The sequence below is a fragment of the Levilactobacillus mulengensis genome (assembly GCF_003946045.1).
Classification (GTDB): Bacteria; Bacillota; Bacilli; order Lactobacillales; family Lactobacillaceae; genus Levilactobacillus; species Levilactobacillus mulengensis.
Window position 1 is genome coordinate 1 of the sequence record NZ_RHNW01000009.1, and the last position, 57,671, is coordinate 57,671.

Genomic DNA, 57,671 nt, shown 5'->3' on the forward strand with positions numbered 1-57,671 from the left:
CGAACACGGAAGTTAAGCTTTAGCACGCCGATAGTAGTTGGGGGATCGCCCCCTGCGAGGATAGGACGTTGCCACGCGAACGAAAGAACCCAGTGATTGGGTTCTTTTTTTATTGCCATTTTCTGCGAAATTCGCGATAATGGACTTATGCCGCTTTAGCTCAGAAGGTAGAGCGTTTCCATGGTAAGGAAGAGGTCGTTGGTTCAAATCCAATAAGCGGCTTATCAGCAAGTTTTCAAATTTTCGTTCAGAAGGAACCGTACTGGAATAGTATTCCGGTGGGGTTCCTTTTTTTGCACGACGATTTCAAAAATGTTTGCGCAGATTTTGCGCATGATTTTTGAATTCTTAAAAGAATTGCTGCCATCCAAATCATGAAAGTATGGCGTGTTGCAGCGATATCAGAATTTCAATGATCCACTGGGTGCTGTGTAGTGTTCTAATGCGGTATGAAAGGCAGAATACCAGAATAAATGCCACAGAGTAAATAACTTTAGATAAGAGCAGTTAATATCATGTGAAGCCTTGTCTTCCTTGCGTTACCGGCTGTATACTTTAGCTGTAACTATTTTTAAGGAGGATGAAATTTTGACAACTAAATGGGGAATTGCGGTCGGTTTGTTACTGGGTTTGATCAGTGCGACTACTGGATTCGCAGCTACGACGCAACCGGCAAAACAGATGACCGTACATTACCGATCAACTACGGGAAAGACCCTCAAACCCGCCAAACAGATTACGTCGACTGGCGCCACGGTTCAGGCTTATGGCAGTCAGTTTAGTGCCAGTGGGACTGGGACTTTTGGTAGTGGTGGTACCGGGTACGTTAAAAAGATCAAAGGCTACGTGCCATTTTCACTGAAGAAGGCCTATCATTACAGTCAGCTACCTACCAAGGTGACCGTGACCTATGTGAAGGAGTCCGTCCTCAATAAAAAAGTCGCTGCGAGTTACCTTAAGCAGTTTAACGCCTACCGGAAGAAGCAAGGGGTTCAACCATTGAAGCACCGGAAGAGCTTGCTAAAAAAGGTGAACGTCCGCGCGCATGAACTCTGGATTCGTGACGACCATATTCGCCCTAACGGCAAGTCTTACAACGCCAAGATGAGTGGTTATGCTGAAACCATGGCAGAGCTACCAGCCTACTACATGCCAGCTGGGATGATGGCCGGGGGCCTTGGCGCCACGCTGGTTTACAACGCCAAGGGACATATTACCTACAAAGGCACTGCCAAGACGGCCGTCAACGAGCTGATGACTGTTGACAAGTTACACCGGAATACGGAACTGAATACTTGGGCCCATTACAGCCAGGTTGGGTTTAGTTTTGCGTCCGATGGCTCGGCCATGATGGCACAATTGTTCCAAATTTAGGTTAGGAGATCGCATATGTTTAAGCAACTTAGTTTAGGGCTCGCTGTCGGCTTAGCAGTCTTGGGCCTCGGCGTGACCGCACAAGCCGCTAGCAGCCAACAACTCGTTTCACAAAAATCGGTGACCCGGTATGGTCAGGTGACCGGTAACGTTAAGGGCAAGTTATACGCCTTTAAAACCACTGGTCAGGCGTTAACCTTAACGGCGACGCACCAGTTGAAGAATTATCCACACACGGCTTGGATCGTTAGTAAGTCCGCTGTTATTCAAAAGACGAACGGTAAGCACTATCGGTACAGCTACGTGACGTCGACCAGCTCTAAGACCAAAAAGACGGTGAGTGGTTGGGTCTGGGCACACTACCTTAAGACGCCAACGACCGTTAAACTCGGCGCGCCCTATGTTAGCCAGCAGGCGGTGAAGGCCTGGATGGGGTGTGAGTCAGCCAGTTTACTTGAGGGGTTACATTACAAGGGCGTCTTGACCTCAACCGGCTTGGTGGCCTTTATGAAACACCTGCCACGTAGCAAAAATAACAACCCTAATAATGGGTTTGCCGGGAGTCCTTACAAAGTGACGCCGGGTGTATTCCAATCCATTTTTCCTAAGCCACTGGCCAAGTGGGGGAACCGGTATGAGCCGGTGAAGAATATCAGTGGGGCCAAGTTAGCTAAGTTACGGGCACAACTCCGGCTACATAATCCCGTGGTGGTCTATGTGACCTTGCATTTTGCGAAGGCGCAATATGGCCATTATTTCTGGGGGACCGGCATCAATAATAGTCACGTGATGTTGCTTGATGGTTATAAGTCTGGCGCGTATCACGTGGCCGACCCGAACCATGGCAAATATTGGGTCAGCGCTAAGAAATTTGCACGGAGTTATAATTACAAACATTTCGCCGTTGCCATTCAGTAAGAGATAGGAGAATGAATATGTCAAAGTGGCCAAAAATCTTTACCGGGTTTGTCGTTGCCCTCGGCTTACTAGGACTGAGCCAAGCAGCTAGTGCTAGCAGCTACACCGTTAAATCCGGGCGGACCTACAATTCCCGCATCGTTCGGAGCAAGGGGTGGCGGCTATGGAATCAGCCGTACACCAAGCAAGCCAAAGCGTTAGGCAAAACGGGCAAGCTGAGCGGTCAGTTGGTCCAGGTGAATCAGGTGGCCAAGCAAGGAAACGACACGTACTTCCAAATCAGTCGGCGGGGACACAACTACGGTTGGCTCAACGCCCAGGGGTTGAAGAAGACCAGTCGTTACGTGTTACCGTACACCTACACCAGTCAACTGTACCCGTTGTACGCGCCGAATGCTTGTGAGGCGGCCAGCATGAAGATGGCGTTGTCGGTAGGGCATCGCGACCAAGACCAACTTGAAGACCATCATCACGAAGATGCCTAAGGCCAAGACGCCTAGCAAGGGCTTCGTGGGTAATCCGTACACGGAGAGTCGTCCAGGGGAGACCCGGACCATTTATCCCAAACCGCTAACGGCCTATACCAAAACGTATGATGCTCAGGCTAAAAATATTACCGGCGCCAGCAAGCAACAGCTGATTACGGAAGTCAAACGCGGCAATGCCGTCATCTTTTCTGGGGCTTGGCGCATGCAAGGCTTCCGTCCCTATCACGTTTTAGCGCTGGTTGGCTATCAACGTGGACAATTTTTAGTTGCTGATCCATATATGAAAAAGAGCTGGCCAAATAAAACTTATTGGACCAAATCGTCAAACTTTATGAAGGTGTACCAATCCCGGCATTCACGGGCAATTACAGTACGTTAATTAAAAAAATGGAATCACCGCTCGAAGGCGGTGGTTCCATTTTTGATTGTGTACAACGAATTGTGTTTTCTTCTGCGTATCAACCTGATAGGATATTGTTTATCGGAGAGAGAACAACAGACAATCAAATTTAAAAACTTTGGGGGAAAAGATCATGACACAACACGTACGCACAAGTTTATGGTTAACGGCGGCAGCAACTCTGGTGGGGGCAGGAATGCTGATGACGGATGACCAAAGTAAGCACGTCTTTGCCGCAACGTTGGACGCCCAACACCGCGTGGTCGAAACTGGCGATTTAAAACCCGGCGACCGGTTGGACAAGGAAATGACGAACACCTACTTACAAGAAATTGTTTTGCAAGCGCTTAATCGCGAAAATCAAAGCCGCAAGAAATGGCAAGAGTTTTCTGAAGTGAAGGTTCGGGACGTTGCCCATATCAAGCGGCTGGCCATTTCAACGGAAAACACCATTTACGGAACCAATATTCCGACCGGTGAATTCACCTTGAACGGGTTGAAATACTTCACCGACTTGGAAGAACTTTCGTTGGATGGGTCCGTCCGGAACTTTGATGACAAGAACCATTTCTCAGCTGGTCAAAAACCCGTTTGTCAGGGACAGGGGAAAATTACCCGACTGAAACAGCTCGAACGACTCCACAAGCTCAAGTCAGTCGACCTGAGCAACAACATGATCAGGGACATTAGCTCGTTGGCCGGGCTTCCCGAGTTGTCGGTACTGCGACTTGAAGGGTGTCGCATCAAGGACTTCTCCCCACTGAAGGGGACGAACTTTGATGTCCTGAAGCTTGCTGGTCAGGTCATCACCGATAACAGCCGGTTGAAGGGCCAGACGGTCAACGCCCATTTGGCCAACGACTTTATCTGGGTCGACGGTACGAAGAAGCAGATGACCGCCGCTCAAGAATTTGGCATCACCTCCTACTATCAGGAGTACCGCGATGAGCTGGGAGAATGGCAAATGACGACGCGTTTCTACAAACCACGTTTCAGCGGGGGTAAGGCAACGCCCAACACCCAAGATTATGGCTTGGACTTTAAGGACTTAGCCATTCAGGAAAAGGTGCGGAAGACGGATACGATTGGTGAAGGTAAGGTTGCGAACGCCGGTCAAGATAACCGATACGCCATGATCGGTGAGGTATTAGGGGATGACGGCAAGCCAATTTGGACGTACATTGACACCTATTCATCCAACGTTTATCCAGCGCCAGTCACGGTTTCTTACGTTGATGAAAACGGCAAGACCTTGAGCGAGGACGTCGTGCTGAAGGACAATCTAGGCGTGGCGTACACAGCGGAAGAAAAGAAAATTGCCGGCTACAAACTGAAAAAGGTTGAGGGCCAAGCAAGTGGAACATTTACCGAAGAAAAGCAGACTGTGACCTTCGTTTATGAAGCGGATGGAAATGGCAGCGGTTCCAATGGTAGTGATAACAACAACGGTGATGGTGACACGAACACCGGGAATGGCGATGGCGGTTCAGATGCAGGGAATGGCGATGGCGGTTCAGATGCAGGGAATGGCGATGGCGGTTCCGACGCAGGAAACGGCGATGGCGGTTCCGACGCAGGTAACGGCGATGGCGGCTCTGATGCTGGGAATGGCGATGGTGGCTCCGATGCTGGGAACGGTGATGGCGGTTCCGACGCAGGTAACGGCGATGGTGGCCCCGACGCAGGAAACGGTGATGGCGGTTCCGACGCAGGAAACGGTGATGGCGGTTCCGACGCTGGAAATGGCGATGGCGGTTCCGACGCAGGAAACGGCGATGGCGGCTCGGATGCTGGAAACGGCGATAGTGGTTCCGATGCCGGGAATGGTAACGGCGGTTCCGACGCAGGAAACGGCGATGGCGGTTCCGACGCAGGAAACGGCGATGGCGGCTCAGATGCAGGGAATGGTAACGGCGGCTCTGGTTCAGGTGGTGGTAACGATGGCAACGTGACTGGTCCTGGCGGTAATGGTTCTGGCAACGGCGGTAGCAACGGTGAGGACAATGGTTCTGACGGTTCGGATGGTTCCGGCGATGGCGGTTCTGGTTCTGGGAGCGGTGACGACGGAGATGAAAATGATACTGGTGTAGATGGCGATTCCGACGGTGATGATTCTGACGATGGAGACGGATCTAACAACGGGGATGGTTCCGGCAATGGGGATGGTTCCGATAACGGGAACGGTTCTGGTGATGGAAACGGCTCTGATAACGGAGACGGCTCTGGTAACGGAAACGGTTCCGACAACGGAAATGGTTCTGGCGATGGAAACGGCTCTGGTAACGGGGATGGTTCCGGTAACGGAGACGGCTCTGGTAACGGGAACGGCTCTGGTAATGGAAACGGCTCTGGTAACGGAGATGGTTCCGGCAACGGGAACGGTTCTGGCAATGGAAACGGTTCCGACAACGGAAATGGTTCTGGCGATGGAAATGGTTCTGGCGATGGAAATGGTTCTGGCGATGGAAACGGCTCTGGTAACGGGGATGGTTCCGGTAACGGTGACGGCTCTGGTAACGGAAACGGTTCTGGTAATGGAGATGGTTCCGGCAACGGAGACGGCTCTGGTGATGGAAACGGCTCTGGTAACGGAGATGGTTCCGGCAACGGGAATGGTTCTGGTGATGGCTCTGGCAATGGAGACGGCTCTGGTAACGGGAACGGTTCTGGAGATGGCGACGGCTCTGGTAACGGAAGCGGTTCTGGCAACGGGGATGGTTCCGGCAACGGCAACGGATCTGGTAACGGCAATGGAAATGGGTCCAATACTGGAGACGGCTCTAACTCGGGTAACAACACCGATGACAATAACAACGACACCGGCGTTGGCTCCGGCAATGGCTCTGGTAGCAACACGGGTGGTGCCGGAAATGGTAACAACAATGGTAGCACCGGGGGTTCCGGGTCCAACACTGGTGGTAACAACGGCAATGCTAACGGCAATAACCAAGGCGGTGGGGGCACGGGCACTGGCGACGGTCACAACACCGGCAATAGCAACAGTAGCACCGGAAATGGAACTGGGAACACCACCGGCTCAGGTAATGGGACGACCGACGTCAGCACGGGAACGACTGGCAATGGTACCGGCAGTAGCACAACTGGCGATACTGGCAGCGTGACGGGAACGGTAAGTCCTGACGATACGGGCGACCAAAACGTTACGGGTTCCGCAGCAGACACGTTAACGGGTGGGACATCATCGACCAACGACGACGATGCGCCAACCGGACTAAGTTACAGCGGGTCTGGTTCCACTGGCTCAACGGGGTCGACTGGCGGTAGCGGTTCCGGGAGTTACGGCCACAGTGGCAGTACAATTGGTGGGCAGACCGGAAACGGTATTTTACCACAAGCCAATGAGCAACAATCTTCCGCTGCTTGGGTAGGTGCCCTGTTAACGGTCCTCACACTGGGTGGTTGGAAATTGGTCAACCGCAAACGGCGTCAGAACTAGCACGCACACCTGCAGAATAGAAGCAGTAGCGGATCACTGAAAAATAGGCGTTAGAAAAAGCACTAATCCAGTGGTTACCTGATATAGCTAATAGGTATTTTAAAAATTAAAGGAGGCTGGCTATGGAATCAAACAAGTCGACAGCACCGGTTGCTGGGATAACGACCGGACAGTGCGGCGAAATGGCACCAGCTAAAGACACACACAAGTCGTTGCGGACTGGGGGAGTCCCGTTGCGACAACCAGCGACACCGTTGGTTTGGCTGGGAACACTGTTGACGGTGCTACGGGGGCGCCAATAAGAATCAGCGAAGCAAGCTAAGGACTAGCAACGCCAAGGAGTAGGAAAGTTAAAAGGTATGGCCCGTCAGTCGACGAGGTCATACCTTTTTTTGTCAGGAATCAATTTGACTGTGTTGTTGGATGTGCGCCCAGGCACGCTGGAGTTCCTGGGTGTAGGCGTTGAAGCCAATTTGTTTGAGGTGCTCGTGAGCGGCTGACAGATCAAAGTAGGCCACCCGCTGGAGTTCCTCCGTCTGAATCGTCAGTGCGCTTGCCGGTTGGTCCGTTTGAAAGGCGAACCAGGCTTCAATCCAGTGGGAATGGGGCTGGAGTAGGTAGTTGTCCGCTGGTGTGACCGGCAAATCCAGTCCCAGTTCTTCCGCCATTTCACGGTGCATGGCGGCCGTAATGGTCTCGCCAGCGACGACGGAACCGCCGACGGAACAATCCCAGCAGTCCGGAAAATTCAGCTTGTTGGGCGATCGCTTTTGTAGGAGCACTTCGCCCGCTGGATTGAAAATAAAGGCGTCCACGACCAAATGAAATTCACCGGCGCGCACGGGGTTGCGCCGCTGCTGTTGACCGACGCGTTGCAGACGCCGGTTATAAATATCCCAATACTCACTTAAACGATCCGCGGCCATACCGGTCATCTCCTTACCTTTTAGTCTAGCGTACCACTTTTAGGACAAAACGTTGACCGTTAAATGTACTGAAGGGCTTAGGCTTCGTCGTAGCGAGTAATCTCAAACTGATGATTTTCATACTTAGCCATGTAGATGTCGCGCACGTTCTGAACGCCGTGTTGCTTCAGTTGCGCCATGAGCCAGGTTTCATCGTGACTCATCAATTCTAAAACGTCGTAGTCAATCTGTCCGTCCACGATGACCGGGTAGCGAATGGAGCCATCACCTTGACGGAGCACGGTCAGGCTCCCGTTCTGCTCGACGATGGCGCGTTTAACGTCATCAATTTGGTAAACGCCCGCCGTTCGGAGCTTGAAGTCAATTTCCTTGGCGGATAAATTGGCCTTTAAACAATTGTGAACGAGTAACTGGCCGTTACGGATCACCGTGATGGGGCCGCCGTCAATGAATTTGCCAACGGCCCGGACGTGAATCTTGAGGTAGCGGGTGACCAGTATCAGCAGTGACCAAATCAGTAACACCATGATGAACTGGATTAAGGTCACGGCCGAGTTATAGATGACCCCACCAACGATTCCCCCTAAAACATAGTTCTGCACTTGGTCGATAGCGGAGGTGGGGGCCAGATTACCTTTCCCCGAGAAATTGATCAGGAGAGTCATAAAAATAAAGCCAACCAGTAGTTTAATAAAAACGTCTGAATAAATGAACATAGGTTACTCCTTTACCAGTGTAATTTTCGGTCGGTGTAAGTGGACCTTTTCTAAAACGTAGGCGGACCCATCGGCGTTGTAATCCAAGCGGTAATAGCCTTGCGGGGCCTTGATTAATAAATTGGTATTCGTGTTGGTCGCGTTGACCGCCAACTGCGTGGGGGCCACGTGCAACTGCTTGGCGACGGTGGTGACGGTACTGGTAATCTCACCGGTCTGTTCGGTTGCCGACCTTAAGGAGACCAGACTGTTGATTTGAAAGCCCAGGACGAGTAAAAGTAAGGTTCCAGTAATAATACTCATATCTTTATATTTAAGGTTCCACCGGTGGCGTAAGTAGTAAACGAATAAACCAATGAAAACAATTAAGAGGGCAATTAACAGGCCGATGCGGGCGTATTGCCAGGTATTGTGATGATTGGTTAGATACCCATAAGTATAGAATGTCATCGTGTACTCCCTTCAATAGTTACTAGGGGATATTTTATCACGAAATGGCGGTTGCTGGTCGGACCATGTTTGCGGAGGAGTCGTTTCAATTGTTAGATATTAAGCTAACTTGGCAACCTGGCCAATTAACATTTTAATTAAGAAACGATTAGAGTATAATGAGAATATTTATATTAGGAGGGACCACCATGGACGTTCAAATCACCAATCGCCAGTCGGTCATTCAAATTGTTAAGGCCGCTAGCAGCGACATCATCGGGACGCTTGGTGGCGACACCTTCAGCTTTGCCCTGGGACTCATGCTGTTACATACGACCCACTCCGCCATCAGTTTTGGTTTGGGGTCGATCATTTATCCGCTGGTCGGCTTATTGCTAGTCATGCCCGTCGGTAACTTAGTGGATCGCCGGCGCCATAAGCCACTCTTACTGACTAGTCGGGGCGTGGCCTTGCTAGCATTCGTCGGGTATGCCCTATTGGCGAACCGCGTCAGCAACGTCATGGCATTGGCGGTTGTGGTGCTAACCATCCTGGCCTGTGCGGACAAGGTGACCTCGACGACCTATACTGCGTCGATTCACGAACTGGTCAATGACGAGCGCATTAAAACGCTTGCGACGATCGAGCAGGCGGCAACTGCGGGCATCCAGTTGATTTCACCCGTGTTGGCCGCAGCGTTGTACGGGTGGATTGGTTTTGAGGGAATCGTTGCAGTCGAAATCGTGGCCGAGAGCTTAACCTGGTTGATTGCGCTGAGCATGCACTTCCATCCCCTGAAAGCCACGGACGAAGATGAGGCGGACACGGACAAGACGCAGTGGCAACAATTTAAGGTCGGCTTGGTCTTTATCCGGCGCCACTTCACGCTCTTTACCATCGTGACGATCGGCATCTTCCTGAATTTCTTGTTCTCTTCGATCGACGTCGGCTTGCCCTACGCCATCGTCCAGACCCGCCACCTAGGCAACGCCCGCTTGAGCTGGATTTTAAGTGCCTTTGCCGGTGGGGTCCTGGTCGGTAACTTAGTTCTGTCGGTGCTGCCGCGGTTTAAAAATGTGCTGGTTGCCGTCTTACGATTAGCCATGCTGTTGGGTGTTCTGATTGGCGTCATCGGCGGGCTCTTCCTAGCGCCCATCCCCAGCTTCATACTGGTCGCCAGCCTGATTGGCATCTCCTTTATCATCGGGGGTGTCCTGGCCTTCGTCAACACGCCGATGTCGGTCTACATGCAGATGACCGTGCCTACGAAATTGTTAGGCCGAGTCGGTTCGACATTTTCCACGCTATTGCAACTGGCCCTGCCATTGGGGACTGCATTTTACGGGTTTGCCTTTCAAAAGGTTCCAGCGGGACCCATTTATTTGGTGACCGGGATTGTTATCGTCTTGTACATTGGCGGCAACTACCTCGCCATTCATCGGCACAACGCCTTGGAACAAAATACGCCTGAATGAGCCAATTTCGTGCTAAACTCGGAGACGTGATCAATACGAAATGGAGGGGTATGACATGCAAGAATTTGATGTTGTCATTATCGGTGGTGGCCCCGGTGGCCTAGCCGCAGCTTATGGGTTACATGCACGGGGACTGAACGTTGCTGTCGTAGAAAAGGACCTGTGGGGTGGCACCTGTCCCAACCGGGGATGCGACCCGAAGAAAATTTTGATGGCCGCGGTGGAGGCTCAGGGGCGCAGTGAAGCGCTCCAGGGCCACGGTCTCACCAGCGTGCCCCAGCTGGATTGGCCAGCCTTAATGGCCACCAAACGGGCGTACACAGCGAAGATTCCCGGCGGCACCCAGGGCGGTCTGCAGTCCGCTGGTATTGCCAACTTTCACGGGACCGCTAGCTTTAACGCCGATGGGACGTTGACTGTGGGTGAGACGCAACTGACCGCGACAAACTGGATCATTGCGACCGGCCAGGAACCGCATTTGCCCGCTATCAAGGGGCAGGAGTGGTTACGGACCAGCAATGACTTCCTAGACCTAGACAATCTGCCAGCGGACATCACGTTGATGGGCGCTGGGTTTGTCGGCGTTGAACTGGCAGCCATCGCCAATGCCGCGGGTAGTCGCGTCCACCTGGTTCATCACAGTGACCGGCCATTACGGGCCTTCGACGGGGACCTGGTCACGGACTTATTGGCGCGGTTAACCACTGAGGGGGTCGATGTTAAATTGAGCACCGACATCACCGAGGTGACGCCAGCGGATGATCAATACCACGTCACGACGGCCACGGGTGAGAGTTGGACGTCAGATTTAGTCTTTGCCACGGCCGGCCGGACGCCGGTCACCGCGGATCTTCACCTGGATCGGATCGACGTGGTCACCAGTCGGCATGGCATCAAGGTCAATGGCCAGCTCCAGACGACCAACCACCACGTGTTTGCCATCGGCGATGTGGTCGACCGACCACAACCCAAGCTGACGCCGGTTGCCGGTTTCGAAGGGCAATACCTGGCGGATACCCTGGCGACGGGGGATGCGGCGGCCATCGTTTATCCGGCGATTCCGTCCGTCGTTTACGGCAAAACGCAGCTGGCCCAGGTCGGCGTCACGACCGCCGAGGCGGTAACCGCACCCGATAAATACCACGTCACGGATTTGGATTTGACGCATTGGTACAGTTACCAGCGGATTCAGGACCCGACGGCACGAATCAAAGTTGTGGTCAATCAAATCAGTGGTGATATTGTGGGGGCCACGATTCTTAGTAGCGAGGCCGAACAGGTGATCAACTACCTGGACTTTGTGATTCAAAACCACATGACTACGGCGGCTATCAACCGGATGATCACGGCTTACCCAACCTTGGCTTCAGACCTGACTTACTTCAATTAAGCTCTGGTAAAATTAGTGTTTTGCAGCGCCTCCGGGCTGGTGAAAATGGGCCGTGACGCTGTGGGCGCGCGCCTGGAGCCAAAGGGCGGTCTCCAGGCTTACTTTGAGCCACTGAGAAACGTGTCTCAAAGATAGCAGTTACCTAAGCGGGAGACCCGCTAAGGTAACTCCCACGGCTGAGCCCATTTTCACCAGCCCTGCGGCTGATACTGGTTTAACCCGCTGATTTGCGAGTAACTGAGCCACTGCGTATAGCAGTTTTGGGTGGGCAAAGATGGGCCTGGTCGTGTCTGTTCCCGGTGGCGGATTCAAAGCGCCTCTGGTCACGCCCACGACCGGCCCAGTTTTTCCAGCCCTGCGGCTACACGGTTTTAGCCTGCAGAGTAGATGAATGTGGTCTATTTGTGTGTCACTGTAGTGGGCCAGCGCGTTAACTTAGTTTTAATGTTTTGTCATTAAATTAATGGGTCCATTCACTTCAGGAAATTTGAAGTGGCTGGGCCTTTTTGTGGTTGATTTGAGATTAGCTGTTCAGAAGTTGAACCGATATCGCTATAGTGACTGTCGCTACAATGTTTTAACCTCGAAATTTTACTAGTTTGCGTGGTTACCCAAGTAACTGAATGGTTAGCGGCCATCACCGCTTCGTGAGCGTGGTACACTAGCGGCAATTCCAGGAGGGGGACTGGCTAATGTGGGGGTTAGAACGGAAAAAGCGCGTGTGCAGTTTTCTATTTAGTTGGTTTTTGTTATTGCCCGCAACGAGTTGGTTACTGACTTATCCGCGTCAATCCATTATGGATTTGACGGCGGAGGGGCTAGCCATTTTGTGGGGATTGTTAGTTTTAGGCTGGTCCTGTCGGCCACAACATCAGGCATAGCTGACTTAAGCATCACCAGAAAGTTTCCGGTGGTGCTTTTGTGTTGCCCAAATGTGGCGTATGATAGTATTTATTAAATTTTATTGAAGGAGGGATCCGCGTGGCATTTCTAGGAACGTTGTGTTTAATCCTGGTACTGACGACGCTGGCGGGAAACTTAGCGAACCGCCTGGGCGTTCCAGCAGTTATCGGGGAGTTGCTAGTAGGTATCATCGTGGGACCGGCATTGCTAAACTGGGTACAGCTCAACAGCTTAGTTAATTTATTTGCCGATATCGGGGTGGTGATTTTGATGTTTCTCGGGGGGCTGGAGAGCAATCTGCAGTTACTGATGAAATATCTACGCCCGGCCATTGTGGTGGCAACCTCCGGCGTCATTTTTCCGGTGACGCTGATGGGGCTGACGTCTTGGTGGTGGGGCTTTACACCGTTGGAATCCCTCTTTATCGGGGTGATTTTCTCCGCCACGTCCGTTTCCATTTCCGTCGCGGTGTTGAAGGAATATCACGCCCTGACGACGCGGGAGGGCGCCACGATTCTGGGGGCGGCCGTGGCCGACGACATTATCGGCGTGGTGCTCCTGTCCTTGATGATCAGCCTACTGGCTAGTCAGGGAATCGAGACGGCCGGGAGTCAGCCAGCGCTGGCCTTGGTCTTGGTGGAGCAGGTCGCGTTCTTTGGCGGCACGTACATCCTGGTTAAATGGGTGGCCCCCTACTTAATGCATTTGAGCGAACGCCTGGTGATGGCGTCCAGTGTCACCATCATGTCGATGGTCATCTGCCTCGGTATGGCCTGGATTGCCAATTTGGTCGGCTTGAGTGGGGCGATTGGCGCCTTCTTTGCCGGCATCGCGGTGGCCCATACGCCATACCGTGCCGTGTTGGCCGACCACGTGGAACCGCTGGGCAATGCCATTTTCATTCCGGTCTTCTTCGTGAGTGTTGGATTAAATATGACCCTGAACCATTTAGCGGATAACTTAGGCATCATCGCAATCTTAACGGTGTTGGCCTGTGTGACCAAGCTGATTGGTTGCGGCCTGGGTGCTCGCTTGAGTGGGTTTACCATGGGCAGCAGTACCGTGATTGGGACCGGGATGATTGCCCGGGGCGAAATGGGCTTGATCACCGCGCAGATTGGTCATCAGGCCGGTTTACTCGGTGGCAGTGACTACTCCGCCATGATTCTGGTGATTGTTTTGGCTACCGTCATCGCGCCCCTGTTATTGAAACAGGCATTGAAACGCATGCCAGCGGGCCGGCCAGAACAGGCGGTCTAACAAGTATAGTCGAATAAATTAATTAAAGGCCTGGCTAAATTCGTGATGAATTTAGCCGGGCCTTTAAACTTAAGGGAGCCAAAATGGCGGTAAGATTGACGTGAATACCAGACAACTAACTAGGCTGAGCAAGCAGGTTAAGGTGTAAAAACCAATAAAACGAGGCAGTCCAATAGAATAAAAGGGGCCAAAGCCAGTCTGCAGTACTGGGGGTCTACGGCCAGTTTAAGTGACCAGAGGTGGGCCAAGTTGGCCAGCTGTGTCGGTGTTCTTGGCTGGGGTCCTTTCCCAGCCTAGAACACGGGACGACCTTTGAGACTGTGACCTTTCAGGCTCAAAGTCGAGGTGGAAGACCGCTTCTCAGTCTGGAACCGACCCCATAGCAGGCCCACTTGAGCCCACCGCCGGGAACGCCCCAGAACCAGCCCTAGAAATGCCCAGTCCAGTGAAAGACTTGCTTTATCGGGGGAAGACGCGTAAATTTAGGGAAAGCTAGACGCAGCGCGGAACATTTCACGGGAGGAATAATCATGAAGAAACCCTATTTTTTAATCGGATTGGCAGCCGTCACCCTCGGCTTAACGGCGAACAATCTGTCGTCAGCCCAAGCCGCAACGTGGCACGCAGGGACACCCAAGGTTTTGCGCCACACCTGGTTTTACAACGGTAAGGACGACAACAAGGCCTACATCACCTACAGCAAGTCCAAGAGTACGGGGAACTTATTTGGCTACGATAGCACCAGCGAACGCTACTACCGGCTGCCGGGGTATGGCTTGAAAAAGCTGAAATATCAATCCTTAGGCAAACACGTTTACCGGTTGTCCGGGATTCAGTATTCGCCCAAGGGCAGTCAGGTCCAGTTTGACGGGCAGCGCATGACGTACAAGGTCAAGGTGACCAAGCAACACCTGCACTTCTACAAGGGTTATAAAAATTATGTCCGCAAGGCAACCTTCGCCACCATGAAGGCGCCCACCGGCTTATCATAGGTCAAAATAAAGTCTCACCAACAATTTCTGCTGGTGAGACTTTTTCATATCGATTAATTTTGAAATTCGTGTTCGATCGTGAGGTCTGACGCGGGAATCTTGTTGGAGGCAATCAGCGGGGAGGCCGCGCCGATGCACAACAGGGTCAAATGGTGCATGGCCCGCGACGCAATCGTGTAGAGCGTTCCGGTCAGCTGCTCATTGGGATAATTCTCCGCGGACACGTTGTAGGCGATGACGCTGTCGAACTCGAGGCCCTTGGCCAGGTAGATTGGCAGGACGACGATGCCCTTCGGCAGGGAACGGTCGGTGTCCGTCAGCCGCGTGATGTCGAAGTCGCGGTGGAGTTCCTGGTAAACGTACTTGGCCTCCGCCGTGCTCTTGGTCAAAATGGCCACGGTGCCGTTGGTCGCCAGCTCTAATTTCAGCTCGTGGGCCAATGCCTTGAACGCCGCTGCAGCATCGTAGCGGATGATGACCTTCGGCAGGTCGCCCGGCCGGTTGAAGGCCTCAATCTGGTCACCGTCGGGCAGGAGGGCCTTGGCAAAGGTGGTGATGGGCAGCGTCGAGCGGTAGGATCGCCGCAACGTGATCAGTCGTGACCGCTTGACGTTCAACGCGGCATCCAACTTTTTCAAAATGGCTTCCGGGGCTTCGACTGCCTTGAATAGGGCCTGTTCGCTGTCGCCCAACAGGGTGAGCTTGGCCCGCGGGAAGGCATGTTGCAGGTAAATCAATTGGGCCATCGAATAGTCCTGCATCTCATCGACAAACAGGTGCTGCATCCGGTGATTGGCCCCGCCACCCGCGAGAATGTCCCGCAGGTAGAGCAGCGGTGCCGCGTCTGTCAGCGCCAGCCGGTGAAACTCGATGTCGTGTTGGTAAGCAGCGATGACCGTTTGCCAGTCGTCAGCGGAGACGTCATCTGGCAGGGGACACTGCTGCAGAAACGCCGTGTACTGGCTATAGGCGTCCAGAAAGTAGCCGTTGTAAATGGCATCGTCGACCGACCGCAAGCGCCGCCGAACGATTTGGCGGGCGATGAAGTCAATTTCATCGTCCAACTGCTCAAATTGGCCGAGGTGTTTTTCTCCCAACAGGTTGTGGTAATCCTCATCGCTGAGTTGATCGATGGTGTCACGGACCCAGTCCTCCTTGGCCTCGTCGGCGATGCGGTGCTTGAGCCGCTTTTCCAGGGCATTCTTGGTCCGGAGGAGGCGGTCGGCCGGCGCCGTGGCGTCTGGAAATTGGCTGTAGATGTCCCGAATTTCTTCCTTACTGAAGAAGACACGGCTCTTGAAGCGAATGTCCGTGAATTTTAAATCGGCCGGTGAACACTGGTAACAGTAGTCCTTGACCGCCGTCATCATGGCCGCACTCTCCCGGAAGTTGCGCAGGGGGAGGTTGACCGGCGTTTCCTGGTCGGCTTCGTAGCGTTCAAATTGCGTTTGCACGTTGAGTCCCTGGAACCGTTGCGTGAGAAATTCTGCCAACGTGACCTGCCGCATGTTGCGCTCACCCAGGCTAGGGAGCACGTCGCTGATGTAGTGACTGAACAGGCGATTCGGCGAGAACAGGACGATTTGGTCCGCCTCTAGATCCCGCCGACTGTGATACAGCAGGAAGGCGATTCGCTGTAAAATGGCGGACGTCTTGCCGGAACCCGCGACCCCTTGGACCACCAGGAGGTCACTCTTGGTATCGCGGATGATGTCGTTTTGTTCCCGTTGAATGGTCGCCACGATATTTTGCATGGTGGCGTCGTTTTGCTCGCCCAGGGCATGCTGGAGCATCTCGTCACCCACGGTTTCGTTGGTGTCGAACATGCTCTCGATTTGCCCATTTTGAATCAAAAATTGCCGTTTCTTTAAGAGGTCGGTCTGCTGGTCGCCAGCGGGGGTGCTATAGGCGACCTTCCCGAGGACCCCGTTGTAGTAGATACTGGAAATGGGGGCGCGCCAGTCGTAGACCAGAAAGTTCTGGTCATCGTCGACGAATGAGGCGGTCCCAATATAGAGGGACTCGGACTGCGTTTCACCCGGATCCTGGATGTCGATGCGGCCAAAGTAAGGGGACTTTTGGAGTTCCTTAAAAGTATCCAATTGGTCTTGAATAATGTTTTGGTTTTCAGTCAGCCGGGAGACCAGCGCCCGTTGCTGTTGCAGTTCAGCACTGGTTTCGATTCGGTCATCGACTTCAAACCAGTTGACCGAGGTGTTTTCACTATAATTCTGCAGGACGTTGCGCAGTTCTTGGTGCGCGGCGTTGTAGTCGGCATCGGTCTTCGCGATACGCTTACCAATTTCATTTGCCACGCGGTCGACACGCTGTTGTTCCTGTGCTTCTTCGCTGGTGGTCAAACTGACCGCCTCCTTTTGCTAGGCTAAAGTGCCTAACAAGTTTAGTCATATTCCCCGGCCGTGTCAATCAATCCCCCTTCGATTGTCGCCATTTTTCTGTTTGGGGGTGGTTTCGCCTCCGGGCGGGGCTAAATAGACCGTGACGCTGTGGGCGGACGACTGGAGTCAAAGAGCGGTCTCCAGTCTTGCTTTGAGCCTCAAGAAGCGAGTCTCAAAGTCACCATTTCCTGAGGTACCCTCAGGAAATCCCACGGCTGAGTCTATTTAGCCCCGCCCTGCGGCTGACGGTGGCGGAGGTTGGCGACAATCGGAGTGGGATTAGGCTAACACTTTGTTCTCCTTTAGATGGATGTGGTGGGGAGGACGCTCCGAGCCTGAGGAGCGGTCTCGGGACTTGCTTTGAGCCTCGAAGACCGAGTCTCAAAGTTACCATTTCCTGAGGTACCCTCAGAAAATCCCGCGGCTGAGCCTATTTTGAACCACCCTGCAGGGCTGACGGCGGCGGAAGTTGGCGACAATCGGTGTGGGATTGGGCTGACACTTATTTCTATTACAATTTATTCAGCAGCATACCAATTTTCCAGATGATAAGTTATCCTTACGATGTAAGCGGTTTTATGGTACGCTTATGTTGTCCCATTAGTTTTATATTCTGTGATACATAAGCATAGTTGTCGTTTCTCTGAGATTGGAAAGGATGATTTGAATGCAAGGTTGGCAATTTACGAAGACACATGAACCCCTGCAATTGGTTGAGGTCGCGGACCCCGTTGCGGCGGCTGGACAGGTTGTGATTGACATCAAGGCTTCTGGGTTGTGTCATACTGACGTGACCATCATTGATGACCCCGGGTGGATGGAATTGATTCAACCGCCAGTTATTTTAGGGCATGAATGTGCGGGCGTGATTGCATCCGTCGGCACGGGGGTCACTAAATTTAAGCCAGGCGACCGGGTCGGGGTTTGCCCGATTGATCCGGACACCCAAGTCTCAATCGGTGGGGTCGTTGACGGGGCCTACGCGAACAAACTTGTTGTCCCCCAGACCGAGTTGATTCCATTGCCCGACAACGTTTCCTTTATCGATGGTGCCGCAGCAACTGATGCTGGCATGACGTCTCACCGGGCTATCTTTGGCGTTGGTGGTGCGAAGGCGGGGATGAAGGTTGGTATCGTCGGCATTGGCGGTATCGGGGACTTTGGTGCCCAGCTCGCAATTGCCGCTGGTTGCGATGTCTATGCCGCCGACCCGAAGCCAGCTGCTAAGAAAATGGCTGAGGCGATGGGCTGCAAGGGAATCTTCGACGACGTTAGTGAAATGAAAGATATCGCCCCGGACCTCATTGTGGACTTCGCTGGCTTTGACAGCACCACGAGCCACGCCCTATCCGTTGTCGCCCCTGGTGGCAAGGTTGTCGTGGTGGGGATGGGAATTCTCCATTCAACCATCAGTACTTGGGACCTAATTATGAAACGCGCTCAGGTCGTTGGCAGCATGGGTGGCGACAGCTCAGACATTGCGGTTTGCTACGACGCGCTGTCTAAGGGCCAGGTCAAGCCAACGCTATCGACCATCGACTTCAGTAAAATTGATGAGGGACTGGAAACGTTGCGTCAAGGTGGCGTGACCGGTCGGCTGATTGCCACGCAAGACTAGCTAATTTAAAATTTTAAATCATCATCGGCGGTTAAATGCTGGTGATGATTTTTACGTTATCAGCACTTATTTAATGTGTAGGCCGGGACAAATAAGTCACGTAAGTCAGCCCAAATTGAGTCGTAACCGCCAACGCTTTCAGTATAAAAATCTTTGTGGAAGTTACCAGTTTACTTTACCCGAAAAAACCTCTAAAATAAGGAAATAGAACTTGATAAAAGTAGGCCAACATTAGAGAAAAACCGCTCGTGCTGAAACGGTTTTACGGCCCAAATGGGTCAAGCAAGTTTCATTTAATCGATAATTAATTATCGCGGTGTCGCCGTTATTGACGAGAGTGGTGGTCCCAACGACCACAAATTAGGTGGTACCGCGCACGAGCGTCCTATTGGCAATTGGCCAGTAGGGCGCTTTTTCAGAAAGGAAGAACAAAATGAGTAAAAAACACGTGATTTTAACTGGAGACCGACCAACGGGTAAGCTACATATTGGGCATTACGTGGGGTCATTGAAGAACCGGGTCGCTTTGCAAAACACCGGTGATTACGATACCTATATCATGATTGCGGACATGCAGGCCCTGACCGACAACGCCCGGGATCCCGAAAAAATTCGCCACAGCCTGTTACAAGTCGCTTTGGACTACCTGGCCGTGGGTATCGACCCTGCCAAGTCCACGATTTTGGTACAATCCCAGATTCCTGCCTTGAACGAGCTGACCATGGCTTACCTGAACCTGGTTTCCGTTTCTCGGTTGAACCGGAACCCAACCGTTAAGAGTGAAATTAAGCAAAAGGCCTTTGGCGAAAGTGTGCCGGCTGGCTTCTTCATCTACCCAGTCAGTCAAGCCGCTGATATCACGGCGTTCAAGGCCGATACGGTCCCAGTTGGGGAAGACCAAGAACCGATGCTGGAACAAACGCGAGAAATTGTGCGGAGCTTCAACAATATCTACCAACAAGAGATTCTGGTCGAACCCGAAGGCTACTTCCCACCGAAGGGCCAAGGCCGGATTCCCGGCTTGGATGGCAACGCCAAGATGAGTAAGTCCCTCGACAACGCCATTTACCTGGGCGATAGTGCTGACACGATTCAAAAGAAGATCATGTCCATGTACACGGATCCAGAACACATTCACATCGAAGATCCTGGCCATATCGAAGGCAACACCGTGTTCACCTACCTCGACATTTTTGCCGACGACCGGGAACACGTTGAAGAATTAAAGGCCCAATACCAACACGGTGGCCTGGGTGACGTGAAGATCAAGCGGTACTTGAACGAAGTCTTACAGGCTAAATTACAACCGATCCGCGAGCGCCGTGAAGCCTTCGCTGCCGATGAGGGCGCCGTTTACGACATCCTCAAGCAGGGGAGCGAAAAAGCTAACCAAGTTGCCGCACAGACCTTACGTGAAGTTCGGCACGCGATTGGCATCGATTACTTCGGTTAGATTGAAACGGGGGATGAACAATGCAAAACTTAGCCATTGTTGATTTGGGCTCTAACTCGGTCCGGATGGCCGTTAACGAACTGCATGACGACGGCACGTACCGCGAAGTCAACCGCATCAAGGCTGACAGCCGTTTGTCAGAGGGGATGGGTCCCGAAAAGATCCTCCAACCGAAGGCGATGGACCGCACGATTGCGGCGTTGAAGTCGTTCCGACCGTACTATGAGCAATTGCCCCATTTAATTGTTAGGGGAATTGCGACGGCGGCCGTGCGCCAAGCCCGTAACCGCGACGAATTTTTAAAACGCGTCGCAGCGGCCACGAACATTGAATTAGAAGTGTTGTCCGGGGACCAGGAAGCCTACTACGACTACCTGGGCGCGGTCAACCGGTTAAAAATTAAGGATTGCCTGTTGCTGGATACCGGTGGGGCCAGTTGTGAACTGGTTCACGTCAAGGATGGCCGCGATGCCAACCTGATCAGTGTGCCGTTTGGCGCCGTTAACTTGTCGGAGCAGTTCCGGCTCGATGACCGGGTCACGGCGGTAGACTTGTTTTCCGCGCAGGTTTTCCTTCGGGAACGCCTCCAGGATATTTGGTGGCTCAATGATGCCAAACACCTGCCACTGGTACTTTTAGGTGGTGCCAACCGGACACTGGCTCGGATGAACCGCCAGCAGCAAAAGATTTTGCACGTCGAAAATATTCACGGCTATCGGCTCACCACAGGTCAAGTCATGAAGACGTTTGAACGATTACTGCGGGTACCTTTGCGGGAACGCAAGCGCATCTCTGGTCTGGAGACGGAGCGGGCTGATATTATTATCGGGGGGATGTTGCCCCTGGTCACGCTGCTCCAAATGCTGGATTCCGACCGGGTCATTTTCTCTGAAAGTGGCGTCCGGGAGGGTATCATCTCCGAGTACTTGAGTCAACGTTAGGAGGGACATCAATGAGCCAACCACCATTTTACCGGCTACCCTATGAGGCACGTCGGGACCAAATTGCCAGCCAAAGCCATTTGACGGTCGATCAGTTAGTTGAGCTGACCGCCCACCGGCAGGCGACCGACGAGAGTTTAATTGAAAATTATCTCACGACGTACGGTCTACCCGAGGGCGTCGCCGTGAATCTGACCGTCGATGGCCGACCGGTGACGGTGCCGATGGTGACCGAGGAACCCTCAGTCATCGCGGCAGCTAGCAATGGTGGCCGACTATTGGCCAGTCCAACGGGGATTGAGACTCAGGTTACCCAGCGAGAATTGATGGGGCAAATCGTTTTCAGTCACGTCATTGATCCCGGTGATTTAGTTAAGTGGTTGACGGCTAACCGCAAGCGACTCCTTAACGTGGCCGATGCGGCGCACCCCAGCTTGATTACCCACGGGGGTGGCGCCAGCAGTCTACGGATTCGCCAGCTGCCACCCGACTGGGTCTTGCTGGACGTCTTCATTGATGTTGGCGAGGCCATGGGTGCCAATTTGGTCAATACCATGACGGAAGCCGTGGCGGCGGACATCAAGGCGCACCGCGACGAGGATATTCTAATGAGTATTCTCAGTAATTACGCGACGCACAGCCTAGTGACCGCGACCTGTGAAGTGCCGGTTAATCAGGTGAAAACGCCCACGATTGCCGGGGCCGCGGTGGCCCAGCGGATCGTCGAGGCCAGTGAACTGGCTCAGGTCGATCCGTACCGCGCCGTGACCCACAACAAGGGCATTATGAATGGCATCGATGCCGTCGTCCTGGCGATGGGCAACGACTGGCGGGCCGTCGAGAGCGGCGTGCACGCCTACGCTAGCCGCAATGGCCAGTATCAGGGGCTCAGCCAGTGGTCAATCGTTGATGGTAAATTACGCGGCGAGTTGACGCTTCCCCTGGCCTTGGGCTTTGTGGGCGGCGCCACACGGGTACTACCACTGGTTAAGGTGAATCAACAGATCGCCCACGTGACGAGTGCCCGGGAACTGATGGGCATCACCGCGGCGGTCGGACTCGCCCAGAACGTGGCGGCCTTGCGCGCACTGGTGACCGACGGCATTCAACGCGGCCACATGTCCCTGCAACGCAAGTCGTTGGCCTTATCCGTCGGGGCGACCCCCACGGAGCTGCCTGCAGTGATGCAACGCTTAGCGACCATCACCCAGCCAACCATGGCGCAGGCCCAAGCGGCCCTAACCGCCGTCCGTCAAGCAAATTTAAAGGAATAGGTGAAAATAAACAGTATGCAAGCAAAAGATGTCAAATTAAATAAAGAGGTTCAAAGCCTGTTAGATCAAGTTAATGCCATCTACCCAGGCAAGGTTGAGGTCCAATTTATTGGGGAACTGCAAGCCGGTTTCGTGCGGCATGACCAGGCCCAACAGATGCAAATGGGCAAGGACATCGCCATTCAGGTGGCCGATTTGACCGCGCCAAACTACACGGCCTCTCACGAACTGCTCCATTTGTTAATGATTCTATCCGGGTTCCCCCAGGTCTTCTTCTCCTTGACGACCGGCCAACCCCAACTCGACGAACAACTGATGATCATGGGCACCGAGCTGTATGATATCGTCAGCCACGAAGTCGTGGTCAGCGAACAACGCAAGCACCATTTAATCGACGACCACATCAAGGATTTATACTTGAAAGGGGTCACGGCAACCATTAAGCCAGAGCCCAACCCAGTTGATGACGAAATGACGTTGCGGACGTTGACCTTGCTGGATGCTTTAGTCTTCTTCGGTACCGACGACCAAGACCTGATGGCCCAATTCACCAAGGATTATCCCATCAGTTTCGCTGCTGCTCAGAAGCTGTATAAAGTTATCACGGAAAAGCCAGTCGACTCACCATTTAGCCTGCGCCGGAACGTGGTCAAGCTGTTCAAGGCCTTCGATGCCCAACTGGAAGCCTGGAACCTGCCAGCTCTGCACAACACCGAGTTCACAACGTTAACCAGTGTCTTGTCCAAGCGGCAATTGAGCTTACAGGTCAAGCAGATTTTTGAGCTGTACCATTCAGACATGCATGAGAAGACCACGCAACGCCGCGGCTACGTCGGCTTCAATCACGCCGACGAACAAAACGCGTTCGTGCTCCCAGCACCAGCGCCCAAGGATGATACGCCAGAGTACTTCACGAAGATTTACAGCATGACGGTCGAAGAACTCTTCAAGCAACTCAAGATGCCATACATCTTGCGGTAGCGGCTAGGTTTCGCCTTACCGGGCGGGCAAAATGAGACCGGAACGCTGGGGCGGACGTCCCAAGCCTGAGAAGCGGTCTTGGGACTTACTTTGAGCCTCCAAGGGCGAGTCTCAAAGATACCAGTTCTCTAGGCGGCCTAGCCGCCAAGAGAACTCCCACGGCTGGGCTCATTTTGCCCGCCCTCACGGCTGACACTGGCGCTAGCAACATGTATGCCTATTCAGCTAGATTGCAGTATGACACTAGTTTTCATTGAGTTGGCAGGATGTATTTTGAACTTTACGAAAAGAATCCGCGACAATCAGCTGAAACCAGCATACAATGAGAGCGAAATCTGTTTACGATTCGATTGATTTTATGCAAGTGTTAGTCATTGTGGTATGAAGAATGTTGGTTGAAATCTGTACACTGTGCCTGACATAAGTACAGATGTAATCAGACCAACGAACTGAAGTAACGTTAAGTTAGATGGACCATGTTAGTGACCAGAGGTGGGCCAAGGTGATCAGCTGTGTCGATGGTCTTGGCTGGCGTTCTTTTCCAGCCTAGAGCATGGGACGACCTGAGAGACTGGTGATTTTCCAGGCTTTCAGGCGAGGTGGAGGACCGCTCCTTAGGCCGGAACCGGGCCCCACAGCAGGATGGCTTAAGCACACCGCTGGAAACAACATAGCATAAAGTGAATCTTAGTTGGCTTTACGGCTGAATAGGGGGACCTTTGTACTTTAATGCTAGCTTAAAATGATAGGGCTAGTGTCAGCGACCAGAGGCGGGTCAAGTTGACCAGCTGTGTCGATGGCCTTAGCTGGGGTTCTTTCCCAGCTTAGCCCATGGGACGCCCTTTGAGACTTGGGTTTTAGGCTCAAAGGCGAGGCGGAAGACCGCTTTCCAGGCTGGAGCCGGGCCCCACAGCAGGGCTGCTTGAACCCGCCGCCGGGAGCGAAAGTCGCACGTGTTTTAAGATATGGATTTGATTTAAGAAGGGATGATGGGGATGGAAGCGAGCTTGCAAGCAACCTTTGATGACGCCAAACACATCGTGTTTCTAACTGGTGCGGGCGTCTCGACGCCGTCGGGGATTCCAGATTACCGGTCGAAAAATGGCCTGTATACGGGGCACCGCAACGCCGAGTATTACCTGAGTCACGCCTGCCTGGTACAGGAGCCAGAGGTCTTTTATGATTATGTGAAACAAAACCTGTACTATCCAGACGCCAAACCCAACGTCATTCATGAAAAACAGGCGGCCCTGACCCAGCAGGACCGGGCGATGGTGATCACGCAAAATATTGATAACCTGTACAACGTGGCGCACACCAAGCACTTGGTGGAGTTCCATGGCAACATGTACCAGGTTCACTGCCAAGTCTGTGGCGCGAAGGTCGATTGGCAAGACTACTTGCGCGACCCGCACCACGACGTTGATGGTGGCTGGTTGCGACCGGACGTCGTGCTTTACGACGAGGGCCTCAACGAACTCAATGTTCAGCGGTCGGTTGCCGCGATGGGCCAGGCCGATTTGGTCGTAATTGTCGGGACCTCCATGCGGGTTTACCCGTTTGCCGGACTCTTAGACTACCGCAATCAACAGGCCAAGGTGGTCGTGGTCAACCAGGAGCGCTTGAATCTGGGCTTTGACTACACGATGGTTCAGGCGGACGCTACTGAGTTCTTCAACGAACTCCAAGTTCGGGGGTAAGCCGATGACGCATCAAGAAGTAATCCATCAACTACACGGGCTGGTGAGGCGTTTGCGTTGGTTAAACGTGCTCCAGCTGATTCCAGATACCCTGGTCATCTACGGGATCCTCCAGCTGGCCTTTAGCGGGCAAATTGTCACGCTATTTGAAGCGAGTTTTTCTCGCAACCAGGCGGTCCTTGTGACGGTGCTCTTTGCGTTGATTGACCTCTGTGTGACCGGGATTCGCTACAACGACCGGGTCGCTGGCAAGCGCCTGATCAGCCAACTGAGTGGTCGCCTGACTACCCCTGAAGCCGAATTGATTAAGAAGTTTGAACGTTTTAAGTAAGGAGTGGTTTGGCATGATTACCATTGGGTTGACCACCTGGACGGAGCATCCGGCGTTAATTGGCGGCGACACGCGGCCCGTAACGTTACCGGAGTATGCGGGGCATTTTCCTGTCGTTGAGCTGGATACGCCGTTCTACGGGATTCCTCGCCAGAGCACGATTGAGAAGTGGCAAGCGGCCGTGCCGGATGGTTTTCAATACATTTTGAAGGCCAATCAGGTCATGACCCGGCACGACCGGGATGAAACGTTACCCGAGACCGAGCGGAATCTGGCCTTTGACCAGTTTCGCACGGCAATTCAGCCACTGGTCACGAATCAGAAACTGTTGACGGTGCTCTTTCAGTTTCCACCGTTCTTTAACCGGACGACGGCGAACATCGAATACTTGCGGCAGGTCCGCGTGTTGATGGGGAACTTGCCCGTCGCCGTGGAGTTTCGCAGCCCCAGTTGGTTTGCGACGCCTGAGATGAGCGCAGACGTGTTGGCCTACCTGCAATCGTTGCGGTTCACCAACGTGACGACCGACGAGCCGCACAATCTAAATGATGGGATTCCCCTGGATGAGACCGTGACGACGCCTAACTTGGCAATGGTTCGGCTCCACGGTCGCAACGCCGAGGGCTGGTTCAATCAGGGCCAGAATTGGCGGAAGACCCGCACCCTCTACCACTATTCGGAAGAGGAGTTGCAGGACTTTGCGGCCATGGTCAAGCGCTTGGATCAGCAGGCTAAAAATGTCTGTGTGATTTTTAACAACAACGCGGGTCGTGACGCCGCGCCAAATGCCCAGCGACTTCAAGAAATCTTGGACCTACACTGGCAAAATTTGGCGCCACAACAATTAGACCTATTTTAAATAAATGAAATGAGCAGGTACGCAACTGAGTGAATCGGTTGGGTACTTTTGTCTTTTTTCAGTGGCTAGTTTCACCACAAAATCCTGGGTTAGCGCTATGGCTAAACCGGGGTTTATGCTATACTTGATTAGAATTTATCATGAATTTTAACCCGATAATAACGGAATAATTTAGAGCGAGGGAAGGCTTTTATTTTATGGCAGACAAACCAAGTTTTTACATTACAACACCGATCTACTACCCATCTGGGCGGTTACATATCGGGAACTCTTACACCACGATTGCGTGTGACACGGTTGCACGTTACAAGCGTAGCAACGGTTACGACGTTTTCTTTTTGACCGGGACCGACGAACATGGTCTGAAGATCGAAGACAAGGCTCAATCACAAGGCCAAACGCCCCAAGAATACGTGGATGGCATGGCTAAAGGCATCAAGGAACTCTGGAAGACGCTGGAGATCTCTAACGATAAATTTATCCGGACGACCGACAAGGAACACGTGGCCGCCGTTCAGGAAGTTTTTGAACGCCTGTTGAAGCAGGGCGACATTTACCTGGGTGAATACGAAGGTTGGTACTCCGAGGATGACGAAGAATACTTTACCGAAACGCAGCTCGCCGAAGTTTACCATGATGACAATGGTAAGGTCATCGGTGGGAAGGCGCCTTCTGGCCACGAAGTTTCCCTGGTTAAGGAACAATCGTACTTCTTCAAGATGAGCAAGTACGCGGACTGGCTGTTAGACTTCTACCACAGCCATCCCCACTTCATCCAACCAGAATCTCGGATGACGGAAATGATCAACAACTTCATTAAACCAGGCCTGGAAGACCTCGCCGTTTCCCGGACGACCTTCACCTGGGGGGTGCCGGTCAAGAGCAATCCTAAGCACGTGGTTTACGTGTGGATCGATGCCTTGCTCAACTATATCACCGCTTTAGGCTACGCCAGCGATGACGACGGTCTCTTCAAGAAGTTCTGGCCTGCCAACGTCCAAATGGTGGGTAAGGAAATCGTGCGGTTCCACTCTATTTACTGGCCAATCGTGTTGCACGCCTTGGGTATCGAAGCCCCAGACGAATTGTTTGCTCACGGCTGGTTATTAATGAAGGACGGCAAGATGTCCAAGTCTAAGGGGAATGTCATTTACCCCGAAACCTTGGTCGACCGGTACGGCTTGGATGCGCTGCGGTACTACCTGATGCGCGCCATGCCTTACGGAAACGACGGGACCTTTACGCCCGAAGACTTCGTGGACCGGTTGAACTATGATTTGGCCAACGACCTGGGGAACCTGTTGAACCGGACCGTTGCCATGATCAACAAGTACGAAGACGGCAAGCTGCCCGAATTCAAGGCTGGCGTGACGGCCTTTGATAAGGACCTCGAAGCCACGGCCGAGACGGTTATCGCCAACTACCATGACTTAATGGACAAGATGCACTTTGCCGATGCCCTGGCTGAAATCTGGAAACTGGTTTCCCGGACCAACAAATACATTGACGAAACGGAACCTTGGAACTTAGCCAAGGACGACAGCAAGGCAGATGACTTGGCCGCTGTGATGGCCCACTTAGCTGCCAGCTTACGGGTCATTGCCACGCTGATCAGCCCGGTCATGACTCATGCGCCAAAGGAAATCTTTGCCCAATTAGGCTTAGATCCAGCCACGCTGACCATGACCGACCTCAAGTTGGCCGACTTACCAGCTGGTAAGCAGGTCGTTGCCAAGGGGACCCCAATTTTCCCTCGGATCGACGTGCAAGAAGAAGTGGACTTCATCCAAGGCCAGATGACCAAGTCTGAAAAGACCAAGGGTCGGGCCGCCATGGCAGCGAAGGCCCAAGCGCAACAAGAAGCCGCTCAGGCCGACGTTGCTGAAGACCTGACGCTGAACAAGCCAGAGATTCGCTTCGATAAATTTGAAAAGATTGAACTGCGGGTCGCTGAAATCAAGGCGGTCGACCACGTTAAAGGGGCCGACAAACTGCTGAAGTTCCAGCTGGACGCTGGGGACCAAGGGAACCGCCAGATCTTATCTGGGATTGCCGAATGGTATCCAGAACCACAAGAATTAGTGGGCAAGAAGGTCGTGATTGTGGCCAACTTGAAGCCACGGAAGATGCGTGGGGAAGTCAGTCAGGGGATGTTGTTGTCCGCTGAACATGACGGCCAAGTCGAGTTATTGACCCTGCCAAGCTCCATGGTCAACGGTTCCGACGTCAGCTAGGGGTTACCTTCTGCTGCGCCGCGCCTCCGGGCTGGTGAAAATGGGCCGTGGCGCTGTGGGCGCGCGTCTGAAGCCTGAGAAGCGGTCTTCAGACTTACTTTGAGCCTCTGAGAAACGAGTCTCAAAGATAGCAGTTGCCTAAGCGGTAAACCGCTAAGGCAACTCCCACGGCTGAGCCCATTTTCACCAGCCCTGCGGCTGACATGGTGTTAACCCGTAGCTCACTGACGTAGGTGTTGGCAATGGCGGATGGTATTGTTAGCATGCCACACATAGCTTGTGGAGTGTTAGGTATTCCAGCCTGTGAAGTGGGCTTCCACCTCAACTTTGCGCCTGAAAAGCGGTCGCAAAGGTTGTCCCATGGGCTAAGCTGAGAAAATCGCTCAGCTAAGACCATCGACACAGCTGGTCACTTTGGCCCGCCTCTGGTCACTAACATTGACTGCGTGGCCCATTTTCACCAGCCCTACGGCTGACATAGTGTTAACCCGTAGCTCACTGACATAGGTGTTGGCAATGGCTGATGGTATTGCCAGCTCAGCATAACTGCATATAGTCTGTGGGCTGGTGGCAGTAACACCGGTAGCCAGTAGGGGTAACACTTCACACAAACAAAATAAAACCATAACCAAAACGTGGGCGGCGGATCGATGAGACGCCGGCTGCGTTTTGTTCGTTTACTAAATCAAACTAAGGTAAAGGAGAATGACGATGAAAATCTTTGATTCACATACACATTTGAACAGCGAAGAGTTCATCAACGATGTGCCTGGCTTCTTGAAGCGGGCTGCCGATTTGGGTGTCGTCAAGATGACCAATATTGGGTCGAACACGCAGCTGAACGCTGACGCCATCAAGTTGGCCCACCAGTATCCGCAGCTGTACGCCGCCGTTGGTTGGCACCCCGAAGATTCTAAGAACTACGACGCTGCGGCTGAAAAGTTGTTGGAAGAACAGCTCGCCGATGACCGGGTCGTTGCGCTGGGTGAAATTGGGTTGGACTATCACTGGGACACGTCGCCCCGGGATGTTCAGCGGAAAGTCTTTGCCCGGCAGATTGCGATTGCCAAGGAAGTGGGCAAGCCCATCGCCGTGCACAACCGGGATGCCTTTGAAGACACCTACCAAATCATTAAGGATGCCGACATCAGCGAAATCGGGGGCGTCATGCACAGTTTTAACGGTGACCCCGAGTGGCTGAAGAAGTTCCTTGACTTGGGGATGCACATCTCGTATTCTGGCGTTGCTAGCTTCAAGAACGCCCACGAGGTCCACGACGCCGTTCGCGCGACGCCACTGGATGTCATGATGGTCGAGACCGACGCCCCTTACCTGACGCCGGAACCGCACCGCGGCGAGCAGAACGAGCCTGGCTTCACCCGCTACACGGTCGAAGCCATTGCTAAGGAACGCGCGACCACGCCGGAAGAAATTGCGGCTGCCACGTTTAAGAACGCAGAGGAGTTTTACAAAATTAATGAAAAAGATTAAAGAGGTCCTCGTCGTTGAGGGCAAAGATGATACCAAACAAATCAATCGTGCAGTCAACGCCGACACCATTGAGACCCGGGGCTCCGCGATTGATGAGGACACGTTAGCCTTGATTCAAAAATTAGCGGACCAACGGGGCATTATTATTTTCACCGATCCGGATTTTTCTGGGGAAAAGATTCGAAAAATTGTGGCCGAGGCGGTGCCCAATGCCAAGCATGCCTTTCTCCCCAAGAAGGAAGGGCGTCCGGACAAGGCCGGTGGCTCATTAGGCGTAGAGCATGCCAGTCCAGAAGCCATTCGGGCGGCACTGGATCACGTTTACACGGAAACGACCGCTGCGCCAACCCTGATTACCCACGAAGACTTGATGGCCGCTGGCCTGATTGGTGGCGCGGGGGCCAAGGAACGGCGGGAGCAGCTGGGCGAACTGTTACAGATTGGCTACGTGAATGGAAAGCAGCTCGAGAAACGACTGCGGATGTTTGGGATTCAGCCGGCTGATTTTGCGGCCGCCCTCAAGCAGGTGCGCGCAAAGGAGGATAAATAATGATGAATGAAGTACCCGAAATTGGGTCACCAGCCCGGACTAAGGCGATTCTGAACCGGTACCATCTGGTGGCGAAGAAGAGTCTGGGACAGAACTTCCTGTCCGACCTGAATATCTTGCGGAACATTGTGGCCGCTGGGGATGTCACCGACCAGGACAACGTCATTGAAATTGGCCCTGGGATCGGTGCCCTGACGGAACAGATTGCCAAGCGGGCCCACAAGGTCGTGGCCTTTGAAATTGATGAAAACCTGTTGCCAGTCCTGGACGAGACGTTGATGGATTACGACAACGTCAAGGTCATCAACCAGGATATCCTGAAGGCTAATTTGCCAGAGGTCGTGGCGGCTGAATTTGAACCGGGCCATCCCCTGAAGCTGGTTGCCAACCTGCCATACTACATCACGACCCCCATCCTGATGGGCGTGCTCCAAAGCACGGTCGATTTCGATGCTATCGTGGTCATGATGCAGGCCGAAGTGGCCGACCGGCTGGTGGCAGAGCCGGGGACGAAGGCTTACGGGTCCTTGTCCGTGGTCATGCAGTACCGGGCGCACGTTGAGGTTGCCTTTAGCGTGCCGCGCACGGCCTTCATTCCACAACCGAATGTTGACTCCGCAATCATTCGCTTAACGCCGCGGGAGCCGCTACCAGTTAATCCGTACGAAGACAAAGCCCTGTTTAGTTTTGTTAAGGGATGCTTTGCCCACCGGCGGAAATCCTTGTGGAACAATTTGCAAGGCATCTTCGGCAAGCAACCGGAAGTCCGCGAACGAATTGAAGTTGTCTTAAATCAAACCGGAATTTCGCGTCAGCTACGGCCAGAACGCTTAACGCTGGTAAATTTCATTGAATTGACGAACGCTTTCCACAATGAAGGGCTTATGTAACCCTTACCAACTGTGGATTCTTGCGGTTTGATGGCTGTTGTGGTATAATTTGCAATTTCTGTGAAACGGTGCTATAATTGTTTCACAGAGGTGAAGTGCATGCCAACAAGTTTAGCGAACATTAAGAACAAACTGGACGATCGTATCGGCGAAAAGTTGATGGTGATTGCCCAGGCCGGTCGTAAGAAAACGACAGAGCGGCATGGAATTCTTCGGGAAACCTATCCAGCCGTTTTCGTGGTGGATTTAGACCAAAACGAAAATTCGTTCGAACGGGTTTCATACAGCTATACCGATATTTTAACTAAAAACATCGAAGTTGACTTTGATGAACAATAATTGGGCCAATTAGGCCTTTTTATTTTGCCCAATTTTTTGACAGACTGACCTGACCGTGAAGCGTGTGTCAAGGCCGGTAGTGGCGCTTAATCCCGCTAACTACCTGGCTTTTGACACACGCTTTTTATTTTGGCTAAAACCATAGTATAATAGGCTTAATTAGAATTACGAGAACGGTAGGCAACCTACCTAGTAGAATTCAGGTGAGCACATGCAACTGATTGAAAAGGCGCCAGCTAAGATAAACCTCGGGCTTGACACCCCGTACCACCATCAGGATGGGGCGGAGGAGTGGAACATGGTCATGACGTCCGTGGACTTGGCCGACTATGTCGAAATTCAAACATTAACCAAGCACAAACGCATCCGGGTCGCCTCGGATAGCGGCTTTTTACCAAATGATCAGCGGAACCTAGCCTTTCAGGCCGCCCATTTGCTGCAAACAAACTACCACATTGATGAGGGGGTCAATATTCGCATCAAGAAAAATATTCCGGTAGCGGCCGGTTTGGGTGGTGGATCATCGGATGCCGCTGCGGTCCTACGCGGACTGAATCAGGCCTGGTCGTTGGGCCTAAGCTGGCAGGAACTGGCCGAGCTGGGTCTCCAGATTGACTCGGACGTGCCGTACTGCGTTTACGGACGGACGGCCCACGTCCGCGGGCGGGGCGAGCGAATCACCCCGCTGTCCAAGCTACCGGCGGCCTGGGTCGTTTTGGCCAAGCCCAAGGTGAGTGTTTCCACGCCGACGATTTTGCAGCAGATTCGTTACGACAACCTGGAACACCCAGACATTGAGGCGCTGCTGCGAGCCGTCCGGGACCAGGATATCGACGGGATGTGTGCCGTCATGGGCAATGCCTTGGAACCGCTCACAGCGCACCGCTACCCCGAAATCACCCAGTTGAAGCAACAGATGATGAAGTTCGGCGCCGATGCCGCGCAAATGAGTGGCACGGGGCCCACGGTCTTTGGTCTGTGCAGCAAGCAATCACGGGCCCAACGGGTCTTTAACGGCATGAAAGGGTTCTGTCGTGAAGTGTATTTGGTGCGGCCGTTGCCTTAGTTGCTTTAGGGATTAGTTGTTTCTTTTTTAAGTGAATTGATGGTCGTTTAGTACGGGCTATTTTGTTTAGGCCTGGTAACTTACGTGTGCTATATTGAATGCTAAGGAGGCGAAGCTAGTCATGAAACTCAAAGAAATATATTCATCTGATTTTATCAGTCAGTTTGGTGAAAACGCTGACGGCTTTGGTCAATTATTATTGCTTCCCTCTTCTCCGTACATTGATTTAAAAAAAATTGCGGAATTACTTGGCATTAAACTCAATTATGTTCATTTACCAGATAACCATTCTGGGGAGTTTGACGAAGCTAATCAAACGATTAAAATTAACCAAAATCATCCTGACACACGCAATCGATTTACAATTGCCCATGAAATTGGTCATGATGTTTTAGGCCATCACGGGATTTCGCTACGTTCAACTGCCCTCGGTTCTTATGAAAGTGTCTTAGAGAAAAGTAATGAGATGGCGGCGAATAACTTTGCAGCGACTTTATTAATGCCTAGAAAGTTATTGGTGAAATTAGTGAATGAAACAATCAACCGACTTGGGTTAGATGACGCTGGGTTAACCAAGCAGCAAGTTGGTGAAGTGACTAAAATCATTTCTCAAGAGTTGGCGGTATCTGAGGAGACCATGACTTATCGTCTTCAGAACGTCAGAATGTTTGTGAAGAGGGATGACTAAGGAAATATATGATGAGGTTCAAACGCGTTTAAAGGATATTCCGCTCTTCACTGAGGCTGAAATTAAAATTGTTGTGAAACCGGACTTACGGGAAACAAGCGATAATCAAAATGCGCTAACTAATTTAGCACAATATGGTGATTTTGATCATTATCATATTGAGAAACTAGTTTATTGCCCGAACACTGATCCAGAAGCCGCATTTGAGCAAGTCGCCCAAACTGTAGAAGCGATCAACCAAGACCTAGCGCATGGAAAAATTGAGAATTGGCATATCTTTTACTTGTACAAGGAACTAATTCAAAAGTTAGTTCAGGATAGAAGTGAAGGATATTTTAATTACTTCAGAGGCCAGTTTGATGATTGGCCGTTGATCCCCAGCTTATTCCGGGGGAACACCAAAAAGTCTTTCATTAGTTCATACGATAGGATTTATAATGACATTGCTAAGGAGTATCCTGATATTTTGAGTTATATTCCTTACGCTGAAAGTCAGGCGGAGGCGCGTGCTGAACAATTAGCGATGCTCCAGCATTATGGTATGCGAACAAGTCTGCTGGATATTACGCAGAATCCATTTATTGCGTTACAGTTTATGGTTTTGGGATTTGAGACGGCTAAACATTGGCATTACAGTTCGTTTGACATGTACTGCATCGATGAAGAAAAACATGCTGAGTCTAATATTTTCGTTGCCGTCGTCAAAAATGACCGTAATAAACGCATTAAAGCTCAAAAGGGGCCCTTTTTTGATTATGATTATTTGAATGACATTCGAGTAACCAATATTCAAAAAATCCCGAGACTGAAGATTAGACTAGATTACGATATGAGTGGTGTTAGTGAAGCATTACAGAAGCAACAGATAGAGTTCACGGGTTTAGCGAGATTTCTAAAGGAATCTGAGAAGAAGGCTGAGGCTTCGACGGTCGCCATGCAGAATCAGCTAGCTGAAAATATTAAAATGATTACGGAAATTCGTGAAAAAAGTCCGGAATTGATTAAGGATAGATTGAGTTATTTGCTGAGTCGAGATATTAGTCATAAGTTACGTGAGTATTTTTACTTGGAGAAAAATCTTTTTCCCGATTTCGATAAATACATTTCGTATTTGCAACAGCGAAATATTGAGCCAACAGAAAGATTAAATCGTTAGGAGCGAAGAGCCATCAATGCAGAGGAGATTTTTCAAGCCATTCAGGATGATCCGGCCAACCAGCAGTTTACCCAGCAAGGGATTCTGCCACTTTACCACGTTGACCCCCAGGCGGAAATCCTGTTGGTTAGTCAGGCGCCCAGCCGGCAAGCGCAGGCGTCCATGACCTTTTGGGATGACGCCAGTGGGAATCGGCTACGGGACTGGATGGGCGTCACCAAGGACCAATTTTACAATTCCGGTAAATTGGCCGTGTTGCCCCTGGACTTTTACTATCCGGGCAAGCACGTACACGGGGGCGACCTGCCGCCACGCAAGGGCTTTGCGGACAAGTGGCATGCGCCGCTTCTGGCGTTGATGCCTAACATCAAGCTGACCCTGTTGATTGGTCAGTATGCCCAGAAATACTATCTCCCCAAACGCGAGAAGACGTTGACGGCAACGGTCGAGCACTATGCGGATTATTTGCCAGCGTTTTTCCCACTGGTCCATCCGTCACCGCTAAATTATGGCTGGATGCACCAACACCCGTGGTTTGTAGAGTCGGTGGTGCCGGAATTGCAGACCCGTGTTGGTGAGATTATCTCATAAAATTTGTTAGCAAAGGAGGTGTCTGGGCATTTGTCCTGGACACCTCCTTTTTAGGTGAAGCGCTAGAAAGTCACGCTAGCCAAAATAATCCAAACCAGGATGCCGCCGTATAGGAGTCGGTCGCGTTTCGTCAAAGAAACTTGGCGGCGTAGACGGTCGACCAGGTAAACACCGACAAGCAAGACAAAATCAAAAATCATCACGACGGTCGTTGTAAACGTGTTTGGCAGGGCGAATTGGAGGATCATTAGTTTGCTCAGAAGAAACACGCCAGCGAGGAGGCTGATGAGAACCAGACTATGATGGTACTGGTGTCGGAGGTGCATCGTACTCACGTTCCTTTCCTTACGCGCACAAGCCGCAATTAGCTAAAGCTATTGTTAGCTATGCCTATTATGCCGCCGAAGACTAGTCAATGATCAGTGGGAGCAACGGTCAGTAAAGGACCCCCGCGCAACTAAAAAATTCCCGTACCACTAACGACTCTCGGGTCGCTGGTAGTGTGGGGATTTTTGGTAAAAACGTAACTTAGAGCGTCACAGTCACCGTGTTGCCAGTGAGGGCAGCTTGGGTGACGTGGCCATTTTCGTGAACGTGTACGGTGGCTGAACCCGTCAAACCGGTCGTGGTCACAACCAGTTCGTTGCCGTGACGGTCAACGGTGACCTTTCCCGCATCCTGGCCTTTTTGGTCGACAACCGCAACGGTCGTGGTGCCTTCGTGCATGTCGTAGAGGTGGATGTCAAGATCCTTGGTGAAGTCATAGTCGGCGTGAACGGCCTGAGGATTGCGCAACAGAATCGTGTTTTCCCGGGCCAGAACAGGGAGGTCTAACTCGCTGTAGTCCTTGCTGAACCATTTGCCATCAGTGACGTCGTAAACTTCGCTGTCGTCAATAATGCTGGTCCACTTGCCGGCTGGCAGGTAGAGGTTGACGTGGCCTTCATGGTTGAAGACGGGGGCAACCAGGATTTGGCTCCCCAACATGTACTGGTTATCCAGGGTGTGGGCGGTGAGGTCTTCGGTAAAGTCGAACCACATTGGCCGCATCAGGGGATTGCCGTAAGCCGTGTTGTGGGCGGCCTGGGTGTACAGGTAAGGCATCAGGGATAACTTGAGATTCACGAACTTCCGTGTATTTTCAACGGCTTCGTCATCGAAGTTCCAAGGCACTCGGTAAACATTGCTACCGTGGTACCGACTGTGAGAAGATAGCAGGCCAAATTGGGTCCACCGCTTGTACAGGTCGGCGGTTGGCGTGTCGGGACCGTCTTCGAACCCACCAATATCGTGGCTCCAGAAGGCGAAGCCGGAACTCAGGAAGGACAGCCCACCGTGTAAGGTGTCGGCCATATTCTTAAAGGTCGACAGTGCGTCACCACCCCAGTGAACGGGGAACTTCTGTGAACCAACCGTGGCAGAGCGGGCAAAGACGACCGCTTCATCTTCACCCTTGGCAGCGACAATCGTGTCGTAAACGGCCTGGTTGTATTGCAGGGTGTAGTAGTTATGTTCGCGCTTGGGGTCGGAGCCGTCGAAGAAGACCGCGTCGTCTACCGGAATCCGTTCGCCAAAGTCGGTCTTGAAGCAGTCTACGCCCATGTCAATCAGCGCTTGGAGCTTGTCTTGGTACCATTTAACGGCGGCGGGGTTGGTGAAGTCGACGAAGGCGTTGCCGGCTTGCCAGAGATCCCATTGCCAAATGTTGCCATTCTCGCGTTTGACGAAGTAACCGTTCTTCTTGCCCTCTTCAAACATCTTCCCCTTTTGGGCGATGTAGGGGTTGATCCAGACACAGACCTTGATGCCGCGATCATGAATCTTCTTGATCAAGCCTTCAGGGTCGGGGAACTCATCGCGGTCCCATTCCATGTTGGACCACTCGAACCCCTTTTGCCAGAAGCAGTCAAAGTGGAAAACGTCCAGCGGAATGTCGTGGTCCTTCATGCCATCAATGAACTTCATGACGGTTTCTTCACTGTAATCAGTGGTGAAGGAGGTCGTCAGCCAAAGGCCAAATGACCAAGCGGGTGGCAGCTGGGTCTTACCGGTCAATTCCGTGTAACGGTGCAGAATCTCTTGGGGTGTTGGGCCGTAGATCACGTAGTATTGTAAGGATTGGCCCTCGGTACTAAATTGCACGCGGTCAACGTTTTCGGAAGTGATTTCAAAGTCGACGGGTTGTGGTTGGTCCACGAAGACCCCGTAGCCGGCATCCGTTAAGTAGAAGGGGATGTTCTTGTAAGATTGTTCAGAGGCCGTGCCACCATCTTGGTTATCGATGCGGACTTCTTGGCCGTTCTTGATGAAGTTACCGAAGCGTTCGCCGAGACCGTAAACCTTGTCGTCTACGCCAACGTTCAGCTGTTCACGCATGTAGTCCAGGTTGGTGTCCTTGTCGTGAATCACGCCTTGGGCCTTGTCCAGTGACTGCGTTAATAGGTGATCACCATGTAAGAAGTCTAATTGGAAGGCTTGCTTAAAGGGGATGCGAGCGGTCAGTCCGCCTGTGGTAAAGGTCAGCTCGTTGTCACCCGTAGTGATGGCCACGTCCGGGTTCTGATCGGTAATGTGGTAGGAAGGTCCCTGCGTATCCTGATCGAAGTGGGTCAGCTTCACGCCAATCACACCTTCAATCGGGGAGGTCAGGTCAATCGTACTCATCCCCAAGTTCAGTTCATCGCCACGTTCGTTGATGAATTTGAAGGGGGCGTACAGGGTTAACTGCCGGTCCGTCTGCTGGTAATCGAAAACTTCTCGTGGTGAGTCAATCTGATATTGTGGCCGATCTAACCAATAGCCATTCGTAAACTTCATGGATAAACACCTCTTAGATTTTTTAGAAAATTGAATTTCTTAATCGACACCAACAGTGTACGGGGAATTTTACAAAATGTCAACGCTTTCACAAAGAGAATTTATCCTGGCTGAGTGTGGCGGACTGCCTATAGAGGTAAGAAAAAGTGGGCGATAAATTGCCAACCGGTTGCGCTGACCAATTATAACAAAACGGCTACATCAGGCCTAACCGAATTGATAACAGTCCTAGGCCAATTACCTAAAAATTTAAGAATTGACCATTTAACTAGACCCTACCAGGCTTTTACCCACCGTATTCACCCCCAAAGTCGTTCAACCCGTAAATTTGTCGTTGACAAGTGAAAACGGTTACAGTAAACTGTGATTTGAAAATTGAATTTCCTTGAATGCCGACGATTCAAACGCAAGACAATTGATTCAACCAAATAATGAGGTGTGTACTTATGAGTGAAAATGCTCCTAAAGTCGCGGTCGCCGAGAAGAACATGGTGCCGTGGAACGAACGAATTGCCTATAGCTTTAGTGACTTTGCCTGCAACCTGTCCTTCCAAATGGTCGGGACGTACTTAATGATTTTCTACACGGATACGTTTGGTATCAGTGCCGCGGCAGTGGGGACGTTGTTTCTGGTCGCCCGAATCGTGGATGCCTTTGATGGGCCATTCTGGGGAATCATGATCGACCACACGCATACCAAGTGGGGGAAGAGCCGACCGTACTGGTTATGGTTCTCGATACCGTTTGCGGTGTTCTGTGTGTTAGTCTTCACCACGCCCAATATGAGCCTGACCTGGAAATTGGTCTGGGCCTACGTGACTTACATCGGGGTCGACGTGCTGTACTCAGCCGTTAACATTCCGATTACTTCGATTTTGCCATCATTAACCAGCAATCCTCAAGAACGGGTCACGTTATCCACGATTTGGCAATTCATGGGGACGGCCGGTGCCACCATTATTACCGGGATCACGCTGACCATGGTTGCCTTCTTCGGCCACGGGTCAACCACGAGTGCCCGCGGCTGGTTCATCTGGGCCTTGATTGTCGGTATCATTGTGGTTATCATCTTTGGATTCGTCTTCAAGAACACGACGGAACGGGTCCAAACCAAGAGTTCTCGACAATCCATTCCAATCAAGGAATCTCTGAAGGCCTTGAAGCGTAACTGGCCTTGGGCCATCATCATCTTCATTAATTTCATCTACTGGATGGGGATGCAGACGCGGTCACAAGTCACGGTTTACTTCTTTAAGTACAACATGCACGATGCCAAATTGGCTTCCTTCGTGTTGAGTCTACAAATGGTTGCGCTGGTCGCCGTGGTCTTAACGCCATGGACGTCCAAAATGATTGGTAAACGGAACACGATGCTTGGTGGGATGATTCTCGCCGTGGTGGGGCAATTACTTTTGAGCCTGGGTGCCACGCATCTGAGTGTGCCAATGATTATCTTTGCCACCATCGTCGGTTACCTGGGGACTGGGTACGTTTCCGGTCTGATTGCCGTGATGTTAGCCGATGCTGTGGACTACGGAGAATGGAAGAACGGCGTCCGCGCTGAAGGAATTGTTACCTCTTTCTCTAGTTTTAGTGCTAAATTAGGTATGGGGATTGGTGGGGTCATCACCGGTTGGATTTTGACCGGGAGTGGCTACGTTGCCAACCATACGCAATCGGCTGCGGCCTTACGCGGAATCGAATTGAACTACATTTGGGTTCCCCTGTTGGGCTTCGCACTTTCCGGGATTGCTTTGATGTTCTACCACGTTGACGGCATTGAAAAACAAATGCAAAGTGAGTTAGCAGAAAAGCACGCCCGTGAAAACGCAGAGGACGGCGAATAACTAGATAAAGTGAGTGAACGGCATGATTATTAACAAGGACGTGATGCGTGATCACAACGAAAGGTCTGTCCTGCAGACCATCGTGAATCACGGACCGATTTCGCGGTCAGAAATTTCTAAATTGTTAGGGTTAAATAAGGTCTCGGTGTCAGACATCGTGGGCACGTTTAGCGACCGCAAATTAGTTCTGAGTCAGGGCGAAGCTACCTCCAATCAGGGGAGTGGCCGCCGTGCCGAGTTGGTGGCCTTTAACGCCACTTACGGCTATGTCATCAACTTCAGTATTTCCGGTGAAAAGCTGGAAATGCTGGTGACCCAGCTGGATGGGCGGGCCCTGGAATACAACGAAAGTCCCATTAGTCACCTTGCCGTAAAGGAAATTGTGGCGAAGATGGTCGATATGATCGGTCAATTGCCGAGTTTCAAGGCGGAGAACGGTCTTCAAGCCATCTCCATCGCCATCTTCGGGGTCGTTTATGAAAATGAAATCGTGACGTCGCCCTTCGTGGATTTCGCTGATTTCGACCTGGTCGGCTACTTTAAGCGCCGCTACCACGTGCCCATCATCTTGGAAAACGAAGCCAATCTGGCCGCCGTTTTCGAACAGGACTTCAGTAAGCAGGAACTGCAGAGCATCGTTGCCATCAGTATTCATGAGGGTATCGGGGCCGGCATCCTGGTCAACAAGCAGCTCTACCGAGGAAATTACGGGCGCGCTGGTGAAGTCGGTCACATCATGATTCAGGACACGGGGCGGAAACGCCAGCGCTTAGCCCAGCTGCCAAGCTTCGATGAGGAGTGGTCGGAAACGGCTTTGCTCAAGAAGGCGGCCCAAATCAAGGGCGTTGAGCAGTTCACCTTGACCGAGTTAGTCGCGGCGGCCAATCAAAACGATCCGGAGATTTCTGGACTACTTGAGGAGCTGTGCTACCACCTGGCCATCGTGACCAGCGACTTGATTGTCGCCTACGATCCACAGATGATTTTCTTCAACTCACCGTTGGTTGAACAACTACCAGAAATTTTAAAAAACATTCAGATGAAATTGAGCTTTATGCCATTGGTCCCACCACTGGTGATGTCTAAGGATGTGAAGTATGCCACCTTACTGGGCGGCGCTTCCTTGGCGATTCATGAGGTGCTGGCAATGCCCGGCACGCGGCTGATTTTTCACCATTAGAACCAGCAAAGTGGTCCGCAAGCTCATTCCTTGGGTTTGCTGGGCCACTTTTCTTTTTTAGACTGGTTTGGGGATGGGGTTGTATGTGATTTGCCGCCTACGGCCTCTGGGGACTCCGCCTTCTGTGGGGAGCGCTTGCGGCCTGCGGGGCGGTCCTCCAGCTCGGTTTGAAGCCGGGAAATCGCCGTCTCCAAACACGTCCCATGGTGTAAGCCCGGGGAAGTTCACCCCGGACTAACACCATCGACACAGAAGACTGCGTCCCCAGCTGCCTGCGGCTCTTGGTTGTGGCCCGACCAGTCTAGGGGTTCGGGGCCCAACAAACCAGTCTGGCTGGTTCTTGGCTTCACTAGTTTGGAGATTGGGTTGTGAATGACTTGACGCCTGCGGCCTCTGGGTACTCCGCCTTCTGTGGGGAGCGCTTGCGGCCTGCGGGGCGGTCCTCCAGCTCGGTTTGAAGCCGAAAGCCCGTCGTCTCCAAACGCGTCCCATGGTGTAAGCCCGGGGAAATTCGCCCCGGACTAACACCATCGACACAGAAGGCTGCGTACCCAGCTGCCTCCGGCTCTTGGTGGCGGCCCGACCAGTCTAGTGGTTGGGGACTAAGTAAGCAGGTCTGGTTGGTTTTTGAATTTGCTGGTTTTGCTGGTGAAATTGGCTAGTGACTGTGTCCGGACTGGTCTAATTGAGTGTGAATCATTAAATTAGCTAATTAATGTGTCACTGTGATGAACAGAAAGATGATGTCATTCAAGGCTGTGGTGAAAGTCAGGCGTCCATATGAGTGACCAGAGGCGGGCCAAAATGACCAGCTGTGTCGGTGGTCTTAACTGAGTGGACTTCTCAGTTTAGAGCACGGGACGACCTTGGAAACTCGCGGTTTTAGCGAGGCTTCAAGTCGAGGTGAAAGCCCGTACCCCAGGCTGAAACCGGCCCCACAGCAGGGCGTTTTGAGTCCGCCGCCGGGAACGGATGGTCACGCTTAGTTTCACCCTGCCCACCGCGAACCGGTCTCATTTTTCTCGCCCGGTAAGGCGGCACTTAGAACCAATATAACTATGTAAAAAAGATACTTAAGGAGGAAATTATTTTGACGAAGAAAAGTTTTCCAGCTGGATTTCTATGGGGTGGTGCCGTTGCGGCGCACCAAGTTGAAGGCGCTTACGATGTTGGTGGCAAGGGGCTCAGCGTGGCCGATGTCATGACCGCCGCGGGAAACCGCGACGAGCGGCGGATTACGGCCGGTGTCAAGGAAGGGGAGTTTTACCCCAACCATGAGGCCGTGGACTTTTACCACCGTTACCCCGAGGACGTGAAGCTGTTTGCCGAAATGGGCTTTAAGAGCTTTCGGACGTCGATTGCCTGGTCGCGGATCTTTCCACAGGGGGATGAGTTGGAACCCAACGAGGCGGGCCTAGCCTTTTACGACCGGCTCTTTGATGAATGCCACAAGTACGGGATCGAACCCGTCGTGACCCTATCCCATTTTGAAATGCCGTATAACCTGGTGACGTCGTACGGGGGCTTCCGGAGCCGCAAAACGATTGAATTTTTCACCCGCTTTGCCCGGGCCGTCTTCACCCGTTACCGAGACAAGGTGACCTACTGGTTGACGTTTAACGAAATCAATAACCAAACGAACTATGACCGGGCCTTTACGCTATTCACCAACTCGGGAATTCAGGCGCAACCCGGTGAGGACGCCGAGACCGTGATGTATCAGGCTGCACACTACGAGGTTGTTGCCAGTTCCTTGGCCGTGCAGATTGGTCACAGCATCAATCCCGATTTTCAGATTGGCGCGATGGTAGCCTTCTCGCCCGTCTATCCGGCTAGTGACAAGCCACGTGACGTCTTCAAAGCCCAACGTGCAATGCAGGCGCGGTTCTGGTTCTCGGACGTACAGGTCGAGGGGCAGTATCCAACCTGGTTGTCGCAGTATTTCCAGAGCAAGCAGTTTGACCTCGACATCACGGCGGCCGACCTGGCTAATCTGAAGAAGGGGACGGTCGACTACCTGGGCTTCAGCTACTACATGTCATTTGCCACGCAGGCCAGTGACCATGAGGATGACCAATTTTCTTATAATGAGGCCACTGATTTGGTGACGAACCAGTTTGTGCCGCAATCAGATTGGGGGTGGCAGGTGGACCCACAAGGCCTGCGCTACGCCCTGAACTGGATGAACGATCGCTACCACCTGCCACTATTTGTCGTGGAAAATGGAATCGGCGCCATCGATGAGCTGACCGCCGACCACCAGGTGCACGACCAGTACCGGATTGATTACCTGCATGACCACATTGCCCAAATGGCGCTGGCCATCAACGAGGATGGCGTGGACGTCATAGGCTACACGCCTTGGAGCGCCATCGATATCGTATCGGCTAGCACCGGGCAGCTGTCCAAACGCTACGGCTTCATTTACGTGGACCGCAACGATGATGGCAGCGGGAGTTTGGCGCGCTATCGCAAGGATTCTTTCTACTGGTATCAACGCGTGATTGCAACCAATGGCGCGGACCTTGAGATGACGGTGGGTGACGCAGATGACCAACCAGGCTGAACCGCTATTGGTGATTGATATCGGGGGTACGACTGTCAAATACGGCGTGTGGGCGGATGACCAGTTGCGGCGCAAGAACCGTTTTGACACGCCCGCCAGTTGGCCGGAACTTTTGGCAAAATTAACGGCCGTCAAAGCCAGCTTTAAGTTACCGTTTGTCGGTGTAGCGGTGAGCTTGCCCGGGGGTGTCGATACCGTCGTCGGGAAAATTTCTGGGACCAGCGCCGTGAACTACCTGAATGACTTTCCCATCAAGGCGACGTTGCGAACAGCCTTTGGCATGCCGGTGACGATTCAAAACGATGCCAACTGTGCCGCGCTGGCCGAGGCCTGGCTGGGCAATGCTAAGGACGTGACCGACACCCTGTTTCTAATCGTCGGCACCGGGGTCGGTGGGGCCGTGACTCGGAACGGCGAGCTGATCACGGGCCCAGACCACTTTGCCGGGGAGTTCGGCTACATGGTGATGACGCCGGCCAACGAAACCTTGAGTCAGCTGGGCAGTCCCGTGCGGATGGCTCAACGCTATCAGCGGTTGCGGGAATTGCCCACGGCCATGACCGCGGAGGATGTCTTTGATCTGGCCAACAACGGCGATACCCTGGCGCAACAGTGCGTCGGTGATTTGCTGAATTGGTTGAGTCTGGGGGCCTACAACCTGTACGTGGGCCTGAACCCGTAACGCCTGTTGATTGGTGGCGGCATCTCAGCCCGACCGGGATTTGTGGCCGACCTGCAACGCCGAATCCAGCACCTGATGCACCAACAACGCGCCGCGCTAATCGCTGATGTTCGGCCTTGTTTATTCTTGAACGATGCCAATTTGATTGGGGCTGTTCGGCAGTTTTATTTAGAAATGGGTGAATAAGTTAACAAGATTAAAAGATTGTATTGGCCGTCGAAGTCGCGCATAGTCTCGGTGGCGGTGAGCAATATGGCTGTAGATAGTCTGAACCTATTGATAGATAAGCAGTTGGCCGATAAGGTGGATTATATTCTCGAGGCTAGTAATCTGACGGCGGAGGACCTCATCAAGACCCTGTACGCGCAAATCAGCATGGAAAAAACAATTCCCGACCTAACTGCTTTTGTCAAAAGCCAGTTAGCGAGTACTGAAACGAAATAGTTAAGGAGACAACTCACCCTATTTTTTCAAGTGAATTAGTGGCACCAGTGACAAATTTTCGGTACAGTAAGGGTAGAACATTGGCCAGGGATTGTTGCAATTACAGATATTTGGTCAACCAGTAAATGCAACAAGACCAATGACCTGAATGAGTGACGCGGGGGAAATAGGCGTTGATCGTAGAAATTGTGGAAATGGATAATCAATGTGAGTGACCAGAGGCGGACCAAGGTGTCCAGCTGTGTCGGTGGTCTTGACTGAGTGATTTTCTCAGTCTAGAGCACGGGACGACCTGAGAGACTGGTGGTTTTCCAGGCTTTCAGGCGAGGTGCAGGACCGCTCCCCAGGCCGGAACTGTTCCCCACAGCAGGGCATCTTGAAGGGCATCTTGAGGCCGCCGCCGGGAACGGCAAGCCACCACAATTCATTTTCACGATTTCGAAGACAACACCAATTTAGCCCGTATTAAGTAGAAATGGGGTAGTGATGATGAAGACTTGGCAAAAGGTCGTTGGTGGCGTGGCCGCACTGTCTGCGGTGGGGGCCGTGAGCGTGTTGGGCGCCGCGGCTGGCCTGTATTTATCGGCCACGCGGTCCTATGCCCGCAGCCGGCAACAGTCAAAGGAACGGGCCATCAGTGAAAATACGGCGGCCGACAACGTGTGGTACTTGCGGCACAATCCGGTCGAGTGGACGCAGACCAGTCAAGACGGCCTGTGTTTACGCGCAAGCTGGATTGCGGCGGACCAGCCGACGACCAAGGTCGCTATCCTGGCCCACGGGCTCGGTCACGCTCGGGAACAGATGATTCCCTGGGCGCGCGCCTTTCATGACTGGGGTTACGCAGTTTTGATGCCGGATGCTCGGGCCCATGGCGAAAGCGACGGTCATACGATTGGCTACGGTTGGCCGGACCGGCACGATTATCAGGGCTGGATCAACCAGGTGATCGCACAGAATGGGAACGACAGTCAAATTGTCATGCTGGGCATCTCCATGGGTGCAGCGACCGTCATGGCCACGGCCGGGGAAAACCTGCCAGCCAACGTCAAGGCCATCATCGCTGACTCGGGCTACGCGTCTGTCTTGGGTGAGGCTCGTTTTCGGATGCGCCACGAATTTCACGTGCCGACCCAGCCAACGCTGGCGATTGCCGACCAGTATTCCCGGTTAGGCGATTACCGCTTGGCGGACGGCGACATTGCCGGGCAGTTGAAGAAGAGTCAGATTCCACTGCTCCTGATTCAGGGCGCCAAGGATGAGACCGTGCCGATTGAAAACTTGGATTTACTCTACCAAGCAGCGGCCGGTCCCAAGCAGAAATACCGCGATCCGGACGCCGCCCACATTGCGACGCGCGAGGATGATCCGGTGGCCTATGACCACTTGGTCGCGGATTTCTTAGCGCCGTACATTAAATAGAAAAAATTGGTGTTGGACGTGTTTGCCCGTGGTTGGGCCGGCACGTCTTTTTTGCCACCAAATTTTTAGTTGACGGCCTCGCATTTCGGCGGTATTCTACGATTAATTTAATTTCAGTTTGGTTCGAGGTCCAGTGAGACCGACCAAACGTTTTCAGCAAGACATTAACGTATCACGGGAGGATATTATGTCGACAATTAGTGTGCAGTTACCCGGGCTTGATTTGAAGAACCCCATCATCCCAGCGAGCGGGACGGCGGCTTACGGCCAAGGCCTGGCCCAACATTTTGATTTGAATGAACTAGGGGCGCTGGTAATTAAATCCACGACGCTGGAACCTCGAACTGGCAACCCCAAGCCCAACGTGACGGAAACGCCGGCGGGGTGGATGAACGCCATCGGTCTGACCAATCCGGGCATTGAAGCCGTGATGGCGGATCGCTTACCGTGGTTGGCCGTGCACTACCCAGACCTGCCCATCATTGGCAGTGTGGCCGGCAGCACGTTTGCCGAGTACGTGGCGGTGGCCCAGCGGCTGACCCAGGCGCCCAACGTGCACGCCTTAGAGGTCAACATTTCCTGTCCCAACGTGGCGGCCGGGGGATTAGCCTTTGGCACGGATCCCGAGTTGGTCCACGACCTGGTCGCCCAGGTGGTGGCGGTGGCCACGAAGCCGGTCTACGTTAAACTAACGCCGAACGTGACGGACATCACGGCAATCGCCCAGGCAGCGGTCGCGGGCGGGGCCAGTGGCCTGACGATGATCAATACGCTGACCGGACTCCAGCTAGATTTGACCACGCGGCAACCGACCCTGAGTAACGGCACGGGTGGCTTGTCTGGTGCGGCGATTCATCCCTTAGCCGTTCGCATGGTCCACCAAGTGCGTGCCGTGACGGATGTGCCCATCATTGGGGTCGGCGGCGTCATGCGGCCGGAAGATGCCATCGAATTCTTCCTAGCAGGTGCTAACGCCGTGCAGGTCGGGGCGGCCACGTACGGCAATCCCTGCGCCTGTCGCGACATCGCCCGGGCACTACCGGCAACGCTGGCGAAATATCATTTGCCGGACCTGATGACGTTGACGTGGGAACAGGCGGACCGAAGATAAGTGTGAATAAGAATCAGGTAGGGACCTCAGAAATCTTTTCAGGATTTCTGAGGTCTCTTTTTAACCTACGAGTAAAAAGTAGAATTTGCGTGGTGCACCTAAAGTTATTTGATGGAACAATCGAAAAAATTAAAAATATTATCATTGTTTTTTAATAAAGTCAAGTGTACACTAAGCTAAAACGTATCAAATGTTATTTAATTAAATCCCATGGCTGTGCAGGGAATAGGTGAATAATGCGTAAATGATAGTTTCAAAATGTAAGTCGAAGATAAGTGAAAATGAGAAAATAAGAGCATGAGGAGGGTGCGTATGATTAATGCCTTGAAGAGCAGATCGGTCGAGGTCCTATCCTTGGCCAATATATTTGAAACCTTAGGGGTTAGTATCTTCAATATTGTTTTACTGACGTATGCGAAGACCTACGCTAATCCAGCAATTATGGTATCAGTTGTCTCGATTGCGACCGTGGTGCCGGGAACTCTGGGATTTGTGATTGGCTTTTTAGCGGATCACGTCGTTCACAAAGATCGTATGCTAGTTTTGACCAAGGTGATTCAAGCCGGGTTGTATCTGGTATTGGCCCTGGTGATTGATGCACGCACACTGGTTATCTTTACGGTTGTCGTGGCCATTAACTTAGTCTCGGATTGTTTGGGATTTCTGAGTAGCAGTCTACGTTTGCCAATCATTCGCGAACGGGTAGCCAGAGACGACCGCCAGCAAGTTTTAGGGTTAAACCAGAGTATTGCTTCCCTCTTACAACCGGTCGGCCAGTCGATTGGGGTTTTCGTGCTTGCGGCGACGCATGATTACGCACTGGCTGCTTTGATTAATGCCGGGACATTTCTCATTGCAGCGCTGATTCTCTTCATTGGACGGCGAGCCATTCACATCGCGCCGGCTGTTATCCCGCAACCTCAGACCGAAACAGAGAAGGGTCCTAACCTGTGGCAAAAAATGAGTACGATTCTAGGCCAGTCTTCAGGAGTCAGCATCGTCCGGTTACTAGTGGCGGTAGTGATTGTCAATGCAGTGGGGGCTAGTGTGGATGCGGTGATTAACCTCTACTTGTTAGATCGGGGTAAAGCAACTGGGCTGCCGTTTGGCGTTGCCATTTTGATTGTGAATATTTTGTTTGTCATTGGTACCGTGTTGGGCAGTACGCTGCGGTTGAAGTTTCTTGATCGCCAATCGTTCAAGCTAGTGATGGTGGAAACGATTGCGGTGATGGTCGTCCTTTACCTAAACTTCTTATGGATTCAAAATTATGCGCTGCTGGTAATCTTGATGTTCGCCATTGCGTTTGGCTTGGGCAACATGAACCCCAAGCTCTATGCGCAGGTAATTAGCATTGCCTACCAGAACCTAGTGGGCACCATCTTCGGTACGGTCAGTTCACTGGTTACGGTAGCCGCACCGGTCGGGAGTGTCGGCATTGTATTGATTTACAACGCGGTTTCGCCGGCCGCCGCATATTGGGTGTCAATTGTGATTTTAGTGCTGGGTACGGTGATTTTACTGACGGGTAAATCAACCAAGCCGGCAGAGACTGTTTAGGCACTCTCAGTTCAACGAATCTCCAGTAGGTGTGCTTGATTTGGAGTGGTCAAATCAGTAGAGTTCTTTCATAAAGTAATCAACGAGTCAGTCCACCAGTCGGGCTGGCTTTTTACATTTGTGCAAAGTTTCTCCCCCGTCGACCGAAAGCTGTTGACAAGTTTTCAATTTCTGGTAAACTACTAAACGGTAATCATTACTGTTTACATAAAAATATGGTTGTTTAAACGTTCTGGTTAGTATGCCTATTCGTGTCAGAATAATAATCATGCGAATAGTTAGTTTGCCTACACGTTGCCTAGTGTTTCCGACCTAATGGTGAAGAATAGCGCCAGAGCTTAAGCGATACCTAACGCTGATTCTTGATTGGTGCACCACCGTAGCCGCAGGCAGCCAGGGATGGAGTCAGCTGTGTCGATGGTGTTAACGGCTGTTCTTTAGCCGTTTACAGCATGGGACGACTTGAGAGACTGCTGAACTTTGGCAGGCTTTCAAGCGAGATGGAAGCCCGCTCTTTGGCTGGAATCGGGCCCCACAGCAGGCGGAATCCCTGGAGGCCGGAGGCGGCTGAGTGAAGGACCATTTCACAGGCTGGAACCGTTCCCCACAGCAGGGCACTTTGAGCCCACCGCCGGGAACGGACAGGGAAGAAGACAGTTCACTATTTGATAAAAAATGAAGTAAAGATGGGGATGACGGACTTGCGAAAACAAATAGGACGACTGAAAGGCCTCCGGTGGCTAGCACTGGTGGTCAGTTTGGTGGCGGTTTTCACCTTGGCGGGTTGCCAAGCGACGACCCAGCCCAAGCAGTCCGGCAAAATCAACGTGGTGGCGACGCTGGGTTTTTACGGCGAAGCGGCGGAAGCCATTTTAGGCGACCAAGGTAACGTCCACACGATTATCAACAGTCCCAGCATCGACGCCGAGAGCTACGAGCCAGACGTGAAGACGGCTAAGCTGGTCGCTAAGGCCAACGTGGTGGTCGAGAATGGTCTGGGCTACGACAGCTGGATGGACCGCGTGGTGGCCGCCAATGAGGGCTCTGGAACGCAGACCTTGTCGATTGGCAAACTCATGGGCAAGACCACGGGGGACAATCCCCATCTGTGGTCGGACCCGAGCGTGATGACGCAGGTCACGCAGCGGTTGGTCGCCCAGTTCAGCCGCATCTCACCCAAGCACGCGGCCGAGTTCAAACGTCGTGGAGCCGCTTATGAGAAACAACTGGCCGTGTTAACGAAAACGGCCAAGCAAATCAAGCGCCACGCCCATGGTCAGAAGGTTGCCGTGAGTGAGCCGGTCTTTGATCTGGCGTTGACCGCGATGGGTTACCAGGTCAGTGACGGTCATTTTGCCCAGTCCATCGAGGAGGACAGTGACCCGACCCCGGCCGACATCACCCAATTACAGAAGCAAATCAAGCACCACCAGATTGCCTTTTTCGTGGAGAATACCCAAAATTCCAGCAAAAACGTGACCGCCATGGTCCAACTCGCCCATAAATACCACGTGCCCGTGGTTCAAGTGACGGAAACCATGCCGACCCACCAAACGTACCGAACCTGGATGCTACAACAGTATCGCCAGGTCCAACGGATTCAGGAGGAGAATCGCTAATGACGGAACCAGCCATTTTAAAACTTGAAAATTTAGGCGTGACTTTCCCCAACCATCCGGTGTTCACCGACCTTAACCTGACGATTCATCAGGGAGAGTTCTGGAGCATCGTCGGGAAAAATGGGGTCGGGAAGACTACGCTGATGCGCGCCATCCTACACCAATTACGGCCGACGACGGGGAAGGTTTCCTACCTGCCCAACGCCGGTGGGGTGAAGATCGGTTACGTTCCACAATTTCGCAACATTGACAGCGATTATCCGTTGACCATCAAGGACTTCGTGGGTCTCAACTTGACCGGCTGGAAGTGGCCGTGGTTGTCCCGCAAGGAGCACGCGGAAATCGAACACATTTTAGCGGAAACGGGACTGACAAAACTGGCCAAACGGCCAATCGGCCAGGCGTCCGGTGGGGAGCGGCAGAAGGCCTACCTTGCACAGGCGTTGGTGGAATCGCCGAACCTGTTGATCTTAGACGAATCGACGGCCAGTCTGGACCCGGTCACCAAGACCGAGTTGCTGGATCTGGTCATCGAGTTGAATCAGCGGCTCCATCTGACCGTGCTCTTCGTGACGCATGATATTCCGATGGCCCGTAAGTATAGTTCACAATACCTGATGTTAACGCCAGCCGGCGCCGAACAGGGCCCTATCAGTGGCTTGACGCAGGAAAAGGTCTGGGAGGGCGAGAAGAATGTTTAGTTATGAATTTATGCGCAACGCCTTCGCGGCCGGCACCATCATCGCCATCATCTGCGGCATCATGGGTGTCTTCGTGATTGCCCGGAACATGTCGTTCTTGACGCACACGTTGTCTGAAATTGGGTTCTCCGGCGCGGCCTTCGGGGTCTTCGCTGGGTGGGCACCACTGAACGGGATGCTCCTGTTCACGGTCATCAGCTCGGTCATTGTGGGGCAGCTGAGTGCGCGCAGTGAACGACGTGAAGCGGCCACCAGTGCCATTTCCGCGCTGTTTATTGGGTTAGGAATTTTGTTCTTGTCACTCGCCAACAAGAACGCGAGCTACGCCACCAGCATCCTGTTCGGGAGTGTCATCGGCATTAGTGCCAGTGACGTCCAGCAAATGTTGTGGTTGTCGATCCTGGTCCTGATTATTGTGTTCGTGATCTACCGGTTCCTGAAATTTGATTCGTTCGACCACACGGGTGCCCGGGTCAAGGGGCTGTGGACCAACACACTGTCCATCACGTTCCTGGTATTGGTCGCCCTGAGTGTCAGTGTCGCGGCCCAAATCGTGGGTTCGCTGTTAATCTTCATCCTGTTGACGTTACCAGCCGCAACGGCGAAATACTTCGCCCATACGGTCGGTGGCATGATGATCTTAGCAGTCGGCTTAGCCCTAATCGGTGTCTGGGCAGGTCTCACGCTGAGCTATGTGACCAACTACCCGGTTTCGTTCTTCATCGCCGCCATTGAAGCCGTCTTTTACTTCATGGCCTTGGGCTGGCAGAAGATGCAGACAGCGGAGTAGAGTGTGACAGAGTGTGGAGTGGGGCGGTTAACTGGCGAGCATTAACGGCGTAACGGGAATGACCCTGGGCTTGGGTCGTTTTCGTTACGGTGTTAAGCGGAACCAGTTGCCCCACGGAACACGTTTCAGAGGACGCCAGGACCGAAAGATGTTCTGTGAAGAACAAGATTGGCGAACTAAGTAGGTCTAAGTTGAGCGTAAAGTCTGAGGCTTGGGTCATTGCTTAGTCGGGTTAAGCGCAGGGACCTGGCTCGTGGAGCACGTTTCGGAGGACGCCAGGACCGAAAGACATCCCCTGTAGAACAAGGTTGGCGAACTGAACCAGTCTAAATTGAACGTAGGTCTCGGGTCGAAAATCACTCTCACACTGGGATAAAGCAATTCAATTTCTAGGTAAATTTCTATCTATGTAGCAATTCAATAAAATTAGATTAAACCCCAAGAGTTGGCCAAACCGGTCAGCTCTTTTTTCATACCAATCGTTAATTACAAAGCGGCTAATTGAATTTGACAGGTACCAACTAGTGGTGGGTAACACCACCAAAACTCTCAAAGACAACTGTCAGTGACCAGGGCTGCTTGAACCCGCCGTCGGGAACGGAAGGCAACAGTCAGTCTAGTGATTTTGCGGGTGGCGTAGACCAATCACCCAACGAAATCGTCAAAAACATGGAAAACATCCAGTCGATTTCTTAAATTTCCGCAAGTAATGTGAATTCTCACGAAAATGTAACGAAAAACCCGAACATTTATGCTAAAATTGGCTTTACAATTAACTCTAAAGAAATAGTTGAGGTGAAGAAGTTGAAAGTCAGAAGAAGTGACCGGTTGGTTGATATGACCCGGTATTTGTTGGAACGGCCGCATCAATTAGTCTCATTGACATTTTTTGCAGCGCGCTACGAGTCGGCTAAGTCTTCCATTAGTGAAGACCTGACCATTTTGAAGCGCACCTTCCAAGCACGGGGGACGGGTCTCTTGGAGACGGTTCCCGGCGCTGCCGGTGGGGCACGATTCATTCCCTACATTTTGCGGGAAGAAGCCGAACAATTTGTTGATGAAATGCGGACCGAACTGTCCGAAGCTGACCGCTACCTGCCAGGGGGCTACGTTTACATGTCCGATATCCTGGGGCGGCCCTCAGCTTTGCGTCAGATTGGGCGGATCTTAGCGACCCAGTATTTGAATCAAAATGTGGACGTCGTTGTGACGGTTGCCACGAAGGGAATTCCGTTGGCTCAGAGTGTTGCCAACTACCTGAACGTCCCATTTGTCATCGTGCGTCATGATTCACAAATCACGGAAGGGTCGACCGTTAGTGTGAACTACGTGTCCGGCTCAACCAAGCGTATCGAGCGGATGGCACTGTCTAAGCGCAGTGTGAAGCCCAACTCACGCGTGTTGATCGTCGACGATTACATGAAGGGTGGCGGGACCGTTGGGGGTCTGCGTTCCTTGGTCGATGAATTCGATTCACAATTGGCTGGCGTGGCCGTCTTTGCTGAAGGCGATTTCGCCGGGCAACGGACCGTTAGCAAGTACACGTCGTTACTGAAGATTCAGACGGCGGATGAACAGATTCGCGTTTCACAAGGGAACTACTTGACCCAAATCTTTGGCGACGAAAATTCCCAATTAAATTAGCTAGGAGATATTTGGAATGACTACCAGAAATACCATTATCCTCGCTGCCGGCAAGGGCACCCGGATGAAGTCGAAGCTGTACAAAGTGTTGCATCAGGTGTGTGGGAAGGCCATGGTCGACCACGTGTTGACTCAGGTCGAACAGACCAAAATGGATAAAATTGTGACGGTCGTGGGCTACGGTGCCGACGACGTGGAAGCCACGCTGGGCAAACGGACGCAATATGCGTTGCAAGCCAAGCAAATGGGAACCGGGCACGCGGTCTTACAGACGGAACCGATGCTCAAGGATGAAGAAGGGACCACGCTGATTGTCAGTGGGGACACGCCTTTATTCCGGGCAGAGACCTTCGATGACCTCTTTGCTTACCACGAAGCTAAGCATGCGGCGGCCACCATTTTGACCTCCATTGCGCCAGATCCTACCGGTTACGGCCGGATTGTCCGCAACAACATCGGCATCGTTGAGAAGATTGTGGAACAAAAGGATGCCAGCTCCGAAGAACAAGAAATTCACGAAATTAATACGGGGGTTTACGTTTTCGACAACCAAAAGTTGTTCAAGGCGCTTCACGAAACCTCTAACGACAACGCGCAGGGCGAATATTATCTGACCGATGTCATTGAAATCTTAAAGCGTCAGGGAGACATCGTGGCCGCTTACCAAATGGCTGACTTCGATGAATCCATGGGGGTTAACGACCGCGTTGCCTTGTCCGCGGCCACGAAGATCATGCGTAAGCGGATCAACGAAGCCCACATGCGCAACGGGGTTACCCTGATCGACCCAGAGACGACCTACATTGATGCCGGCGTGAAGATTGGTTCCGACACCATCATCGAACCTGGCGTGCTGTTAAAGGGTGACACGGTGATTGGCGACGATTGCTACATCGGCGCGCACTCTGAGTTGCGGAATGCCAAATTGGCCGATCACGTGACGGTCACCTCCTCTCTGTTGGAGGATTCCGACATGGCAGCGGGCTCAAACATTGGCCCTAACAGCCATTTGCGGCCAGAATCACACATTGGGCCAAAGGTTCACCTCGGCAATTTTGTCGAAGTGAAGAAGGCGACGATTGGTGAAGGCACCAAGGTCGGTCACCTGACTTACGTGGGGAACGCTAAGTTGGGCAAGAACATCAACGTTGGTTGTGGGGTAGTCTTCGTCAACTACGACGGCAAGAATAAGCACGAGACGGTGGTGGGCGACGACGCCTTCATCGGGTCTAACTCGAACTTGGTTGCGCCATTGGACGTGGCGGATCACAGTTTCATCGCTGCTGGTTCGACGATTACTGACGCCGTAAATAAATACGACATGGCAATTGCCCGGGAACGGCAGACAAATAAGCCTAATTATTATCAAAAACTGCCATATCGTGGCGAAGATTAAGCCGAAGGTCTTGTGTTTCCCGACCCGATAGCATAAAATTGTTGTAGGAAATTCAGGCAGACTATAGGCTATTGGAGGAAATTATGGCTACGCAATATTTTGACCCTAAACTAAAGATTTTTGCGTTGAACTCCAACAAACCGTTGGCAGAAAAAATTGCTAACGAAGTTGGTGTCGAATTAGGGAAAACCTCGGTGGACCGATTCAGCGACGGCGAAATTCGAATTAACATCGAACAGAGTGTGCGGGGCAGTCACGTGTACGTGATTCAGTCCACGTCAGCACCCGTCAACGACAATTTGATGGAACTGTTGATCATGATCGATGCGTTACGACGGGCAAGTGCGGCTACCATCAACGTGGTCATTCCGTACTACGGCTACGCGCGGCAAGACCGTAAAGCGCGTTCCCGCGAACCAATCACGGCGAAATTAGTCGCTAACATGTTACAAACGGCCGGCGTGACCCGGGTCTTAGCATTAGACCTGCATGCCGCCCAAATTCAAGGATTCTTCGACGTACCAGTTGACCATTTGATGGGGGCACCGCTGTTAGCGGATTACTTCATCAACAGTGGGTTGGCTGAAGATGCCGTTGTCGTGTCACCTGACCATGGTGGTGTGACGCGGGCCCGGGCGTTAGCTGAATTCTTGAAGGCCCCAATTGCCATCATCGACAAGCGGCGGCCAAAGGCGAACGTGGCTGAAATCATGAACATTATCGGTGATGTGAAAGGCAAACGCTGCATCATGATCGATGATATGATTGATACGGCCGGGACGATTACTTTGGGTTCGCAAGCCTTAATGGATGCGGGCGCCAAGGAAGTCTACGCTAGCTGTACGCACCCAGTCTTGTCCGGCCCAGCCATTGAACGAATCAAGAACTCCCCAATTAAGAAATTGGTTGTGACGGATTCCATTCAGTTGACTGCCGACAAGCAAATCGATAAGATCGAACAAATTTCAGTCGGTCCGCTGATTGGTCAAGCCATCAAGCGAATCAACGAAAACCGGCCAGTCAGCCCATTGTTCAAGAACCGTTTCCGGAGTCACGAACAATAAAAAAGATACGGAGAGACTCAAGTGGCGCGGTGGTGCGTGGCTTGGGTCTTTTTTAGAAGAGTGTGGAACGAGCCGGTTAGGTCCTGAGCATTAACGTCGACTAAGTGATGACCCCGGGCTTGGGTCATTGCTTAGTTGGGGTTAAGCACAGGGACCTGGCTCGTGGAGCACGTTTCAGAGGCTGCCAGGATCAGGATAGTTCCGTGGAGAACCAGTTTAACGAACTAAACCAAGCTGAATTGAACGTAAGTATCAGGTCTGGCTCGCGTAGCACGTTTCGGCGGGACGGTTCCTTAAAAAAATTGAGGCAACGCACCAAACGGGTGTAATATTAACCAAAGTCAGCACCAAGTAAACCGAAAAATCACCAAATAACCAAGTCAAAACAAAGGATGAAGCAAATGAAAAACTGGAAAAGAGCGGCGACCGGAACCGTAGCGGCGGGGCTGTTAGTTGCGTTAATCATGAAGATTTTAGGCCAATCGTTTATGGTCATTGGGAACCTCTTGTTCATGGTGGGCCTGCTGCTCATCATGTTCGGCGGCATTTGCGTTTTGGCTAAGGGTCACTTATTTACCGGGTGGCGGCACCTCTGGCATCGCAAGGAAAAAGTTGAGCCGTTACCAGGTGAAAAGGTGCCGGTGCGGCAAGTTGCCAGTACGAAGAACGCGCCCATCGTGGTCAACACGTTGGCCCGGTTCGGGCTGGTTAGTGGCGCCTGCTACCTGATTTTAGGGGTCGTTTTCACAATTTAGCTTATTTTGAAGAGTCCTTGGTCGTGATGACTGAGGGCTCTTTTTATTGGGAAAAATTTCTGACAAAATAAAAAAATCGCGTAAATGATTGGCGATTTTAGTAGGGACATGTTAGTCGTTTTGCTTAAGATGCAGCAGATTATGTAAAGCCGGATTTTTGGTTTTGGCGTCATAGACCATGACGATTTGATATTGTTGTGAGTCCAAGGCAAAGGGGCGGTAAACGATGCCTGGGGTGTCGCTGGGTTGAACGCCCACGTTCTGTCAGGTAATCAATTTATGCTAGGCTTCGCGAAGCAACAATTCAACGAAGCGGGTCAGTTAACCGACGACCGGACGTTGAAATTTTTGACCACGTGTTTTGAAACGTTCCAGCAGTTTATCCAGGCGCACCGGTTAGTTCCGGCTGAATAAGTAAACTAAATAGATCAGTTAAGCGGGACACTTCCAGTTAGGGGGTGTCCTTTTCTGCGTGGTCGTCCAGGGGCTTAACTAGTCTGATAGCTAATACGATTCCACTATTCAACGAATGTTTGTTCTGATATAGTAGGCCATACACCAGAAGAAATGGCGATATTACAGGGGTTATAGGCAGTTTGAAGGAGGTTGTTACATTGGGCAGAAAAGGTTTTCCCTTGAATCGGGACTATGTATCAAAACCGGGAGAAATATTGGCGGAATCGTTGTCGGCTTTGGGCATTTCACCAGGCGAATTGGCCTGGCGAACGGGCAAATCGCCCGATTACGTTGCGGCGGTTCTAAGCGGAGATGCACGGATAACGGT

Annotated in this window: 51 protein-coding genes and 1 tRNA gene (1 of these 52 running past the window's edge); 46 read left to right on the plus strand and 6 right to left on the minus strand. The window is 52.2% G+C overall.

Annotated features, from left to right (window positions below):
* Positions 1–149: 149 nt before the first annotated feature.
* From EKM84_RS08960 to EKM84_RS08990, 7 genes are all read left to right on the plus strand, one after another.
* Positions 150–222: transfer RNA gene (locus EKM84_RS08960), tRNA-Thr, on the plus strand.
* Between the two features lie 366 nt (positions 223–588).
* Positions 589–1,374, plus strand: coding sequence for a CAP domain-containing protein (locus EKM84_RS08965; protein WP_225418179.1), 786 nt, complete (start codon positions 589–591; stop codon positions 1,372–1,374).
* A gap of 15 nt (positions 1,375–1,389) precedes the next feature.
* Entirely contained in the window at positions 1,390–2,292 is a 903-nt protein-coding gene (locus tag EKM84_RS08970) for a C39 family peptidase (protein WP_125765430.1), read from the plus strand.
* Positions 2,293–2,309: 17 nt separating this feature from the next.
* Positions 2,310–2,777 (plus strand): SH3-like domain-containing protein, encoded by a 468-nt coding sequence (locus EKM84_RS08975; RefSeq protein WP_164511365.1) that lies wholly within the window; start codon positions 2,310–2,312, stop codon positions 2,775–2,777.
* The gene (locus EKM84_RS08980) at positions 2,749–3,159 is read left to right on the plus strand and encodes a C39 family peptidase (RefSeq protein WP_125765432.1); all 411 of its coding nucleotides are present in this window, start codon (positions 2,749–2,751) and stop codon (positions 3,157–3,159) included. Before EKM84_RS08975 ends, EKM84_RS08980 begins: the two co-directional genes overlap by 29 nt.
* 154 nt (positions 3,160–3,313) lie before the next feature.
* A complete protein-coding gene (locus tag EKM84_RS08985) occupies positions 3,314–6,637 on the plus strand; it encodes a MucBP domain-containing protein (protein WP_125765433.1) in 3,324 nt (1,107 codons plus the stop codon).
* Positions 6,638–6,759: 122 nt separating this feature from the next.
* Entirely contained in the window at positions 6,760–6,939 is a 180-nt protein-coding gene (locus tag EKM84_RS08990) for a hypothetical protein (RefSeq protein WP_125765434.1), read from the plus strand.
* A gap of 93 nt (positions 6,940–7,032) precedes the next feature.
* Here the strand turns inward: EKM84_RS08990 and EKM84_RS08995 are convergent, their stop codons facing one another.
* From EKM84_RS08995 to EKM84_RS09005, 3 genes are all read right to left on the minus strand, one after another.
* The gene (locus EKM84_RS08995) at positions 7,033–7,563 is read right to left on the minus strand and encodes an NUDIX hydrolase (RefSeq protein ID WP_125765435.1); all 531 of its coding nucleotides are present in this window, start codon (positions 7,561–7,563) and stop codon (positions 7,033–7,035) included.
* Between the two features lie 77 nt (positions 7,564–7,640).
* Positions 7,641–8,279 (minus strand): DUF421 domain-containing protein, encoded by a 639-nt coding sequence (locus EKM84_RS09000; protein WP_125765436.1) that lies wholly within the window; start codon positions 8,277–8,279, stop codon positions 7,641–7,643.
* A 3-nt stretch (positions 8,280–8,282) separates the two neighbouring features.
* Positions 8,283–8,729 (minus strand): DUF3290 domain-containing protein, encoded by a 447-nt coding sequence (locus EKM84_RS09005; RefSeq protein WP_125765437.1) that lies wholly within the window; start codon positions 8,727–8,729, stop codon positions 8,283–8,285.
* Positions 8,730–8,917: 188 nt separating this feature from the next.
* On the opposite strand from EKM84_RS09005, the gene EKM84_RS09010 reads away from it, so the two are divergent.
* The 5 genes from EKM84_RS09010 to EKM84_RS09030 all read left to right on the plus strand — a co-directional run bounded on the left by EKM84_RS09010 (position 8,918) and on the right by EKM84_RS09030 (position 14,728).
* Positions 8,918–10,183: an MFS transporter gene (locus EKM84_RS09010; protein WP_125765438.1), complete on the plus strand. Its 1,266-nt coding sequence runs from the start codon at positions 8,918–8,920 to the stop codon at positions 10,181–10,183.
* A 55-nt stretch (positions 10,184–10,238) separates the two neighbouring features.
* Positions 10,239–11,573 (plus strand): dihydrolipoyl dehydrogenase family protein, encoded by a 1,335-nt coding sequence (locus tag EKM84_RS09015; RefSeq protein WP_125765439.1) that lies wholly within the window; start codon positions 10,239–10,241, stop codon positions 11,571–11,573.
* A gap of 692 nt (positions 11,574–12,265) precedes the next feature.
* A complete protein-coding gene (locus EKM84_RS09020) occupies positions 12,266–12,454 on the plus strand; it encodes a hypothetical protein (RefSeq protein ID WP_125765440.1) in 189 nt (62 codons plus the stop codon).
* A 100-nt stretch (positions 12,455–12,554) separates the two neighbouring features.
* On the plus strand, positions 12,555–13,736 hold the full coding sequence (locus tag EKM84_RS09025) for a cation:proton antiporter (protein WP_125765441.1): 1,182 nt from the start codon (positions 12,555–12,557) through the stop codon (positions 13,734–13,736).
* A 530-nt stretch (positions 13,737–14,266) separates the two neighbouring features.
* Positions 14,267–14,728, plus strand: a complete 462-nt coding sequence (locus EKM84_RS09030; RefSeq protein WP_125765442.1) for a hypothetical protein — start codon at positions 14,267–14,269, stop codon at positions 14,726–14,728.
* Between the two features lie 53 nt (positions 14,729–14,781).
* Here the strand turns inward: EKM84_RS09030 and helD are convergent, their stop codons facing one another.
* Positions 14,782–17,088, minus strand: a complete 2,307-nt coding sequence (gene helD, locus EKM84_RS09035; protein ID WP_125765443.1) for an RNA polymerase recycling motor HelD — start codon at positions 17,086–17,088, stop codon at positions 14,782–14,784.
* 706 nt (positions 17,089–17,794) lie between these two features.
* Between helD and EKM84_RS09040 the strand changes: the two genes are divergently transcribed.
* The 17 genes from EKM84_RS09040 to EKM84_RS09120 all read left to right on the plus strand — a co-directional run bounded on the left by EKM84_RS09040 (position 17,795) and on the right by EKM84_RS09120 (position 35,289).
* Positions 17,795–18,745 (plus strand): alcohol dehydrogenase catalytic domain-containing protein, encoded by a 951-nt coding sequence (locus EKM84_RS09040; RefSeq protein ID WP_125765444.1) that lies wholly within the window; start codon positions 17,795–17,797, stop codon positions 18,743–18,745.
* Between the two features lie 433 nt (positions 18,746–19,178).
* Complete coding sequence (gene trpS, locus EKM84_RS09045; protein WP_125765445.1) at positions 19,179–20,198, plus strand: tryptophan--tRNA ligase; 1,020 nt, start codon at positions 19,179–19,181, stop codon at positions 20,196–20,198.
* A 20-nt stretch (positions 20,199–20,218) separates the two neighbouring features.
* Complete coding sequence (locus EKM84_RS09050; RefSeq protein WP_125765446.1) at positions 20,219–21,139, plus strand: Ppx/GppA family phosphatase; 921 nt, start codon at positions 20,219–20,221, stop codon at positions 21,137–21,139.
* 11 nt (positions 21,140–21,150) lie between these two features.
* Complete coding sequence (locus EKM84_RS09055) at positions 21,151–22,413, plus strand: hydroxymethylglutaryl-CoA reductase, degradative (protein WP_125765447.1); 1,263 nt, start codon at positions 21,151–21,153, stop codon at positions 22,411–22,413.
* Between the two features lie 15 nt (positions 22,414–22,428).
* A complete protein-coding gene (locus tag EKM84_RS09060) occupies positions 22,429–23,394 on the plus strand; it encodes an IpaB/EvcA family protein (RefSeq protein ID WP_125765448.1) in 966 nt (321 codons plus the stop codon).
* Positions 23,395–24,389: 995 nt separating this feature from the next.
* Positions 24,390–25,094: an NAD-dependent protein deacylase gene (locus EKM84_RS09065; RefSeq protein ID WP_125765449.1), complete on the plus strand. Its 705-nt coding sequence runs from the start codon at positions 24,390–24,392 to the stop codon at positions 25,092–25,094.
* A 4-nt stretch (positions 25,095–25,098) separates the two neighbouring features.
* Positions 25,099–25,425, plus strand: a complete 327-nt coding sequence (locus EKM84_RS09070) for a hypothetical protein (protein WP_125765450.1) — start codon at positions 25,099–25,101, stop codon at positions 25,423–25,425.
* A 13-nt stretch (positions 25,426–25,438) separates the two neighbouring features.
* On the plus strand, positions 25,439–26,284 hold the full coding sequence (locus tag EKM84_RS09075; RefSeq protein ID WP_125765451.1) for a DUF72 domain-containing protein: 846 nt from the start codon (positions 25,439–25,441) through the stop codon (positions 26,282–26,284).
* 197 nt (positions 26,285–26,481) lie between these two features.
* A complete protein-coding gene (gene metG / locus EKM84_RS09080; RefSeq protein ID WP_125765452.1) occupies positions 26,482–28,518 on the plus strand; it encodes a methionine--tRNA ligase in 2,037 nt (678 codons plus the stop codon).
* Positions 28,519–29,229: 711 nt separating this feature from the next.
* Complete coding sequence (locus EKM84_RS09085; RefSeq protein WP_125765453.1) at positions 29,230–30,009, plus strand: TatD family hydrolase; 780 nt, start codon at positions 29,230–29,232, stop codon at positions 30,007–30,009.
* Complete coding sequence (gene rnmV / locus EKM84_RS09090; protein WP_125765454.1) at positions 29,996–30,559, plus strand: ribonuclease M5; 564 nt, start codon at positions 29,996–29,998, stop codon at positions 30,557–30,559. Before EKM84_RS09085 ends, rnmV begins: the two co-directional genes overlap by 14 nt.
* Before the next feature lie 2 nt (positions 30,560–30,561).
* Positions 30,562–31,449, plus strand: a complete 888-nt coding sequence (gene rsmA / locus EKM84_RS09095) for a 16S rRNA (adenine(1518)-N(6)/adenine(1519)-N(6))-dimethyltransferase RsmA (protein WP_125765522.1) — start codon at positions 30,562–30,564, stop codon at positions 31,447–31,449.
* A gap of 99 nt (positions 31,450–31,548) precedes the next feature.
* Positions 31,549–31,788 (plus strand): Veg family protein, encoded by a 240-nt coding sequence (locus EKM84_RS09100; RefSeq protein WP_125765455.1) that lies wholly within the window; start codon positions 31,549–31,551, stop codon positions 31,786–31,788.
* A 211-nt stretch (positions 31,789–31,999) separates the two neighbouring features.
* Complete coding sequence (gene ispE, locus EKM84_RS09105; protein ID WP_125765456.1) at positions 32,000–32,854, plus strand: 4-(cytidine 5'-diphospho)-2-C-methyl-D-erythritol kinase; 855 nt, start codon at positions 32,000–32,002, stop codon at positions 32,852–32,854.
* 121 nt (positions 32,855–32,975) lie between these two features.
* Positions 32,976–33,542, plus strand: a complete 567-nt coding sequence (locus EKM84_RS09110; RefSeq protein WP_125765457.1) for an ImmA/IrrE family metallo-endopeptidase — start codon at positions 32,976–32,978, stop codon at positions 33,540–33,542.
* Complete coding sequence (locus tag EKM84_RS09115) at positions 33,535–34,698, plus strand: FRG domain-containing protein (RefSeq protein ID WP_125765458.1); 1,164 nt, start codon at positions 33,535–33,537, stop codon at positions 34,696–34,698. The genes EKM84_RS09110 and EKM84_RS09115 overlap by 8 nt, the downstream gene beginning before the upstream one ends.
* 123 nt (positions 34,699–34,821) lie before the next feature.
* Positions 34,822–35,289 (plus strand): uracil-DNA glycosylase family protein, encoded by a 468-nt coding sequence (locus EKM84_RS09120; RefSeq protein ID WP_318531078.1) that lies wholly within the window; start codon positions 34,822–34,824, stop codon positions 35,287–35,289.
* A gap of 62 nt (positions 35,290–35,351) precedes the next feature.
* Here the strand turns inward: EKM84_RS09120 and EKM84_RS09125 are convergent, their stop codons facing one another.
* Both EKM84_RS09125 and yicI read right to left on the minus strand, forming a co-directional pair.
* Positions 35,352–35,615: a hypothetical protein gene (locus EKM84_RS09125; RefSeq protein WP_125765460.1), complete on the minus strand. Its 264-nt coding sequence runs from the start codon at positions 35,613–35,615 to the stop codon at positions 35,352–35,354.
* A gap of 202 nt (positions 35,616–35,817) precedes the next feature.
* Positions 35,818–38,106 carry an alpha-xylosidase gene (gene yicI, locus EKM84_RS09130; protein ID WP_125765461.1) on the minus strand — a complete coding sequence of 763 codons (2,289 nt, stop codon included), beginning with the start codon at positions 38,104–38,106 and terminating at the stop codon, positions 35,818–35,820.
* Between the two features lie 446 nt (positions 38,107–38,552).
* On the opposite strand from yicI, the gene EKM84_RS09135 reads away from it, so the two are divergent.
* The 17 genes from EKM84_RS09135 to EKM84_RS09210 form a co-directional block, all read left to right on the plus strand.
* On the plus strand, positions 38,553–39,953 hold the full coding sequence (locus tag EKM84_RS09135; RefSeq protein ID WP_125765462.1) for an MFS transporter: 1,401 nt from the start codon (positions 38,553–38,555) through the stop codon (positions 39,951–39,953).
* 22 nt (positions 39,954–39,975) lie between these two features.
* Positions 39,976–41,133, plus strand: coding sequence for an ROK family transcriptional regulator (locus tag EKM84_RS09140; protein ID WP_125765463.1), 1,158 nt, complete (start codon positions 39,976–39,978; stop codon positions 41,131–41,133).
* 1,090 nt (positions 41,134–42,223) lie between these two features.
* A complete protein-coding gene (locus EKM84_RS09145; RefSeq protein WP_125765464.1) occupies positions 42,224–43,699 on the plus strand; it encodes a 6-phospho-beta-glucosidase in 1,476 nt (491 codons plus the stop codon).
* Entirely contained in the window at positions 43,683–44,381 is a 699-nt protein-coding gene (locus tag EKM84_RS09150) for an ROK family protein (RefSeq protein WP_225418182.1), read from the plus strand. The genes EKM84_RS09145 and EKM84_RS09150 overlap by 17 nt, the downstream gene beginning before the upstream one ends.
* A gap of 252 nt (positions 44,382–44,633) precedes the next feature.
* A complete protein-coding gene (locus EKM84_RS09155; protein ID WP_125765465.1) occupies positions 44,634–44,825 on the plus strand; it encodes a hypothetical protein in 192 nt (63 codons plus the stop codon).
* Positions 44,826–45,314: 489 nt separating this feature from the next.
* Positions 45,315–46,247, plus strand: a complete 933-nt coding sequence (locus EKM84_RS09160) for an alpha/beta hydrolase (protein ID WP_125765466.1) — start codon at positions 45,315–45,317, stop codon at positions 46,245–46,247.
* Between the two features lie 187 nt (positions 46,248–46,434).
* The gene (locus EKM84_RS09165) at positions 46,435–47,358 is read left to right on the plus strand and encodes a dihydroorotate dehydrogenase (protein WP_125765467.1); all 924 of its coding nucleotides are present in this window, start codon (positions 46,435–46,437) and stop codon (positions 47,356–47,358) included.
* A gap of 312 nt (positions 47,359–47,670) precedes the next feature.
* Positions 47,671–48,918 (plus strand): MFS transporter, encoded by a 1,248-nt coding sequence (locus EKM84_RS09170; protein WP_164511366.1) that lies wholly within the window; start codon positions 47,671–47,673, stop codon positions 48,916–48,918.
* A 692-nt stretch (positions 48,919–49,610) separates the two neighbouring features.
* The gene (locus EKM84_RS09175) at positions 49,611–50,537 is read left to right on the plus strand and encodes a metal ABC transporter solute-binding protein, Zn/Mn family (protein ID WP_125765523.1); all 927 of its coding nucleotides are present in this window, start codon (positions 49,611–49,613) and stop codon (positions 50,535–50,537) included.
* A complete protein-coding gene (locus EKM84_RS09180; RefSeq protein WP_125765469.1) occupies positions 50,537–51,238 on the plus strand; it encodes a metal ABC transporter ATP-binding protein in 702 nt (233 codons plus the stop codon). Before EKM84_RS09175 ends, EKM84_RS09180 begins: the two co-directional genes overlap by 1 nt.
* Complete coding sequence (locus EKM84_RS09185) at positions 51,231–52,028, plus strand: metal ABC transporter permease (protein ID WP_125765470.1); 798 nt, start codon at positions 51,231–51,233, stop codon at positions 52,026–52,028. Before EKM84_RS09180 ends, EKM84_RS09185 begins: the two co-directional genes overlap by 8 nt.
* 804 nt (positions 52,029–52,832) lie before the next feature.
* A complete protein-coding gene (purR, locus tag EKM84_RS09190) occupies positions 52,833–53,672 on the plus strand; it encodes a pur operon repressor (protein WP_125765471.1) in 840 nt (279 codons plus the stop codon).
* 16 nt (positions 53,673–53,688) lie between these two features.
* Positions 53,689–55,068 carry a bifunctional UDP-N-acetylglucosamine diphosphorylase/glucosamine-1-phosphate N-acetyltransferase GlmU gene (glmU, locus tag EKM84_RS09195; protein WP_125765472.1) on the plus strand — a complete coding sequence of 460 codons (1,380 nt, stop codon included), beginning with the start codon at positions 53,689–53,691 and terminating at the stop codon, positions 55,066–55,068.
* Positions 55,069–55,151: 83 nt separating this feature from the next.
* Complete coding sequence (locus EKM84_RS09200) at positions 55,152–56,132, plus strand: ribose-phosphate diphosphokinase (RefSeq protein WP_125576272.1); 981 nt, start codon at positions 55,152–55,154, stop codon at positions 56,130–56,132.
* A 401-nt stretch (positions 56,133–56,533) separates the two neighbouring features.
* The gene (locus tag EKM84_RS09205) at positions 56,534–56,887 is read left to right on the plus strand and encodes a DUF3899 domain-containing protein (RefSeq protein ID WP_125765473.1); all 354 of its coding nucleotides are present in this window, start codon (positions 56,534–56,536) and stop codon (positions 56,885–56,887) included.
* Between the two features lie 246 nt (positions 56,888–57,133).
* Positions 57,134–57,301: a hypothetical protein gene (locus tag EKM84_RS14205; RefSeq protein WP_164511367.1), complete on the plus strand. Its 168-nt coding sequence runs from the start codon at positions 57,134–57,136 to the stop codon at positions 57,299–57,301.
* A gap of 200 nt (positions 57,302–57,501) precedes the next feature.
* On the plus strand, positions 57,502–57,671 hold the 5' portion of the coding sequence (locus EKM84_RS09210; RefSeq protein ID WP_164511368.1) for a helix-turn-helix transcriptional regulator. The gene runs 124 nt beyond the window's last position; 170 of the gene's 294 nt are visible here — the first part of the coding sequence; it begins with the start codon at positions 57,502–57,504; the stop codon falls past the right edge of the window.

Excerpts from the sequence above, each read along its gene's own strand:
- EKM84_RS09060 (WP_125765448.1), top strand. The coding sequence starts at position 22,429 with ATGCAAGCAAAAGATGTCAAATTAAATAAAGAGGTTCAAAGCCTGTTA.
- EKM84_RS09110 (WP_125765457.1), top strand. The coding sequence starts at position 32,976 with ATGAAACTCAAAGAAATATATTCATCTGATTTTATCAGTCAGTTTGGT.
- EKM84_RS09000 (WP_125765436.1), bottom strand. The coding sequence starts at position 8,279 with ATGTTCATTTATTCAGACGTTTTTATTAAACTACTGGTTGGCTTTATT.
- EKM84_RS09065 (WP_125765449.1), top strand. The coding sequence starts at position 24,390 with ATGGAAGCGAGCTTGCAAGCAACCTTTGATGACGCCAAACACATCGTG.
- EKM84_RS09165 (WP_125765467.1), top strand. The coding sequence starts at position 46,435 with ATGTCGACAATTAGTGTGCAGTTACCCGGGCTTGATTTGAAGAACCCC.
- EKM84_RS08995 (WP_125765435.1), bottom strand. The coding sequence starts at position 7,563 with ATGGCCGCGGATCGTTTAAGTGAGTATTGGGATATTTATAACCGGCGT.
- EKM84_RS09155 (WP_125765465.1), top strand. The coding sequence starts at position 44,634 with ATGGCTGTAGATAGTCTGAACCTATTGATAGATAAGCAGTTGGCCGAT.
- EKM84_RS09135 (WP_125765462.1), top strand. The coding sequence starts at position 38,553 with ATGAGTGAAAATGCTCCTAAAGTCGCGGTCGCCGAGAAGAACATGGTG.
- EKM84_RS08985 (WP_125765433.1), top strand. The coding sequence starts at position 3,314 with ATGACACAACACGTACGCACAAGTTTATGGTTAACGGCGGCAGCAACT.
- EKM84_RS09205 (WP_125765473.1), top strand. The coding sequence starts at position 56,534 with ATGAAAAACTGGAAAAGAGCGGCGACCGGAACCGTAGCGGCGGGGCTG.
- EKM84_RS09070 (WP_125765450.1), top strand. The coding sequence starts at position 25,099 with ATGACGCATCAAGAAGTAATCCATCAACTACACGGGCTGGTGAGGCGT.
- EKM84_RS09075 (WP_125765451.1), top strand. The coding sequence starts at position 25,439 with ATGATTACCATTGGGTTGACCACCTGGACGGAGCATCCGGCGTTAATT.
- EKM84_RS09160 (WP_125765466.1), top strand. The coding sequence starts at position 45,315 with ATGAAGACTTGGCAAAAGGTCGTTGGTGGCGTGGCCGCACTGTCTGCG.
- glmU (WP_125765472.1), top strand. The coding sequence starts at position 53,689 with ATGACTACCAGAAATACCATTATCCTCGCTGCCGGCAAGGGCACCCGG.
- EKM84_RS08970 (WP_125765430.1), top strand. The coding sequence starts at position 1,390 with ATGTTTAAGCAACTTAGTTTAGGGCTCGCTGTCGGCTTAGCAGTCTTG.
- EKM84_RS09115 (WP_125765458.1), top strand. The coding sequence starts at position 33,535 with ATGACTAAGGAAATATATGATGAGGTTCAAACGCGTTTAAAGGATATT.
- EKM84_RS09125 (WP_125765460.1), bottom strand. The coding sequence starts at position 35,615 with ATGCACCTCCGACACCAGTACCATCATAGTCTGGTTCTCATCAGCCTC.
- EKM84_RS09150 (WP_225418182.1), top strand. The coding sequence starts at position 43,683 with ATGACCAACCAGGCTGAACCGCTATTGGTGATTGATATCGGGGGTACG.
- EKM84_RS09020 (WP_125765440.1), top strand. The coding sequence starts at position 12,266 with ATGTGGGGGTTAGAACGGAAAAAGCGCGTGTGCAGTTTTCTATTTAGT.
- EKM84_RS09170 (WP_164511366.1), top strand. The coding sequence starts at position 47,671 with ATGATTAATGCCTTGAAGAGCAGATCGGTCGAGGTCCTATCCTTGGCC.
- EKM84_RS09040 (WP_125765444.1), top strand. The coding sequence starts at position 17,795 with ATGCAAGGTTGGCAATTTACGAAGACACATGAACCCCTGCAATTGGTT.
- yicI (WP_125765461.1), bottom strand. The coding sequence starts at position 38,106 with ATGAAGTTTACGAATGGCTATTGGTTAGATCGGCCACAATATCAGATT.
- rnmV (WP_125765454.1), top strand. The coding sequence starts at position 29,996 with ATGAAAAAGATTAAAGAGGTCCTCGTCGTTGAGGGCAAAGATGATACC.
- ispE (WP_125765456.1), top strand. The coding sequence starts at position 32,000 with ATGCAACTGATTGAAAAGGCGCCAGCTAAGATAAACCTCGGGCTTGAC.
- trpS (WP_125765445.1), top strand. The coding sequence starts at position 19,179 with ATGAGTAAAAAACACGTGATTTTAACTGGAGACCGACCAACGGGTAAG.
- EKM84_RS09200 (WP_125576272.1), top strand. The coding sequence starts at position 55,152 with ATGGCTACGCAATATTTTGACCCTAAACTAAAGATTTTTGCGTTGAAC.
- EKM84_RS09085 (WP_125765453.1), top strand. The coding sequence starts at position 29,230 with ATGAAAATCTTTGATTCACATACACATTTGAACAGCGAAGAGTTCATC.
- rsmA (WP_125765522.1), top strand. The coding sequence starts at position 30,562 with ATGAATGAAGTACCCGAAATTGGGTCACCAGCCCGGACTAAGGCGATT.
- EKM84_RS09140 (WP_125765463.1), top strand. The coding sequence starts at position 39,976 with ATGATTATTAACAAGGACGTGATGCGTGATCACAACGAAAGGTCTGTC.
- EKM84_RS09185 (WP_125765470.1), top strand. The coding sequence starts at position 51,231 with ATGTTTAGTTATGAATTTATGCGCAACGCCTTCGCGGCCGGCACCATC.
- EKM84_RS09175 (WP_125765523.1), top strand. The coding sequence starts at position 49,611 with ATGACGGACTTGCGAAAACAAATAGGACGACTGAAAGGCCTCCGGTGG.
- EKM84_RS09055 (WP_125765447.1), top strand. The coding sequence starts at position 21,151 with ATGAGCCAACCACCATTTTACCGGCTACCCTATGAGGCACGTCGGGAC.
- EKM84_RS09100 (WP_125765455.1), top strand. The coding sequence starts at position 31,549 with ATGCCAACAAGTTTAGCGAACATTAAGAACAAACTGGACGATCGTATC.
- EKM84_RS09050 (WP_125765446.1), top strand. The coding sequence starts at position 20,219 with ATGCAAAACTTAGCCATTGTTGATTTGGGCTCTAACTCGGTCCGGATG.
- EKM84_RS09010 (WP_125765438.1), top strand. The coding sequence starts at position 8,918 with ATGGACGTTCAAATCACCAATCGCCAGTCGGTCATTCAAATTGTTAAG.
- EKM84_RS08975 (WP_164511365.1), top strand. The coding sequence starts at position 2,310 with ATGTCAAAGTGGCCAAAAATCTTTACCGGGTTTGTCGTTGCCCTCGGC.
- EKM84_RS09015 (WP_125765439.1), top strand. The coding sequence starts at position 10,239 with ATGCAAGAATTTGATGTTGTCATTATCGGTGGTGGCCCCGGTGGCCTA.
- EKM84_RS09180 (WP_125765469.1), top strand. The coding sequence starts at position 50,537 with ATGACGGAACCAGCCATTTTAAAACTTGAAAATTTAGGCGTGACTTTC.
- EKM84_RS08990 (WP_125765434.1), top strand. The coding sequence starts at position 6,760 with ATGGAATCAAACAAGTCGACAGCACCGGTTGCTGGGATAACGACCGGA.
- EKM84_RS09005 (WP_125765437.1), bottom strand. The coding sequence starts at position 8,729 with ATGACATTCTATACTTATGGGTATCTAACCAATCATCACAATACCTGG.
- EKM84_RS09030 (WP_125765442.1), top strand. The coding sequence starts at position 14,267 with ATGAAGAAACCCTATTTTTTAATCGGATTGGCAGCCGTCACCCTCGGC.
- metG (WP_125765452.1), top strand. The coding sequence starts at position 26,482 with ATGGCAGACAAACCAAGTTTTTACATTACAACACCGATCTACTACCCA.